Genomic DNA, 45,892 nt, shown 5'->3' with positions numbered 1-45,892 from the left:
GTATTAGGAGGATTTTGGAAGCCTAAACCTCCTTTCTTATAACTATAAGTATTGATAAATACAGTAGTTAAACATTTTCTAAACATTTTCAGAAAGGAGAAAATCTATGTCGTCGGTTATGAAGTTAAATTTTCATAAAATTTCTCTTCGTGTATAGGTATATTCTACTCTTAGAGTATTTAAGAAGAATAAGAGGGATGAAAATATCTTATGTCGTCGGTTTTTGTCTTGTTTTTTCCTCCTAATACTGTTATATATTATATCCTTTAAGTCTCAAACTAAACTTTAAATAATCTCATACTAAACTTTACATAACAAAAACACAAAATACCAAATAATTGATTAAAAGCTTAGAGATGATAGCTTAAAAAGCAAAGTTATTGTTACAACGTTACAAAAATTGACGAGAGTATTGGAGCAAAAGCCTCCTGTCTTGGACTTAATTAAAGAAAAAATGCTCCATCGAAAAAATTTGTCGATAAGAATAATGTCAGAGATGAGTACACGACAGATAAAATTTTTGACCAAGCACTCCATCATTATTTAATTAATGATGCGATTGAAGATAAGAATGTTTTGTCATTTAATGTGAACTACGATAAAGATATTAACACCGGTTCGGAATTAACAAAACGTAAAGCTGTTGTATAAGAAATTATTAATAAATATAATGATGCTACACAAAATCGTAAGTTTAATGCGATTTTTGCCGTATCATCGATTTCAAATGCTAAAGAGCAATACACAGATTTGGCAATAACGGCAATTTTCGACCTCCAAGTGTGAGTAGTAACCACACAGAGGACTGTCCTGATGAGGATTATACCGAAGAATCTCAATACAAGAGTGATACACTCGTTCAAATAATAAATGACTATAATAATTGTTATAACACAGTCTTTACGATGAATACCCTTGATGGATATTATAACGATGTTTCTGTACAGATAAAAACATCATGTATTAAGACAAAATAAAAAACTAACCAGCAACTTCACTTGTTAATAGTAGTGGATATGTTTTTGACAGGGTTTGATTCTCTGTACACGAACAGCTTATTTGTCGATAAAAATCTTAAATATCATCCCTTGATTCAAGCATTTTCACGGACTAATCATACTGTGGATAATACAAAACCTTATGGTAATCTCTATTGTTTTACAGATTTAAGTGATAATGTAAGAGAGGCAATTATGTTATTTTCGCATGATAACAAAAAACAAAGCACGATTTGGTTGGCAACTTCGTACGCAGCAGTGAAACAACAAATAATTGATAATACCTAAGCTCTTAATAATTTGTTCTATTTGGCTGATTTACCTGCATAAGCATCATCTGTAACCAAATTAGATCCTCAAAAAAAACTAGAATATTTTGCTATTTTTAGAGAGTTGCAGAAAGCTTATAATACGGTTACCCAATACGCTCCAGCTTCACTCCGGAAGAACGCCAAGAAATTCGAAACAACAGCAATTCCCAAAGATGCTATCGAGCAGTATAAAGCTCAGTATTTAGAGTTTCGAGATAAGCAGACGTCGAGAGAACAAGAGTTTGGAAATCCGTATCTTCCTGTTGATGATTTGAGAGAAGATTTGATGTTGAAGTTTAGCCATAATGAATTAATTGATTAGGATTATATTACGAAGCTCATCGGACAAAATACTATCGATATCGGTAAAAAAGTAAAATACACCAAAGACAATATTTTAGAATTGCTTTGTTCTGATGAGCGGTTCCGTACAAAAGACTAAGCTTGTGCAAGATTTTTTGAGTACGCGCAAGAAAACAACTACTTCAAAGCTGTTACGGAAGACTAAGTTCAACGAGCTTTATTAAAATTTTCCTCCTTGAAGAGGAGAATTCTTGAATTTTCACGCGGAGTCTCATCTTTTGGAAACTATATATCTGCAGACCCTAATATTATACATGACAAAACATGATTGTGATTTTATTTTGTTTACATATGATTTTATAATCCGGACACCTATGAAAATCCATTTTGAGAATAAGGATGCAAATTGATATGATTATTCTCAAAAATAAGTTCTTAAATGGCTTCATCAAACAATAGAATAGAGCAGATACTCTGTGAACTGAGGACACAAAAAGAAAATCATCACTTAATAGTGATGATTTTTGTAACTTGCCCTACTGGACATCGGAGGAGACGGGATTTGAACCCGCGGCTTTCGGCGTGACAGGCCGATACTCTAACCGAACTGAGTTACACCTCCAGATTTCTATAATCTTAGAATTATTGACGGGAGAGGGATTTGAACCCCCGACCAAGAGATTATGATTCTCCTGCTCTACCTACTGAGCTATCCCGCCATCTTTGCGGAGGGAAGAGTCGAACTTCCGACCTCCGGGTTATGAGCCCGACGAGCTACCACTGCTCTACTCCGCGTCGTATTATTATTATACAATATTTTAATAAAAAATGCAATTCTTTTTCTAAAAAAATTATACATTTTCTTTGATTAATAATACTGTTTTCTGACTATCATCTCTTTTTCTTGAGAATATAGAGTTTTTTTGCGAAATTTCAGCTACAAATTTTTTCTGTGCCGTAAGACCTGCTTTATAATCTCGGCGTATCTTTCTTGTGAGTATATCTCCTTCATATTGATCAGTATAACGTATTAATAGTTCTGCTACAGTACGGAAATAAATCACTCCATCTGGTATTGGGGACATTTTAAGATAACGTCCTTGTATTTTTGCAAAAAAAGCATCGCCTAATTTATTTGCTAAATCTTCATTTTTTGTTTCACAAATCTGGCGGCTGATGCGGTTTAATAAATTCCATAACTGTGTTCTTGCATTGATCCTGTCCTGATCACTATGCGCATGATTATATTCATTCAATGTGCTCACATAATCTTTAATTTGATCAGACACATAAATAGACAAATAAATATCTTCAATATATTCGGCACTTTCTAAGGAACGCTTTAATGCTCTATGGATAAGAATAACATAATATGCTAGCACTAAAAAAAAGAAAATTCCTCCACTGACGATCAATGTTTCGGTACTTATCTTAAAAGAAGGCAATTTAAACCATGACGAACTTATTTCTTTTACCGTCTGAGCTTCTACTGCAGGGGGACCAGAATCTAAGGTAGGGCTATCAGTAATTTCAAAATTTTGAGCAAAAAGTTGCTGATAAAAAATCATAGATTCCTCCTTATCACAAAATAGAATACTATAAAAATTATTTTTTCGCAAATTTCTATTTCAATAATTCTCGCAATATTGCTGATTTTTTATCGGTAACAAGCGCAATAGCACTCAAAGACCATGAGACAAAAAAAATCACATATTCCAATACCCATCCTAACTGCACATATAAAGAACGAAATCCTCCAGGAACAATAGGTACATCCACAACAAATACACCATCTTGATATTCAGGAATATTGGAAAGATCAATCCTTCCAGTAGGATGAACAACTGCCGTAATTCCTGTATTTACGGAACGGGCAATAGATCGACGCAGTGAAATGCTTGTGTGCAAGGTATTTGCAAGATGCTGCCAAAGCGGTGTTTTTGACCCGAACTTCCAGCGGTAAGCCCAGCCGTCATTCGTAGCATTGACAAAAAATTCTATACCCTTTTCAACAAACAAACGTCCTAAAACAGCAAAAATATCTTCAAAACAGATCAACATCGCAAATTTTCTGCCATCACGGGTTTCAAAAACGGTCAACTCAGCACCCGGTGAAGCCCAAGCTGCACCAAATTGACTTAAAAGACTATCCAGCCATTTCCAATGCTTGGATCCCGGCACCCACTCACCAAAAGGCACAATATGAATCTTACGATATATATTTGTTTCCATAACATTATTTGAGTAACTAACAAAAGTAGCTGCATTGTAAGAAAAAAGGGCTTCATCACTGGCAAAGTGTGTCAATACCATAGGAATATCAAAATCTTTAGGCAATTCTATTAATTGTTTATTATAAACATTCCGCGGATGATTTTCCCCATATATGGAAAGACTTTCCCAAAGATAATCCAGCGTCATAATTTCGGTTTGAACAACCAAATCAGCCTTTTGAGCTTTTGCTTGCGCAACCATATCTTTGAATTTCAGAAACATTGTTTTTTTATCTTCATCCCACTGTTGATGCCCAGGACGATTAGGCTGAACTAAGGCAACTTTCTCAGGAACTACTTTTCCGAGAAAGTTATCCCATTGCCGAAGTGCTGAAATTCCATAAACTAAATTCCCTAAAAATAAAAATAATGTTAAATACACCGGCCACCAAATCTTCTTCAAAGTTGCAGAAAATGAACCTTGCCATTGAAGCCCAAATTCAGCGAAAATCGAATTCACCAGAAGTACCAAAAATCCAACTCCAGCCGACCCTACAATATCCGCTGACTGTAGAAAAATTATCTGTTTCCAAAGAGCATCAGCAGGTGTATTCCATCGAAATCCCAAAAATCCTATGCCTCGAAACACTTCGAATGCCATCCAAATTAGCGGAAATATCAAAAAACGTATCAGCTTAAATTTCATCGAGACATAACGAATCAACATCATTGCTAACGTAGAATACATAGCATATAAGGGAAATACAAAAAATATACTGGCTTCATGAAACGCAATAAGCCAAAAAAGAGTAGCAAAATAGTATACTAACGACCAAAAAAATCCGTATTTGACAATCTTCTTCAATGGTAAGCAATGAATAATATAAACCATAGGAACAAACGATAGCCAAATAAGCGGCAAGCTAGCCATAGGAAACGATAACGCTGTCAGCAGCACCCAAAATCCAAAACAAAAATGAATTATTAAGTATTCATTTCGAAGAAAACAGTGTGGCAGAATTTGTATTTTTTTCATATAAAATCCTTAATTTCCAATAAAAACTGTTTTATTATAATCCTGATCTCAAATTTTTGTCAATTTTGCTAAATAAAATTACATCAATGCTGGAAATTTGAAAAAAAACACAAGATAAATTACAATTAATTATCATGCGAAAATATAAGATTATAATGAAAAAAATACTTTACTTTATTTTGCTATTCATTGGAATTTCAGCTTTTATCAACGTGTTAAACGTTGGTTTTTCTTATGCACAAGAGATTGCGATTCCTACCGTCAATTTCAACATCACTCAAGCTCGTACACCTCGAGAAGTCTCCTTAGCTTTGCAGGTGCTTTTTCTTCTGACTATTATATCGCTAGCACCGTCTCTGCTTATCTCAATGACATCGTTTATCCGTATTTACATTGTCCTATCATTTGTCGGACGTGGGATCGGAACCCAAAATCTCCCTCCCGCACAAACCATAGCTGGATTATCACTTTTTTTGACACTTTTTGTGATGTTTCCTGTGTTCCAGCGCAGCTATAAGGAAGGGTTACAGCCTTATTTCGATGGCCAGCTCTCTATTCAGCAAGGATACCAAAAAGCCATTGCACCTGTTCGGGAATTCATGTTCAAAGAGACATCCGAACGCTATATCTATCGTTTCATCCGGCTCGCACAAGTAGAACGCCCTCGTAATCAAAATGATGTACCTACTTATGTTTTGATTCCAGCCTTTGTACTCAACGAAATATCCATTGCTTTTTATATGGGTGTGCTCATCATGATTCCTTTCACGATCATCGACATTATAACCGCCGGCACCTTGATGTCGATGGGAATGATGATGGTTCCACCAGTAACGATTTCATTTCCCATAAAAATATTGCTTTTTGTATTAGCAGACGGCTGGGATCTCCTCATCGACAAGCTGATACAAAGTTTTTAATTAAAGAGGTGTAAATGTCGCAAGGACTGATTCTTTCGATTATCAACCAGACAATGCTTGAATTACTGTTTTTGAGTGTGCCAATATTAGGTATTACGATGCTTTTAGGATTAATTATCTCAATTTTTCAAGCAACCACCTCGCTGCAGGAACAAACACTTACTTTTGTGCCGAAATTCATTATTGTTAGTCTTTTACTCACTTTTGCAGCGCCATTTTATATGACACGCATGTTAAATTTTACTAATACAATATTTTCGCTTATTGCGACCGCATCCCTATAATTAAGGAGAAATTTTTGCTGGTTGATTATTTTCAATTAAATTTTCAGATTTTTCTTATTATTTTTTCCCGGATTTTTGGATTATTTCTAACAATACCGATCCTTTCAGCAAATGTACCTATGCTTTTTCGTGCAGGACTTTCATTTTTTATTGCGTTGCTTAGTTCCCCAATAATTATTGGGCTCAAACTGATACCATTACCTGCGGATCTTGCAGGATTCGGGATGATGACACTCAGCAGTTTCCTGATAGGCACAGCGATCGGATTTTGCGTGCAAATTATGGTATCGGCATTTCAACTTTCCAGTTCCGTCTTCTCAACCACTATGGGGCTCACAATCAGTGAAAGCCTTGATCCTGTTTCCCAAATAGATCTGCCCGCTGTCGGTGGGATTTTATCGCTGATTATGACTATGCTTTTTATAAGAACCGAATCGCATATTGTATTTATTGAAATTATCGTGCGATCATTTCGCGAAGTAGCCTTACTGCAAGAAAATACCGTTAAAAGCCTATTGCCGGAACTGAAAATGACATCCAGTATTATTTTTTCTCTTGCTTTAAGGATTTCGATGCCTATTATCGGTATTACACTGCTGCTTGATATTGCGATGGGATTGATTGCGCGAGTAGCTCCACAATTCAATGTCATGATTATGGGTTGGAATATCAAAATTATTATAGGATTCGGAATGTTATGGCTAATCCTGCCCACATTAATTGATTTTAGTACTTTATTCCTCAAAGAGCTTCAGGAATCGATACAACAATTTATCCGAATCTCAGGGAAAACACCATGAAAACCTCTCAATCCTTATGGTTTTTACAAAATATACACCTGCCTGAAAATTATGTTTTTGATTTGCAACGTTTTGCCTCTCCCGAAGACGAAGGCCGAACAGAAGAACCTTCCGAGATCAAAAAGCGTAAAGCTCGTGAAGAAGGTAATATTCCTCAATCACAAGAATTAATAGGTATTGTTGTATTTTTAGGTATTTTTTTTGGTATTACGGTATTTTGGCGTTATTTTTATAATCGTTTATTCGAATTGATACATTATTATATCAACGGTATTAACAGTATCCAGCTTTCGGAAAACAATATACAAGCACTAAGCATTAACTTTATTATACAAATCATGCAGGTTTTAGGACCGATTTTAGGCATTGGGGTTCTGTTTGCTTTGGCAGTGTCTTTAGCTCAAACACGATTTTTATTCACATCAAAAAAATTGAGTCCTAATTTCTCTAAAATTTTCGGCAACATGCTCAGCAATCTCAAAAAAATGTTCTGGTCAAAACAGGCATTATTTAATTTGGGAAAATCTCTGGTGAAAGTAATTACAGTATTCGGCATTGCATTTTTATTTGCCGTAAATGATCTCCCAACTATGATCGCATACGTCCGCATGGAACATAATACTGCATTTGGAATGCTTGCAGGCCTAATTGTAAGGTTTGTAGCAGTCAGCGGAGCTTTGCTTTTTGTATTTGCCATTGCTGATTATATTTTTCAATATAGAGAATATCTAGATTCGCTGAAAATGACCAAACAAGAAGTTAAAGACGAGTTCAAGGAAACCGAAGGCAATCCAGAAATTAAACAAAAAATACGCCAGCTCGAACAGCAGATGGGAATACGACGAATGTTGACGGCCGTTCCGGCAGCAGATGTCATTATTACAAACCCTACTCACTACTCTATTGCGATCAAGTATGACAGTTCCTATATGAATGCTCCTATTGTTGTTGCCAAAGGAGTTGATCGAACAGCGTTACGGATTCGTGAGATTGCTCAAGAACATGGTGTTCCCATACACGAAAACAAACCGGTAGCTAGAGGTTTGTATGCTATAGCTGAAGTCGGAGATGAAATTCCGGTAGAATTCTATCGAACAGTTGCAGATATCTTGACTTTGGTATACAGTGCACAGTCTCGAACTCAGACATCATAATTTAAGAGGTTTTTATGGTTGAAAAACAATCCCCAGCTCTCGAACAAGGTTTTAAAATGCTTGATTCATTATCCCGGCACTCTGATTTATTCGTTGCATTAGCTGCTGTCGGTGTTGTTCTTATGCTTATCATACCGGTACCCCCAATCTTATTGGATGTGTTTTTACTTCTGAACCTAGCTCTATCATTTCTGATTATTTTGTCTACTTTATACGTTAATAAGCCATCAGGATTTTCATCATTTCCAACACTGATTCTGCTGACTACGGTATTCGGACTAGCTCTAAACGTCTCATCGACAAGGCTAATCCTTACTCAAGGGCAAGCCGGAAACATTATTCGGGCCTTTGGTGATTTTGTCGTCTCGGGGAACTTAGTTGTAGGATTTATTATTTTCATTGTTCTCTTAGCGATTCAATTTTTAGTAATCACCAAAGGTGCAACACGCGTCTCAGAAGTCGCTGCACGTTTTGCCTTAGATGCAATGCCAGGTAAGCAACTAGCCGTCAATGAAGAGCTCAATTCCGGTGCGATAAACGAAGAAGAAGCTCGCAATAGACGTAATGCCCTAACTATGGAAGCAGGATTTTACGGAGCAATGGATGGAGCCTCAAAATTTGTTTCAGGAAACGTTCAAGTAGCAATAGTTATTGTTTTAGTAAATGTTATCGGTGGTATTATTATCGGTATTACCAAGGGAGAAACACTAGGAGGAGCCGTACAACATTATGTAACACTGACAATAGGTGACGGCCTTGTATCCCAAATTCCAGCATTACTTGTATCGGTTGCAACTGGTATTATTGTTACCCGCAATTCTGCTAACGAAAAATTTGCAACTGACGTTGCTCATCAAATTGTCATGCTCCCGAAAACTTTGTTTATTGCTGGATTTGCCATTATGTTTTTAGGATTTCTGCCAGGATTTCCTTTATTACTTAATCTTTTGATTGGAGGTATTATGGTTGGATCTGCTTACATTATGAGCCAAGCCATCAAAGCCGAGCAGGAAACAAAAAATCGTGAAAAAATCATCGCCGAAAAAGAAGAAGCTCAACCTACTATTCAAGATATCTTGCATGTCGATCCTATGAGCATGGAAATTGGATATAGTTTGATTCCCCTAGTTGATAAAGCGCAAGGAGGAGATCTTTTGGAACGCATCAAACTCATGCGGCGGCATATTGGTTTGGATTTAGGCATTCTTGTACCGCCGATCCGCATCACCGATAATGTTAGTGTTGAATCTCAGGAATATATTGTCAAGATTAGAGGCGTTGAGATTGGTAAAGGACGCATATTTGTCAACCGGCTGCTTGCGATGAATCCACAAAAAGATCTTAATTCTATTGAAGGTATTGAAAGTCGGGAACCAGCATTTAATCTTCCAGCCAAATGGATTAATATTGAAGACAGAGCGAAAGTAGAAATGCAGGGATTTGATGTATTCGATCCTCCATCAGTTGTTGCAACACACTTGACAGAACTTATCCGCCGCAATGCTTTTGAATTATTGACACGACAGGATGTTCAAGAAATGATGGATGCTTTGCGTAAAGAATTTCCAACCCTGGTTGACGATGCTCTGAAACATTCGAATGTTGGGGAAATTCATAAAATTCTTCAAAACCTCCTAAAAGAACGAATCAAAATCCGAAATATGGTACCGATTTTGGAAATTATTTCCGACTATCGGAATTCAGTTCCTCACTTGGACGCGCTAACCGAACAAGTCCGCGATGCATTAGGTAAACAAATAACATCCGATCCTACAGTCAATACTAACGGCTCTCTCAAAGGACTGCTTATTGATCCAAAATGGGAACAAATTTTAAGCGACTCTATTGAAGATTCTCCTCAAGGTTATATCAGCACTCTAGACAACGAGCATATGAATCAGTTTGTGAACTCTGTTGGCAAAGCAATAGAACAAAACCTTTCCGAAGGTATCCACCCGGTTATTTTGTGTTCAAAACGAGTACGACGTTTAGCACGGGAAATATTATCTCGATCTTTTCCCAATATTTCTGTAATTGCCTATTCAGAAATTCCATCTTATGTTTCTGTAGAACAATTAGGGGTAATTACCGAGTAAAAAATTGCATTAAATAGCAAAAAATTTTATAATGATAAATAAGGATAAATAAGGATATGTAATGAAATATGTGACATTTCAAGGAAAAACCAAGCAGGAAGCGATGGCTCAGTTCAACAAAAAAGATCCCAGTTTGCGCGATGCCCGTTTGATTACAACGACTGAAGAAGAAATTTCATCCTTTTTAGGCCTGAAAAAAGAAAAAATTTATAAAGTTACTGTTGGCATTCCCGAACATTTCAGCAGCAGAGAAAAAATTTTGTCCATAGACACAGAAAAAGCACAATCTCATTTTACACCCTATGTTCCATCATCGGAAAAATTAACGGCTACTGAAAAATCTGTTCTTAGAAAGCAAAAAAATACTAAAAAAGAAGATTCACTTTTCCTAGAAAGCATATCACGCGTTGCTGATAAGATTTCAAAAATGGAGCAAACAGAAACACGCTCTACATTAACACCAATCGATAAAAATATCAAATTGCTTAAAGAAAACGATCTTCTCAAACAAGAACTTTCAGGTTTACGAAATGATCTCAAAGAAATTCAAAATATGCTATTTAATTATATCAAACAAAATCAAAATAATTTATTTCATCAGCAAGCGGTCCAAAAATTCAAAGACGAACAAAGTTTACCGGACGAATATCAAATTCATAAACAACACATTCGCTGGTTGGAACAATTCTTAAGAGATCGTGATTTTGCTGAATATTTTATTACTCAACTCATTCAAGAAATTGAAAATGAGCCTAATCCTATAAACGAAAAAAATTCACTTTTGCTGAAAACAAAAGATTTTCTCAAGCAAAATATTCCTCAAGCCGATATCAATATAGACAATTACACACACCAAAAAATTATGCTTATTGGTCCCACAGGTATTGGTAAAACAAGTACTCTCGTTAAACTAGCTGCCCATATTGCATATATGCGTAAGAAAAGTTTTCGTTTTATTTCACTGGATAAGTATAAAATAGGTGGAGAATCTCAATTAAAAAAATTATCCAGTTATATGCAGGCTGAATTTATTCCGATTACAAAACAAGAAGATTTCTTAAAGGCGTTGCATCAAGAAGATACTGATTATACATTTATTGATACTGCAGGAAAAAGTCCATCAGAATCTTTACCCATTCAAGAACTAGCAAATTGGATACAACAATTCGAAACTTCGATTGATATTCATCTTATACTCAGCGCGACGACTAAGTTTTCGGATTTAGATGCAATATGCAATGCGTATAATATTTTACCCTACAAACATTTTATTATTACAAAATTAGACGAAACACAATCATATGGCTCTATTCTTTCTATAGCTTACAAATATCAAATGCCTTTATCATTCCTAGCAGACGGCCAGGAAATTCCACAGGATTTTGGCATTATAGATTTAAATAAACTTATTAATGACGCACTAATATAGGAGTTATTTCATGCCAATGGTACTTGGATCAGACCAAATAGAAAATATCAAAAATTTAGTAGAACAAAATAATTCCCATACTCGTATTATCTCTGTAACTTCAGGGAAAGGTGGAGTCGGTAAAACAAATTTTGCACTTAATCTTGCGATTACTCTTGCAAACCTAAAAGATTCCAACCAATATCCTCTTAATAAACGTGTTGTTATTATGGATGCCGATCTTGGATTGGCAAATATCAATGTCCTGCTCGGACTTATCCCCAAATCTAACTTATACCATGTGCTCAAAGGGCAAAAAACTCTCAAAGAGATCATTACTCCCACTGCCTTTGGGATCGATTTAATTGCTGGAGCATCAGGGCTAAGTCAGCTTGCTAATCTTGAAGAAAGCGATCGAATAAATTTTATTAAAGCAATTTTAGAGCTCAATTACGCTGATTTTATTATTATTGATACTGCAGCAGGGGTTTCTTCTAATGTAACACAATTTGCAGGAATTGCTCACGAAACAATTATTGTTACCACCCCCGAGCCAACTTCAATTACAGATGCTTACGGAATAATAAAATCTATAGCATTAGAACCTTCTCCTCCTTTACTCAAACTGGTCATAAACAGAGCACAAAATCAAAAAGAAGCAGAAAAAGTAGCCAGTAAAATTATTGCAATCGCTCAACAATTCCTTAATATTAAGATTGAACCTCTTGGTTTTATACCAGATAGTCCACTTATTCCCAGCGCAGTACGAAAACAAATACCATTTACTATCCTCAATCCAGGTACTCCAATCTCTCATAGTATAGAACAAATTGCTCGACGGCTCCTCAACATTGATTTAAACACCCTAGAACAAACCCCTGGATGGAAAAAAATTTTAAGTTACCTTACAGGCCATGAATAATTTCTTTTGGTTTATAATTTTTATTCCTATGACATTGTTCGGTCAAGAATTTTCATTTTTAGGATTAAACTTAGGCATGGAAAAAGATAATATTATATCGTTAGTAAATAACCATCCTGATTTACTTCTTGACGGAGATGTTTTGTTATTTCAATTGATCCCTCCTACTCCTTTTACTGTGACACTAAAAGGTAAAAAAAGAACTATAAAAAAAATATTTATTGATTTTCTGGAAACTAAAAGTTATCAAATTACTATTTTTCTTGATCCAGAATCTTTTTCTTTCTATACTCTTTCAGAAACATTATGTGATAAATATGGAGCTCCAACAACTAGATCAGCATCAAAAGTCATATGGCTCAATAGGGAAAAAAATATACAATTAACATTAGAATCATCCAGCATTATTAAGATTACAGATATCAATCAATTAATAAAAGCAGCACGTTTACAAGAGCAATTTCTTGAAGAAGGCATAAGCGAATCTCAAGATTATCAAGATAGACAACGACTACTTAATGAATTGTAATTTAATATTGTTTAATCAAATTCTTGTGGTTAAAACAAGCACATTCATGAGATTTTTCCGTACATAATAATTCAGGTTCAGATCGAAAACATATATCTGTTGCAAACATACATCGAGGTGCAAAACGACAATATAACGGTGGATCAATAGGAGATGAGATTTCCCCTTTTAATTTTATTCTATCATATTTCTGATCTAATGACGGTACAGCAATCGCAGAAAGCAGTGCTTGAGTGTAAGGATGTTGAGGATTATCAAATAACATATTAGATGGAGCTCGTTCTACAATTTTCCCCAGATACATTACCATAATATCATCTGCAAAATGCTTTACAATTGACAAATCATGAGTAATAAATAAATATGTTAATTTAAATTCTTCCTGAAGATCCTGCATTAAATTAAGAATTTGAGCTTGAATAGATACATCCAACGAAGATACAGGTTCATCACAAACAATAAATTTCGGTTGCAGTACTAAAGCTCTGCCAATACCGACACGCTGACGCCGCCCTCCATCTAATTCATGAGGATAAGCATTAATAGAATTTCTTGCTAAACCAACAATATCCATTATTTTACAAATTTGCTTTTGCAATTCAGGACCATGCTTTACAATTTTATTAACTAATAAAGGTTCAGCGATTGTTTCGCCAATACTCATACGAGGGTTTAAGGAAGCATACGGATCTTGAAAAATCAGTTGGATATCCCGCCGTACATTTCTCATTTTTTGGGAAGTTAGAGATAAGATATCCTGGCCTTCAAAAAAAATATTTCCTGCATCAGGCTCAATAAGACGCAACAATAATCGGCCTGTTGTCGATTTCCCACATCCAGATTCTCCCACCACTCCTAAAGTTTTACCTTGCATGATGGAAAACGAAATATCATCAACTGCATGTAAAATTCCTTTTGGAGTCGGAAAATATTTTCGTAAATTCTTTACTTCAATAAGTGGCTTATTCATCACGATCTCCTTTTACATGAGCGTTAACCAACCCTTCATAAATCAAACATTCAACTAAATGCAGACTATCAATATGCGTTTCAAGAGGAACTCGAATAGAACAGAGTTTATCAGCATAAGGGCATCGAGGATGGAAAGAACAGCCTGTCGGAAGGCATGTAGGATCCGGAGGCTGACCCCAAATAGGATGCAAACGCTTAACATTTTTAGTAAGATTCGGAATGGAATCAAATAATCCCTTAGTATAAGGATGCTTGGTATGACAAAAAATATCACTAGCAGTACCACTTTCAATAATTTTTCCTGCATACATAATAGCTACTTTATCACATACTTGAGCCACAACACCCAAATCGTGAGTAATAAGGATCATCGAGGTATTCAGTTTTTTCTGAAGATTTTGAATCAACTCTAAAACTTGTGCTTGGATGGTCACATCTAATGCGGTAGTAGGTTCGTCAGCGATAATCAACTGTGGATTGCATGCTAATGCCATCGCAATGACTACTCTCTGTTTCATACCTCCAGAAAATTGATGAGGAAAATCATACATACGTTGAGCTGAAATACCTACTAATTCCAACATTTCCCCAGTCCTTGCTAAGGCCGCTTCCTGAGAAAGATTCTGATGAATGCGGATCGATTCTAAAATTTGATCACCTACTGTCATCACAGGATTCAAAGATGTCATAGGATCTTGAAAAATCATAGAAATAGCACTACCACGAATTGCTCGAAGCTCTAATTCAGAGCAAGTTAAGAGATTTTGACCTAAAAATTCTATCGTCCCTGATACAATCCTTCCTTGAGGCCTACTAACTAAATTCAAAATACTCAATGCTGTTGTTGTTTTGCCAGCACCGGTTTCGCCTACTAATCCAAAAGTTTCACCAGCTCTCAAATCAAGATTCAGTCCATTGACTGCCCTGACAATGCCATTTTCGGAAGTGTATTCAACTACTAAGTTTTTTATAGACAAAATAATATCGTTCATTATCCCTCCCTACTTCAAACGAGGATCAAGAGCATCTCGTAGTCCATCTCCCAATAAATTCAAAGATAAAATTGACAACATAATCGCTATCCCAGGATAGGTAGTGACCCAAGGAGCTTTTCTAATAAAATTACGTCCACCAGCAAGCATTGATCCCCATTCCGGTGTCGGCGGTTGCACTCCCAAACCAATAAAGCTCAATCCTGCAATACTTAAGATAGCTGCAGCAATCCCTAAAGTACCTTGTACAATAATCGGAGATAGCACATTGGGAACAACATGTTTCAAAATAATATAAAGATTTCCTGCACCAATAGTATGAGCTGCTTCAATAAACTCTTGATCACGTACCGATAATACTGATGCTCTAACAATCCGGGCATATACAGGTATAGATGATATAGATAGAGCAATAACAAGATTTACAAGATTCGAGCCCAAGGCTGAAACAATAGCAATAGCTAATAAAATAGAAGGAATCGCTAAAAATATATCCATAATCCTCATAATAATATTATCAATCCAGCCGCCAAAATATCCAGCTAAAGCTCCAAGAAATCCACCTATTACAATAGAAAGACTGACAGCAATAAAACCTATCACTAATGAAATTCTTGTTCCATGAACTATACGAGCAAAAATATCTCTTCCAAATTCATCTGTCCCTAGAATTGCTTTAGAACTAGGAGAAGCAAAAGTATTACTTAAATCTTGTTTGATAACAACAGTATTATAATCGGCAATATAGTCTGCATAAACAGTTATTAACATTAAAGCCATTAAAATAAAAAATCCAGCAACTGCAAGTTTATTTTTCAGAAGACGTATAGCTATACTTTGAAGCTGTGAACCAAACATACGAATGAAAAGTACAAATATAAAAGATAAAATAAGAATCAACCTACAAGTAATTGCAGCAAAATGTACTGATCGTGCCCATCCTGAGTTGGTTTGTATAGACGGTCCATAACCCATAACCAAATCATAAATAATAACAATAAGAAGAATAAAGCCTGTTGTTAAAAGCGGAATTTTATATCGGGAAAACAAAGATTTAAGAATATTTTCGGAATATTGCTGGATTATTTTTTGTTTCATAATTATTTCCCTTATTTATAACGAGATTTAATACGGGGATCTGCATAAGCATAAAGAATATCTACTACTAAATTAACAACACTAAAAGCTGCTGCTAAAAAGATCACAACACCCATAACGCGGGGGGTATCTTTCTGCCGAATGGCTTCAACCAACAAGCGGCCGATTCCAGGCCAAGAAAAAACGCTTTCAGTGAGAATTGCACCGCCTAGCAGAGTGCCAAACTGAATACCTATAACAGTCAACACAGGTATTAAAGCATTTCTGAATGCATGTTTATAAATCACGTTTTTCTCGCTGACTCCTTTAGCACGAGCTGTTCGTATATAGTCCTGCCGAACTACATCCAGCATAGAAGAACGGGTCATCCGCGTAATGACAGCAGCAGTACTGGTGCCCAAACTCACAGTTGGCAGAATGATTGATTTGAATCCGTGCCAAGAAAAAGAGGGTTGCCCTACTGCAGGCAGAAGTTCCCAACGGAGCGAAAACAACAAAATTAACATTAAACCAAACCAAAAAACAGGCATAGAAACTGCTAGAAGGGTTAGAAGCATAATCCCACTATCCCACAAGGAATATTGACGTACTGCTGTAAAAATACCAATCGGTATTCCAATAAATATCGCTAAAAAGACACTGGAAATAGTTAAAACCAGAGTATTAGGAAAACGTGACCAAATTTCTGTCCAAACTGGGAGATTGGTTGAATATGAACGCCCAAAATCACCAACTGCTATCCGTGATACATAACGAAAATACTGCACAATAAAAGGATCATTTAATCCCAATTCCTGACGTTTTGCATGGATAGCTTCTTCAGAAGCACTTTCACCTAAAATAAGTTGAGCTGGATCGCCAGGTGTCAGGGACATTATCGAAAATACAACAAATGAAATTCCTAAAAGTACTGGAATAAGCATTAACATACGTTTAAAAATATATTTTTTCATAAGAAAACCCCACTCTTTATATTATAAAGATTCGCCTTGATTCCAAAAATAAATAAAAGGAAATATAAAAATAGCAACAGATTCTCTAAAAACTAAAGGCATCATTTCTGCCATAGGAAGAGGAATACGGTTTGCTGCTATAAAACGAGCATTCGGCATACCATAAACAAAAGTATAAAATTGTATGCGTGGCAGATGATATGCTTGGGAAATAAACACAGGATACTTTTTATCTCCTTTTAATAAGGATTTAGCATGCAGTACCGTGGCACGGGTATTTGTTCCATATATATGCGAAATAATGCGGTGAGAAGGTATACCTTTGTTTTCTAAAAAGCTATGCATAATAGATACTTCTTCTCTACGCCCGCTTATGAGTAATAATGATTCAGATTTTGCAGGCATGCGCTCCCATAAAGAAATGCCTTTCAGAAGGCGCTGCTCTAAAGCAGGCACAGGATATCCATCTTTATGATAGCCAGCTCCTAAAATAGTAATAAGCGCTGCATCTGAAGGAATATCTTGTCCAGAAGGCGCATAAAATAGTAGTGATGCCATAAGAATGCCAAAAAGTATACACAAAATGCAAGCAATAGAAAATACAACTTTCATCATAAGACGCATATAAAAATCTCCATTATATATCATAAGACAATGTGCTAAGAAATGCAAATTATTCTTGAGAAAAATCAATTTATGAGTCGACTCTTTGAAAAAAATGCCGATATAAAAATAAAGTAATAATAACAATAAAGAGGTTAAGATGTTTGAAAAAGGTTTGTCCGTATTTTACCCGTTTCATGGAGCAGGTCAAATCATTGACATAGAAGAGAAGGAAATTCTTGGCGAAAAACGTGAATACTTGATTATTGAATTTCCTTTAACGCACACGAAAGTCATGTTGCCTACTAATAATCTGGATGCTACAGGACTTCGTCCCCTAGCAACGGAAAAAATGATCAAACAAAGTTTCGAAATTCTTGCTTCGGAAGGGAACGTCAATACATTCGACTGGAAACAACGTTACAAACTTCACACGGAAATGATCAAATCAGGAAAAATTATTGATATTGCTGAAGTTATCCGAAATTTACACCGTAGACACATGGTGAAAGAATTGTCCTCAACCGAAAAAAAGCTTTTCAATGACGCTCTTGATATGCTGTCCGGTGAAGTAGCTGTCGTTCTCAGCAAGGATCCTGAAGATATCCGTCAAGAAATTGAAAATATTCTGGTTAAATATACTCCTTCATTGGAATAATGTGGAAAATATTAAAATTTATTTAAAATTTCTTGCTTAAACTTTCATTTATGTTAATATTAAATAAGGAAAATTTTATTTAAGTATGGAGTATATCATGGATTTACTTGAGCAATTAACTAAAATAGAACTGTTAGAACTAGCAAGGCAACATCAAATTAAAGCATCAAGCAAGCTTAAGAAAAAAGAGCTTATGATATTGCTAAGTTCTATGCCCATTTCCGATAATTTTTATAGGCCTGCCCGACAAAAAAAACCTAAAAAAACACGTTATTCAATAATAACGCCAAATAAAACTATTCAGATTCGAGAGAAACGTGAAATTATTATTTTACCTCAAAGTCATGTTCGCGTATTTTTGATATGGAAAGCCAGTCTAGAATATAATTTGCATACTCAAGCATGGCTTATAAAAACGGATAAAGGTTACATGGAAAAAGTTCCACCTTCATCACGTTCTATGTTTTTAGATAGAAAATATACAAAAAATAATATAAAATTATTTAGAATAAAGCAAAATGGAGATATTGAATTTTTTGCAGAAGTCAAAGGAAAAATACCAAAATATAATATACCCCCTCAGAAAGATATTTTACATCATTTCGATAAATATAATTCATCAGGTTTGCATTTCAAATAAAAAGAGGATATCATGATTAACATTGCATTTGAATCTCAAAGTCTTAACAAACCTTCTTCAGATTTTCTGACACTATTAGAAACGTATTTAGAAAATATCCTTATACAATTTGATAAACAGTACTATGAATGTTCTATTTTTTTTTGCAATGACGACTATATATTAAAGCTTAATAAACAATACCGAAACAAAAATGCTTCTACAGATGTGTTATCTTTTGCCCAACATGAAGGAGACATATTTCCAGGACAAAATTTATTGTTAGGAGATATTGTTATTTCAACTGAAACAGCAAAACGACAAGCCCAAGCATTTGGGATAGATTATGAAGAAGAATTAGCACGATTAAGTATACATGGCTTGCTTCATCTCTTAGGATTCGATCATGAACGAGGTCCAGAAGACGAATTAATTATGTTTCAACTTCAAGACCAATTGATGGATCATTTCATGTTAAAATATAAAATTTTCCAAGTTCACATATAAAAAATCCCCTCATATGAGGGGATTTTTTATTCTATAACTGCTAAAACATTATCCATATCAAGTAATAAATGGTCTTTGTCATCTAATCTAATTTGAGTTCCAGCATACTTATCGAAAATAACTTCTTGTCCTTCTTTAACTGTAACATCTTTATCTCCTAACGCAACCACAATGCCAGTATTAGTTTTTTCTTGAGCTGTTGCAGGAATATAGAGACCACCAGAAGTTTTTTCTTCCCCTTCCTTTATTTGCACCAAAATGCGACTGCCGAGTGGTTTGATTTTCATGATATCCTCCATTCTTTTAAAATTTTATTTTCTATCAGTATATTAGCAAATTTCATGCCAATTGCCAATTCGCAACGATATTTTAAATTACTATTTTGCTATGAAAAAAAACAACCCTAAGTTACCATGGATCGGAATCAGGGTTTTTTTTCCATTCAGCAAGAGACTCCCGTGTCAAATTCCAACGGCTAAAACCTAAACTATACCAATTAGAAAGATCTTTTAAAATAACACTCTCAAAATAACGATAGACAAATGTCATAATATCTATGACATTTTGCTCCTTATTATCCGACAACTCAAAACATCCCGGTACAAAAGACTCAAAAAGATACTTTCCCTGACCGCAATAAAATGAGGCACCATACATCAATTGTGCTTGAGTACGCAATATTAAATTAGCTATTCCTTTAGGAGCTGCAGCTTCATGACCAAAAAAATCAATAAAAACAGGATCAAACCAATGATTTTGATCAGCGACTAAAGCGACAGAATCTCCTGATTTCAAATATTGTATAATCGGCTTCAACTGAGAAATCTCATTATAAACAGGAATAATTCCTATTTTTCTCCTGAGATACTGAAAATGCTTATCAAGAAAAGGATTAAACTGCCTTTCAACCACAGAAGCCATACGAAAACCTAAATCATTCATTAACTGTCCATAGAATTCCCAATTCCCAGCATGCAAAGTAATAAAAATAACAGGAATTTTTTCCTGCTGCAGCCTATATCCATAGGCAAAAACTTGAGGATGCACAATACGCATATAGCTGATCCGATCTTGAAACCCCATACGCCCAAGTTTTATTGTTTCAACAAAAATCCTTAAAGGATATCCCATAAGCACAGATCCAATCCAATCTAATTCTTTATTAGACCAAGGTTTTTGGGGATTTATAACTTTAAGATTTTCTAAAATTTCTTGCTTTTTTTGGGGAGAAATCTTGAAAAGAAAGAAACCAATGCTTTTAGATATTCCAAAAAGTTTCTCAAACGGAAACAACGACAAAAGATAGACAAAAGGCAAGATAAACCCTGCCTCTAATGCCATTGATATATTTCTAAAAATAGAAAACTGTCGTTTTGCCATAAAATACCCTAAAATGATTCTTTGGATAATTTATCTAATTTTTCATCTTCTTTTGCTTGTCTTTGCCGAGCCTTTTGCTCTACTTTTTGTGCTGCTTGCAAAGCTTTTCGTTCTGCTTTTTCGCGCCTTTTACGTTCTTTTTGTAAAGCACGCCGTGCTTTATCAGCAGCAGCTTCTTCTTTAGCTATCTGTTTGTCTAAAACATATTTAGCCTTCTTATCAGCTAAAAAAACAGAGTCTTCCTGTTTCAAATATACACGATATGCTTTAGGATTTCTAATTCTAATGGCCAAAGTCTGTGCCAAAGCTTGAACCGTAGCGGGTGCTTGAGGCATCGCTAAAATAGCATCCAAATGCTCTAACGCTTTTTCCCGCTGAAACCGTCTGTTATAAATATAAGCAGCTTCATAATGCGCCCAAGCAACAGCTGCATGTTCTTTGGAAAACAGTTCTATAACATTCGTATAAAAATACAAAGCCCGTCCATAAAAACCATGTCCATAAGCACTAGCACCCATGTCAAGTACACGGTCGACCGGCATCTGAACGAGCAATTCTTTTGCAGGCATAATCAGTGAAAAAGGATTATAAGGTTTTGTAAGAGGATCTTGTTTTGTTTTTTCCTTTCCAAATGACAACGATACACTGAAAATAAGACCCAACAGTATGAATTTTTTCATACTCCCTCCGTCAATTTCTTTAATTCGTAAAGGTGTCCGGCTACAATTTCATTATCGGGAGACAATTCAAATGCTTTTTCCAACTCAGTTTTTGCTTCTTCATAAAAACCGTTATCCATCAAAGCTTTCCCCAAGCTGTCTCTATATGCCGGATTATTGGGATCAAGCTGTACTGCTTGAGTGCAAAGGCGAATGCCCTCAGAAATATCTTTTTTGGTTTCAATGAGAATATAACCTAAATTATTCAATGCTCCAGGATAATTCGGATCAATTTCGAGAGCTTTCTTAAGAGCATCAATCGCTTGATTTACCATACTACGTTCGTAGAACACCACACCCAACGCCGAATAAGCGCCAGGTTCGGGCACTCCTGTCTGCAGAGCTTCACGAAAAGCTCGCTCAGCCTTACTGTATGCTTTCACATCAGCATAAGCTTTTCCCAAAAAAACTAAACAACGTAACTTCTGACCAGGATCCAATTTCGCATTTTTAGCCTGTTCAAGATAACGAATACCACTCTGATAATTTTTCAAACGCACCAAAACTAGACCCAAATAAAAACAAATTAACGGATTATCAGGCATCTTCTCCAGATATATCAATAATTCATCCGCAGCCTTATTATAGTCACCTGTTTCAGCGCACCGGTTGAGCAGTTCTTCCATTTCTTCATTCAAATTTCGATCCATTATTATTCCTTGTACTTCGTTAAATTAAAAACTCTCAACGTAGTGCGTTTGAAAACATCATCAGGAGTTTTTATCATCTGCAGACCTTTAAGGTATTCAAAATGCAGAATATATTCCCGAACTCCCAAAAGCAGGCGGAAACTCACTCCTTTAGGCTGAACAGCTTGTATTTTGGATAACGAAATATTATTGCCAATTGTCTGATCAAAGGGTTCTTCTATAGCCGAAGCACGCGGCAAAATAAACAAAGGTTTAGAAAAATCTGCAGAAAAAAAACCATCATCTATTCGCATCAAAAAAATATCCCCTTTATCGGACACAGAAAATTTCAAATGATAATTGAACTCTTCATTACGTGAAAAAATTTGAAGCATACTGTTAAAATAAAAATTATTTTCTGTCATGTCCAGTATACGACGAAATCGTATTTTATCTCCTGATTCTGAAACAAAATATTCAATAGTGTCCGGTATAAAATCGAAAAAATACATGTCATCAGGAAAGTAACTCCAATTCTTATTTCCCAAAATCACAACAGTTAAAAAAACATAAAAGAATTTTTTATTCATCTATTATATTACCTATTGTATCCGTATTATTTCTAAAATTTACCATATCTTGAACCATCAGCCTCGAAAACATCCCTATATCTTTTAAATCAACATAAGGAGACAAAAGATTATATATTTTATCTTTATGTCCTATAGAAAACAAAATTTCCACAATAATCGCCACCACACGATTCTCAGTCTCTGAAGTTTTTAACATTTTTTGTATCATTTCTATTACTTTTTGGTAATTTTTCTGGAAAGCTTCAAATTTTATTAGCCCAAGATAGCCGTATTTATCTTTATTTTGTTCCCAGGCTCTGATATACACCTTTTCCGCTTCTTCTATCATAGCACACTGCATATACATATCTCCTAAGCGGGTCAAAACACGGGTATCATTTTTATTGTTGCTAAAGCACTGCTCCCAATACGCAATGGAATCTCGATACAAAAGTTGTCCGCGCAACGTATCTGCAATCCCAAATAATACATAATTATTAGAAGGTGCAATTTCATAAGCTTTTTTGTAGTAGTACAACGCATCAGTAAAATTTTTCCGCATACGGTAAATATTAGCTACCATCGTCATAATATTGATAAACTCAGGATGTAGTATTAGCAGTTTTTCCCAATATTTCAGAGTCAGATTATACTTTTTCTGCTTAAAATATAAATCACCTAGCCCCATTAATGCAAATTTATTATTATGTTTTAACTCAAGAGACTGTAAATATAATATTTCAGCTTGATCGTTATCATTTTTATGGCGATACGCGTCTGCTAAACGATTCATAGCTAAAAAATCATGAGGATGATAGCTCAAAAGTTGCTTCCACCAGTGTATTTCCCGGGAATGATTTTTCAAGCCTCGATAACTATTTGCGATCCCATTGAGAGCAAACCGGTTTTTAGGTTCTAGTTTGAGAGCTTTTTCAAAATATTCCACGGCTTCTGAGAACAGCAATTTGATCCTAGAAATATGACCCAGGCCAGCAAAAATCATTACTTGCTGCATACAGTTCATATTTCCAATTTGGCCGAGCAATTCCATATATTTTTTACGTGCTTCTTTATATTTTTTTTGAATAGATAAATGCTTTGCCAAATTGATATCTGCTGAAAAATCTGCTCTCATTGCCCCTTTTCCTAACGAAAGTGAAATATTAACTCGTATTCATATATTATACAATAAAAATTCGTTTGGCGCAAACTATTTTAATTAGATATTTATCGAGCTATTAGCAAACCCTAAATCCTCCATAAGACTTTTGAACTCCATAAGAAACAGTGGATTATTAATAGAAAATATTGTCGATTTATGGTATTCATAGATCAAATCTCTAAATTTATCCATATACTGCGCGCTGACAGAATCCTTGATTCCCCAGAAAATAATCCGGCCGTCTTTCAGCATTTCAGCGCTTTTCTGTTTGAGGGCACTCTGTAAAAAAACTTCCAGTGCAATCACAACAGGCTCAAGATACAAAGCTGCTTCTTGAAGCGAATCGGCACTTTTTTTAAGGAGCACAGCTTCCCGTAAAAACACATCCAAAAAATAGTCCCTGTCGTCATACGCCAGATCTAATGCAAATTGATGCACACGCATTGCATAATGAAATACTAAAACCCTTTTTTCATAAGGTAGCAAAAGATTTTCTGCTCCCCAAACTGCATCAAGAGACAAAGTCCCTTCTGCGCGTTTATGGCGGTAACCGCGGATCATTTCATAATGAATACTACGTGCAATGAATCTTATGCGTAGCAGCAGTGGTAATGTCGATAACTGTGATACATTCCAAGTTTCTGCTTGACTCCAAAAATTTTCATCGAAATCATGAGAATCATTTTCATCAAGATCAATCCAACAAAGATGTCCGCTCCAATCTGAGCCCTTTGACATCAGGCAGAATGCCGTATGAATATTTAACCCCATATAATTAAAAAATTTAAATACATAACGGTCATGATTGGGATCAGCCCATACTTGAGCAACGGAAAATTCATTAGTCACGGTTTGAACATCCTGAAACCCCTCCCTAAGTGCATACCAGCAGACATATTGTTTAAGAGTTGCAAAATCAAGACGCGACTCTTTCACAGAACTCAAGAGAACCTGTTTTCCAGTGCCTTGACCTACAACGTTACTCATACCTTTATCCAAAATATTCAGGAATGTTTCATAAACAGCAGGGTCGAGAAAATCCTGAACAAATTCATAAGCGCGCTGAGCATAAAGCAAATCTTGGATAGTCTCAATGCCTGAAATATCCGAAAAAAACCAGCCACAACTTGTATACATAAGCATTGCATAATGCAGCGCTTCCATCATTTTAATAACGAAAAATCGTTCTTGTTCGGAGAGTGTTTTTACTTGATGCTTGGCAAAAAACACTTCATAATCTTGAGGATCATTACTCATGAACGGTATAGCAAAATCATTGCGCGCCTGCCAAACGTCCTGAACCAGCCCGTCAAGCTTGAATGCAATAATTTTTTGGATTTCGTCACGTAAATAATCAAATGCTTCCCTAAGGGGAGTACGCCATTTTTGATTCCACGAGTCAAGACCTCCGGTATGACAGCCACAATCTTCATGCCAGCGCCCTACCCCATGGGCACAGCTCCACGCGGTACCAAGTCCGTCTTTTCCGGGAAGCAGAAAACATTCGACAGTAGGAGGATTGTCTGCAAGAAAACGGCCGTAATTGGTAAACACAAACTCCGGATCAGTCTCTGAGATAATATCATAAACAAGGCGTGCTAATGCCATATTACCGTAAGGCTTGTGATGGCCGTAAACTTCACCGTCAGTTGCCGTATGAACAAGTCTAACTTCAGAATCCTGAGCAGCAAAAGCGCTTCGGACCGCAGCCAAAAGATTATTAGAATCGCTCAGCAAATTCCCGAAACTAATCCCCGATGCAAGCTGAGCATCATAAAAAAATACAGCCAATGACCCATTTTTAGTATTGAGGATGTAAGGACGATTAGCACTGATTTTACCTCCTTCGACATCAATACGTTGGCCTCCGGGATTGGCTTCTGCAGCGGCTTGAAATGGAGACAAAATCACAAACTTAACCCCACAATCTACTAAAATTGCAGCGGTAATTTCATTGATAGCAGTTTCGCCCAGCCACAAGCCTTCGGAGTCGCGCCCAAAGCGGCGTTTGAAGTCAGTCAACCCCCACAATGCTTGTGTATATTGATCTCTTTCGCTGGCCAGCGGCATAATCATATGATTATATACCTGGGCAATTGCGTTACCGTGACCATAATTTCTACTGACAGAAATCTTATCAGCTTCAATGATGCGCTTAAGGGTTTGCGGGTCAGCATCTAAATTCTGCATCCATGCAAGCAGAGTTGGTCCAAAGTTGAACGACAAATACTCATAGCAATTCACTGTCATCAAGACTTCTTCGCCCTCCAAAACCGGAGTGCGAGTACAAGCTGCATAACATTCCGTATTAATTTTAGTATTCCAGTCGTTGTAAGGATAGGCAGAAATTTGCCGGTCTACATAGCCTGACCAGGGATTTTCACGTGGCGGCTGATAAAAATGCCCGTGCAAAATAAAAAAGTTTTTTTTCATAGCTTTTTCCTTTGAAAATATTGCATTCTCTGCATTATACCACAAAATTACAAAAAAAATAATTCGGAAACAAGTTTTTTAAGATAATTCTTGATTTTTTTGAAATGAATAATTATACTTGTATAAAAGGCACATCATTTGAAAAATTGGAGTTCAAGCGTGCAAAAACTGTTTCCTCAAGCGATTCCTGACGACATCTTATTTATTTCCAATATCTTAAATCACCAAGGTTTCGAACTGAAACTAGTAGGCGGTGCGGTGCGAGATGCTTTAAGAAACCAAAAAAATATTGATTTCGATCTGGCAACTTCGGCCTCTCCTGATCAGGTTAAAGCAGTTTTTAAACCGATTAAAAACTGCTTTATTGTTCCCACAGGTCTAGCACATGGCACTGTGACTCTTGTTTTAAATAACAAGCACTATGAAATAACCACATACCGTTTGGATGGTTTTTATTCGGACAGCCGGCATCCTGATCATGTTAAATTTACCCATTCTATTGAAGAAGATTTGTCACGACGTGATTTTACGATCAACGCGATCTCTGCAGATCCTATCACAAAAATGATTCATGATCCGTTTCATGGCAGAGAAGATATCAAAAATAAAATTATCCGCACAGTCGGTGATCCCATGGAACGATTCCGTGAAGACGCGTTACGCATGATTCGAGCATGCCGATTTGCTGCTACACTTGGATTTTCTATAGAGGAAAATACTTTTGCTGCCATTAAAGCACTATCACAAAATATTACAGCTGTTTCTCATGAAAGAATCCGCGATGAACTGTTAAAAATGTTGTGCTCTGACCAGCCTTCGATAGGCCTCGAAGCTATGCGTACGAGCGATCTTTTGAAATATATTCTTCCGGAGCTCTTAGAAGGTTACGGAGTAGAACAAAATGAATTTCATCGTTATGATGTTTATACCCATAACTGTAAAACATGTGATCTTATTCGTTCTGATGATCCTATTACTAAATTTGCGGCATTATTACACGATGTGGGTAAGCCACGGGCAAAAAATTTCGCACTCAAGATTGGCAATGGGAATGTTTTTTATAATCATGAAATTATTGGCGCAAAAATGACCGATAAAATCATGAAACGGTTGAAATTTTCCAACGAACAACGCGAAAAAGCAGTACTTTTAGTGGAAATGCATATGTTTTACTACACAAAAGACTGGACAGATGGTGCAATCCGGAGATTTTTAAGGCGGTTTGATGGAGATCAGGCTTTCTTGCGCGAGTTGTTTTTTCTACGTGAAGCAGATCGTTTAGGCAGTGGCACCAAAAAACAAAGTCCTCATATTTTTCAAGAGTTCAAAAAACGAATTGATCAAATTCTCGAGGAAGATGCCGCTTTAAAAATCAGCGACCTCCATATAAACGGCAATATATTGATAGAAGAATTCAATTTGCAGCCATCACCTCTAATTGGTGAAATACTTAGGCATCTACTGGAACTGGTACTTGATGATCCTACATTAAACAACAAACACGATCTTCATGAACAAATACGTACTTATTTGCGTAAGACAGAAGTCCAATAAAAAAGAGGCAGTTATGTTTTCATCACTCATCAGGACATTACAAATGAATTTCTCCAATATGTTTTCGGACACCAATTCCGTGCAAAATACCAATACTATGGAAGTAAAACAATCTGCCGTGAGTTCCACACAAGAATTAATTAATATGGCTCGTTCTTCATCAAACTCTATAGTTAAAACACTAGGTGATATTCTTGCTTCTGAACCATACGCTGGGTTTTTGCTGATTGTGATGATTGCATTAATTATCACTTTAATGCTACGCTGGACACTTTACATTACAGGCAAAAAAGCGTTATCTTCTAAAAAATTCTTTTGGCGGCGTGTATGGACATCTCTATCATCTCCGCAATTTCTATGGTCAGGGTTGATTTTAGGGGTTATTCTTGGACTGGACGTACTTAACTTGCCTGAAGCTCTCACCCGTGTATTAAGAATTATCTTATTTTCTATTCTGCTTTGGCTGCTTTACATTGTTTCACGGAGGATTTTGTCGATCTATTCTCGTGCTATTCTCATCTATCACTCATCCGATAACAGAATAAAGTTTTTCCGCAACAAAAACGTTTTTATTGTATTCTCACGAATAACCAGAGCCGCATGGACAGTAATTTTTATTACTGTATTATTAGGGCTATGGGGGGTTCAGTTAGGTCCTATACTGGCCGGTTTGGGGATTGCTGGGCTTGTTGTTGGTTTTGCCCTGCAAGACGCATTATCACATGTTTTTGGAGGCATCAGCCTGATGCTCGACGAAACCTATACCGAAGGCGATTATGTTATTCTCGAAAACGGTAATGAAGGGATTATCTTCCAAATAGGCTATAGAAGTACAAAATTACGGACATTTAATGAAGAAATTATCATCATTCCAAACGGGATTCTAGCAAAAATGGTTATTACGAACCTTTCCCAGCCAGTAAAACGAATGCGTGTTGTTATATACTATACGACTCATGCAAGCGATGCTTCTCCGGAGACCGTAAAAGAACTATTGGTACAAGCTACCAACAAAGTAACTGGCGTATTACGTTATCCAGAACCTTATGTATTTTTTCTGGAACCCAAGGGAACAACATATCGTTTTCGTTTGAACTATTTTATTCCGACAGCATTTACGCGATTATCTTCTACTGATGCAGTTCATATGGAAGTAGTTAAGATCTTTCAAGAGAATAAAATAAGATTTGCTGCAGAAGAGTCGTTAATTCAATTAGAAAGGAGGGATTTTACAAATAATTCATAAAAATGATAAAAAAACTTGACGAAAATAAAATTTTATAGCATAATAAGAATACATTTCTGTATTCTTATCTTAAATAAATACTCATTAATATCCAAAATCACTAGAGGTATCCATGGCTCGTCGTATCAAACTGAAAAATAATTCAGAAAACGAAATTCAAGAGAATGTGACTCTTGAACAACCTACAGAAAACAAAAAAACACATCGTAAATCAAAAAAAACATCTGCGCAGCTTCCTGAGGATAATCTTATTGAAGAATTTATTCCTCTTGACGATAAAGATTTCAAAAAATATAGCAAAAATTTATTTGCTATATACGAACATTCTTCGGACCCTCAAAAAGTTATGTCTCAAGTTTTTTCTGAAGATGGAACTATGTTATTTATTAACCAGCTTAAACAATTATCCATTACAGAATTATTAATGGTTGCCGAACATTTGAAATTAGAAAATTGCGAAAGTATGCATACTCAGGAATTAGTATACACTATTCTTAGGAAACATGCCGACAATAAAGGTATTATTTATGGTGGCGGGACTTTGCAACTGATAGACGGAGGTTTTGGATTTTTACGATCTCCACGGTATAGCTATCTGCCTAGTTCTGATGATATCTATGTTTCGCCATCTCAAATATCACTTTTCCGGTTACGGAGCGGCGATGTGCTCCAAGGTCAAATCCGTCCTCCGCAGCGCACAGAAGAAGAAAAATTTTTTGCCATGCTTAAAGTTGAAAGTATTAACGAAAAATCTGCTGAAGTAGCACGGAAACGGACGTTATTTTCCAATTTAACTCCGTTATTCCCGGAAGAACAAATCAAGTTGGAACGTTCTCCCGATTCTCTTGCTATGCGTATGATGGATTTATTTACACCTATTGGAAAAGGACAACGAGCATTATTAGTATCACCTCCCAAAGCTGGAAAAACCACACTTCTAAAAGACATAGCCAATAGTATAACAACAAATCATCCGGAAATCAAACTTATTGTTTTTCTCGTAGACGAAAGACCTGAAGAAGTAACTGATATGCAGCGCTCCGTAAAAGCTGAAGTTGTCTATTCGACATTTGATGAGCCCGCTCAAAAACATGTGAATGTAGCACAAATGGTTCTTGAAAAGGCTCGTCGTTTGGTTGAAAGCGGCTATGATGTTGTGATTTTATTAGATTCAATTACTCGGCTTGCACGGGCTTACAACCAAGTAGAACCATCTTCAGGAAAAGTATTGTCAGGAGGGATTGATTCAGGAGCCCTTCACAAACCTAAAAAATTCTTCGGAGCTGCTCGCAATATCGAAGAAGGAGGCAGTTTAACAATTATTGCAACAGCGCTTGTAGATACGGGATCAAAAATGGATGACATTATTTTCGAAGAATTCAAAGGCACAGGTAATATGGAAATCAACTTGGACCGTAACTTGGCTAATCAGCGCACATTTCCTGCATTTGATATTAAAATTTCAGGAACAAGGCGGGAAGATCTTTTACTTAATAGTGCAAACTTAGAAAAAATACGTATGTTAAGAAAAGTGTTTGTAAACATGTCTAATGAAGAAATTATTAATAAAATTAGTCAGGCTATGAAAAAATTTCCTACTAATGAAGAATTTCTTAACAATTTGCAATTCTTAGGGAAGGCCTGATCCCTATCTTTATTCACTTTAGCAGAGTAAATAGCTATTAAAATTTGCGTTTTGGCGCATTAATTATATAAAATCATCCTAGATAATAAAGAAAATTAAAACTGCTGTATCTTGAGTAAAGTTTATTAAAATAATTTCAGGTTAAAATGTTTCAACCACTTCTGTTTGCTTATATCATAACATCATAGAGATTTTTTAGTTTTTCTATCAACATCTTTTCTGCTTTAACTCAATAACCATAAAATTATCACAAAAATACTTTGATAACATTTAAATTATAATATTCTAAAAAATAAAAAATGAATTCATAAACTTATAGAGAAATATATTAAATATCTTTTAAGGTGTATGTGAAATGGCATTACTAAATAAGAAAAATCAAAAATTAACCGGAAAATAATTGCTTTCCATTTTAGAAAAAGTTACTGAGAATAATATTGTTATTACTGATGCATTCAAAAGGTACAATATTGGATGAAGATTGGAAATTTTAATGATAAGTTCGAATATTATGAATTCATTTTACTTAATCATCACGTCTATAAAAAACTTATATTAACCACTTTCCTCAAAATCATTAAGAATATAGTAAACTTATAAGCTCATTCTAAACATATTCTTACATATTCTCAAACTAAACTATTTTATCGTTATTTTAGTTAATTTTTCGCAAAATACAAAATAATTTGACTTCTTATGAAAGAATGCTTTATACTTATAAAAATTATTAAGGGCAAAATTATGACATCACTGGGTGTTCTTATTGGGCTTACTATTTCTATTATTTTTATTCTACGTCGCTTTCATCCTGTATATGCTTTAATTTTAGGCTCACTTATTGCCGGCATAATAGGCGGATTCTCTCTAAATACCACAATCAATATTATGATTAGCGGCATCAAGACAATGGTTCCAGCGATTATTAGGATTCTTACGGCGGGGATTTTAGTAGGCACGCTAGTCAAAACAGGTGCTGCTATTAAAATAGCAGAAACAATTATTGAAAAATTAGGAGAAAAACTTGTTTTATTAGCATTAACTTTAGCAACATTTTGTTTAACAGCTACTGGAATTTTTCTTGATGTCACAATTATTACGATTGCACCGATCGCTCTGACGATCGCGCAAAAATTAAATATTTCTAAATCTGCTATTTTACTGGCACTTAGCGGAGGCGGAAAAGCAGGAAATTTAATATCACCTAATCCCAGTACTATTGCTGTGTCAGAAATATTTCAAGTTCCCATCTCATCGGTTATGGCCGCGAATATTTTTCCGAGCATTATTGCTATTATACTGACAACAACTATTGCAAAATTTTTCATTAACAAAGGAGAAAAAGTTACAGAAAATCCCCACTTTCATCACGGCAAATTACCATCTTTCATGGCAAGCATTATTGGTCCAGTTACTGCTATCTTGCTGCTGACCTTGCAGCCGCTATTTCAAATTGCTATTGACCCATTAATTGCCTTGCCTATAGGTGGTATGCTGGGGATCATAGCTATGGACAAACTTCCAGAATTTAACTCTTGTTTGTGTATAGGCTTGGAAAAAATTTCAGGTGTTGTTCTATTACTCATAGGTGTAGGAACAATGGCCGGTATGATTCAAAACTCCAACATTAAAGAATTAAGTCTGCAGTTTTTAGAAACAGTACATATTTCTGATTTTTTTATTGCGCCTCTTTCCGGACTTTTCTTAGCTATGGTTACTGCATCCGCAACCGCAGGAGCTACTATTGCTTCAACAACCTTTGTTGACCTCATCATTAATACAGGAATAGCCCCAGTACAGGGAGCATCTTTAATTAATGCTGGTTCTATGGTCATGGATCATATGCCACATGGCTCGTTTTTTCATAACACGAAAGATTCTCTTCATTTGTCCCTAAAAGAACGATTTAGAGTTTTTCCTTACGAAATTTTGATTGGATTCAGTTTGCTATTTTTGGCTGTTATCAGATATTTTATGATTAATTAAACTCTATGTCTATTTTAACATCATTTCCCTGATCATTATGTACGTGAAGACATATATTAACTTCATCCTGAATAGCAGGGACATGCGAAATAAGTCCAACAATACGCTGTTCTTGTTGTGCCAATTCATACAAAGTTTGAAGAACAATTCTAAGATTTTCTTCATCAAGCGAGCCAAATCCTTCATCCACAAAAAAGAAACGATGTCCTACTCTACTCTGATCAGCTAATGCCAGAGCCAATGCTAACGCTGCTTGGAAACTTTGTCCACCAGATAATGTTGATATATCACGCTTATTACCACCGGCAAGACGATCAATCACATAAACCCCTTTATGTTGCAAATCACTAGGAGCTTCTATAGCAAACTGATTTCTACTGAATCTTAAAAAACGCTGATTAGCATAGTAACAAAGCTGTTCCAGATATTTTTGACCGATAAAATTTACAAATCCTTTTGCTTTAAAAAGCTGTTCTAAAATAGCAATATTTTCTTGATTGATTAACATTTCTTTTTGTTGTTCCATTAACATTTCTTTTTGTATTATATTCTGCTGCAAAGATTTAATTTTATCAGATAAAGATCCTAAATCCTGTTCGTTTATTGAAATCTTGGATTCTAATAATAAAACATCTTGTTCTAATTCATTTAATAATAAAGAAAAATCTATATTATTATTGATTTCCAAATGGGATAGTTCTTTTATTTTATTTTCTAAAACGGCATATTCTTTTCTATAATTCGAAATGTCTTCATAACTCATTTTAGAAAATAACGCACTTTTAGAATATTCAATTTCACTAAGTCCGATCTTTTTTAATTCTTGCTCTTTCTTAATAATATCTGATTCTAACATTTTTTGTATTTGATTTTTCTGGTCAATAGATGCAAACAACAAACTCTGAAATTGTGTTATTTTTTTCTCTAACTCGTATTTTCTTATTTCTGACATATTTTTTTTCTTTTCTAATTCAACTTGAAGATTTTCATATTCATTAATTTTTGTTTTTGCTTGCAATAGATTTTCTTTTTTTTGCTTATTTTCGATTAATAATTGATTAAGTTTTTCTTTCCAAGAATCTAAAGATTCATTATTTAATAAGTTTTGTTTTTGTGATTCTAATTGTTCTAATTCATCTTTATAATTTTGACAAAGTTTTTCAGACATTTCTACTTGCCTATATTCATCGCGAAGCTGCTCTAATAATTTTTCTAAGGCCAATCTTTGCTGAGTAAAATTTTCTAACATATGCTCATCAATAGATTCAAAAGGACTAGGATGTTCTATTGAACCACATAAAGGACAAGGTTCATTCGGCTTTAAGCAATAAGAAATCCCAGATAACCCCAACAAACTTTTATATTTCTGCTCTTCTTCATAAATAAAATTAAGTTGTGTTTTTATTTCTTGTGCATGTAAATTAACATCATTCAAAGAACGGCCAATTTTCAATGTTTTTTGTTTGTTGAGCAATTCCAAACTTCTTGCTTCTAATTGATTCCATTGTTTTATTTGATATTCTAAATGCACAATTAATTTATCAAATTCTTGTTCTTGCCAAAAATCTTTTTGCTGGATAAATTGTTTTTTGTGTGTTTGAATTTCTTCAAGTTCTTGCTGTAATAATTTGAATATTTCTGCTTCTTTTTCACTATCAGTTTGTAATAGAGTTAAATCTTTTTGCAATTGATCAATTTTCCATTGAGATTCATTAATATTGTTTATATATTTTTTAATATTATCATCCAGTTCAATAATACGATCTACTTTCAAACGCAATTCAGCCTGTTCTATTTTTTCTTTTTTCTGTTCTAACAGAGCTATTTTTTCTTTTGACTCTTTTAAGAGAAGTAATTGATCAATTTTTTTTTGAATTTCTTCTTTAGATTTTTTTTTACTATTTAATTCATGTTTCGAATATTCCAATTCAATCTTATATTGTTTCTTTCGTTCTTTCAACTCAGATAACAATTCATCTGAGACATCTTCAAAAAGCATCAGTTGCGCAGACAATGCCTTTAAATTGCCGCTATTTTCATTTTTTAATATAGCAACTTGATCTGATAAATCAAAGCGTTCCAAATGAAAAAGTCTCATTAAAGTTTCTGCATTTTTGCTGGGCGTAGCATGAAGAAAATTCAAAAAATCACGTTGTTGTAACACTATTGTTTTTCGAAAATCATCGTAACTCAATCCTAATATTTCCTCACCGGATATTTTTCCTTGAGGTACCCATTCATTATTTTGCTTACGAAATACTTCACGTTTTGCGTCTACTTTTTCAAATTTCTTTTTATCACGAACTGCATGAATTCGGCATAAATATTCTTCGATACCGGACTCTCCAATAACAGAAAATTCAAATTCAATTAACATGGTATCTGACTCAAGATTCATCATGCTATAAGTCACAGAAAAATTAGATGATCCGCTACCACTGCCCATTGAGCCTAAACGCTCTGTTCTAGCATATAAGGCAAAAATAATAGCCTCAATAATTGCCGATTTTCCTACTCCAACCGAACCAAAAATTCCGAAAAATTTCTTTTCTTCAAATATAGAAAAATCAATAAAAACCTCACTTTTATAAGAATAAAAACCTTGAATTTTTAGAGAATAAGGAAGAAACCCTTGTTTTCGAAAATGCAATATTGAAGTTTGATCATACTGATTTAATGTTTCAAAAAAGGCAAGTAAACTTTCCGGAGCTTCCATTTTTCTTTTAAACAAAAAATAATCCTTAAACAATTCTAGAGATGACCGTTCATGAATATATTCTATATCTGGATTTAAGGCAAGTGTTTTGCTGAATTTCGGCTGCATATCGACACGAAGCAGTCTGGAATGAATGTTGTTCAACTTGTGCATTTCATGAGCTTCTAGGTAGCGGTCACCACACCATACTAATTCGATATAATTTTCATCCTCTCCTTGTAGAAGGTTTTCTATTTTGCTTACATCATCAAAAATAATACGTTTGATATTTCTACCTTGTGTCAAAGGATAATAATATTCGGATTTTTTACGGTTAATTTCCAGTATTAATAAAGTTTTTTGTTGTCCGCTTTCCGACATACTATAAATAAGGGGACTACCAGTATAGAAAACCTGACAATTTTTCGAAAATATTTTTTGTGGTCTGTGTATATGCCCGAGAATGGCATAATCAATTCCCTGAGGAATATATTCTGCAGAAATACCACCTATTCCACCTATTTTTTTTTCACCTTCATCTTCTACGGGGGGCTCTTCTTGAATTAAAGTATCCTTCTTTTCGGGCAGAACAAAATAATGCGCCACTAAGATATTAATAACATCAGAATCTTGAGAGATATTTTCTTGCCATTGTTTCTGAAACACTTCCCATATTTTTTTACTGCTGTCCTCAACACCAAAATCTTTTTTCAAACGTTGTGCATTAGCATACGGTGCCAGTAAAAATCTAATATTTTTCTTTGCTTTTTTAAAGAAAATTTCAATCATTCCTGGTGCCGAAGCATTCACTCTCCATGCAGAGCTGTTTTCTTCCAGCCGAGGTACTTCATGCACAAAACCAACAATAGCAACCCCGACTTGAGAAGCAAATGCTTCAGAAGAAGATAAAAATAACGGAGAATCATGGTTCCCGGCAATCACCAGAACCACACATTCTCCGTTTCTTGATAGGCGCGCTAATGTTTTAACAAACAATTTTGTCACTTCAGGACTCGGATTTACGGTATCAAAGCAGTCTCCTGCTACAATCACTGCATCAACCTTTTGCTCTTCTGCATATTGGACAATTTCATCCATCACTAGAATTTGCTCTTCCAGACGCGAAAAAGCTTCTAATTTTTTGCCCAAATGCCAATCGGCAGTGCATAGAATTTTCATGCGTACCCTTTGTTACCGGTTAGAACTAACCTTTATATTTTTCAAGGAGAAAAACAAGCGACCGCCCATAAATATGACTCTTAATATTTCGTCGACAACATAAATAAGAAAAATACCGAATACTCCCCAATGAAGTTGACCAACAAAAAAATATGACTGTAAAGCAATTGCTGTCAACCCTACCATCTGTACAAACATTCCCCACAAGGTAATTCCCATACCGTGCAGAATGCCGTTAAAAATCTCCCAGAGCGTCCGCGGCAATGTAATTAACACCATCAAAGGAATATATTTTTTCAAGAGGTCAATTGTTTGCGGATCACTAGTGAACATATATGCTATATATTTTGCAAAGAATATATAAATCAATGCTACACCTAAAGATATCAGTCCAGCATCTCTAAGGCCGAAATACATCACTTTGATGACTTTTTTAATATTACGGGCACCGAAAGCACGTCCAGCTAAATTAGTAACAGCTAAGATATAGCCCGAATACATTCTAAAGCCAAATTCAGGCAGCGTGATAAAGAAAAACATAAATCGATTTAAGCTAGGATCCGTATTATTGATCACCCATACCAGAAAATTACCGCCCAATCCCCACAAAACCATATCGATACCTACAGGAAATCCCATTCGTATGGTTTGGTATACAAGTTTTTTATCAGGATGTACAATTCCTTTTAATGTTGGCATAATGTTTTTTTGTTGGAAGAGATAGTACAGCATTAGCAGATTACCCAATGCTGTACTGACAATAGTTCCCCATGCAGCACCGGAAATCCCAAGTTCAGGGAAAAAGAAATCTCCGTGAATAAATAATCTATTAAAAACAGTATTAGCTAATACTTGCACAATCCCGACTATCATAAAAGGCTTTGTATATCCTGTCGTTGCAAAAACAGATTGTACACCTTTGTAAATAAAGCCATTCATCAAATAAGAAAATGAAACAATATGCATATAATCGACAGCAATTTTCAAAGTTTCAGCATTGGGATCAAGTAAGCTGTAAATTTTTTCCGCACCAAAAAACCACAAAGCCCAAAAAACTGCTCCAACCATACCATATACAAAAAATCCATTTTCTACAATTTTTTGTGCCTTATGATAAAATTTAGCACCAATCGATTGAGTAGCCAGTATTACAGTTCCCATATGCATATAATCCATCAATTGATTAAGAGTAATATAAGGTAACATAATAGTATTAAGAATATCTAAGCCATCAGGCCTATAATGTCCGATAAAAACAGAATCGGTAATTGCTACGGCATAAAATGTTAATGTATTAATAGTTAATGGCCATGCAATTTTACGCATACGCCTTGTAATAAAAATATTATTCATAAATTTCTCCTTTCAAAATATATATAAATTAATAAGAAAAGAGATTAAGGAGAAAAGATGAATAATAAATAAAACTAATAGCACCCCAAACAAAACTATAAATAGGAAAAATTAAATATATATGATAAAGAAAATTAATATATCTTTGAATAAAAAGAAAATATAAACATCTTGTATCATAATACAACCACAATAAAATACATCATAGCAAAAAATTAATATTTTGTCAATATTATGAAACAATTATTCTAAACTTCTTGACAAAAAAGGGCTCTTATGAGATAATAATATGAATTGTTTATGTAGGGAATCTATGCGGTTGAAAAAAATATTTTTTTTCATTATCCTATTTTTTGATACTATTGTCTGTCAAGCTTATTATTCTGAATTAACTGATTCACCAGAAAATGCTCTATTTTTAGCAGTTTACAATAATAACTTTGAAGAAGTACAATCTTTACTAAAACAAGGATTTAACCCCAATAGCCGAGATAATATGGGGCGTACGCCTCTCATGTATATCCAAAATTTTTCTTCGAACATGGCATCTATTCTGATCGAACATGGAGCTTTCATTAATGCAAAAGACAATAATGGCAATTCAACGTTAAGTACTGCTGTACATAATAATAATGAAAATTATATAAAATACTTGCTTACTCAGAATATCTCTATCAATGCAACCAATAAAGAGGGACTGACACCCCTCCATTTAGCAGTCCAATACAATCGACCAGCAATTGCTGAGCTTTTACTGGAAAACGGTGCAGTTAGTGATACGTATTCATCAGAAGGTGTTTCGCCTTTGTTGAGTGCTATATATTCAGGCAACCATCAATTAGTGGGCTTGCTTTTGGAACATGGAGAAGATCCTGATCAAACTCGAAAAAATACTGCAAACACTCCACTTATGATCGCAAGCAGTCAAGGACATCTTACTATTGTACAGCTGCTTCTTAAATACGGAGCTGATATCAATCGTCAAAACGAACAAGGTGCTACTGCATTACTTCTAGCCATTGCACAGAAATATTATTATATCACAGAGCTTCTTCTAGAACATGGTGCTAACTTATACCTCAAAAGTAAAAATGACATTACAGCATTTGATTTAGGACAATATTCCGATCGTAAATTCCAGCACCTGATCAAAAAATATGCAAAAATACAGGCTCAATCAAGAACTGAATAATGCTGCGTTTTGTATATGTTTTATTATTACTCAACTGTCAATATATTTACAGCTACAATATTTTCGATATGGCACAATCAGGAGATATCAATTCCATACGTAACTTACCAGACTTCGAAAAACAAATTAATATAACTAACGATTATGGAGACAATCTTTTGACGACTGCTATCAGTTATAAGCAATCAGCTGCAATCAAATTTTTTCTGCAAAACAATGGAAATATTTATCACACCAACAAAGCAGGACAAACAACTTTGATGTTAGCTGTACAAAATAAAGATATTAATCTTATTTCCTATTTACTCAAACGCAATGTGCCTATCAATGCAGTCGATCAAGTAGGGAATTCAGCGCTTTTCTATGCTATCGAAGCTAATAATCCTATGATTATTTCTCTTCTGCTGCGCAACAAAGCCAATATCCACATCATGAATAAAAAATCATTAAGCCCTTTGATGCTCGCGAGCGAACTTGAAAGTTTTGAGTCTATTGTTGCCTTGCTGTATCACATAAAAAATATCGATCAGCAAAATAGTGAAGGTGCTACTGCACTTATGATCGCATCGAGGCATGGCAGCATAAGAGCCGTCGAAACTCTGCTTCAAGCAGGAGCTAATACTGATATCCAAGATAAACAAGGTTGGACAGCTTTAATGTTTGCTGTTATTGAAAATGATGTTGAAGCAGTTGATCTTCTTCTTAAGTATGGCGCAGATCTTAATATAAATAACAATTATAAAGAAACAGCCCTCATGCTAGCCAGTGCCTATGACTTTCCTGAAATTATCCAAACTCTGATTTCGAGAGGAGCTGATATCTATGCAAAAAACAAACAAGGCCTAACAGCATATCAATTAGCACAGCTTAATAACAGCACAACCGCTATGCTGCTCCTGAAAGCACAAGGCCCTCAGGAAGATTTGCCTGATTTATCAAGATTCCTTCCAAAAGGAATTATGACTAACAATTTAGAATAAATTTTATAAAAAACAAATCCTTTTTTCAACAAAACCACTTATTTAAATTATAAAGGAACGCAGAAATATTATGACATTTAACGAGTTTTACGCACAGAATAAAACCTTAGTGTACCGTCTCTGCCGGGCACGCACTAACAAGGATTTAGCCGAAGAGAGTACTGCAAGGGCTTTTATAGAAGTATGGAAACGATGGGATAAAGTTTCTGTGATGGATTCACCTATTGCTTATACAGTTACTATTGCAAGGAACATTGCTTACAAAGAATACTTGAAATCCAAAGCTCGGATTTTTCTTGGCTTGGACACTGTTGATGATATTCCCGATGCGCAGTTATCACCGGAAGCCTATACGGTACATACAGAAACTCTTGAAGAACTTTGGGATGGTATTAATCAGTTGAGCTACAGAGAAAAAGAAATTATTATTCTTAAGGATCTGGAAGACCGCTCATTTCAAGAGTGCTCGGAAATTCTTAAATTATCCCTGACAGCCACAAAATCACTACGGCACAGGGCAAGAAAAAAATTAATGAAAATACTAAGTAATCAATTCGAGGTAACAGAATGACCGATACTGAATTAAATATGTTATTAGATCAATTGAAAAACGAAAATATTCTCCATAAAAATATTGACCAAAAATTTGAAAAACTGGTAGCATGTGAAGAAGCAAAAATTTGTACTAATTTTCGATTAATAGGATCCCTAGGGGTCCTTGTATGTATATTAGCACTTGGTACACATATTATGTATCAGCAAAATTCCCACCAAAAATTAGTACTCCAGCAATTGGAACAAGAAAGGGAACAAATTTTTAATAATGCTGAATATATGTATTCTATTTTATTTACTGGAGAGTAATATGAAAAGATTTTATTTTATTTTATTACTCAGCATTACGGGGATGGCCTTTAGTAATGATAGACTACCTTTCCCTAACGAAAAAAAATCCGAAAACCAATGGTTTCCTCCATTTTTCCGCCCTTACCTAAAAGAATCACATAAAAAGAATCATCGACGTATGCGAAATAAGATTTTTGATTTTGTTACTGTACTTCAGATAGAAGATGACATTATCAAAGCAACAGGGCAAGCTCGTATCCTTAAAGAGAATTTTGTTCGGCGAGAGGAGCTTCTTAGGGAAGAACGAAAGCTTATCATGAAAGAATTAAAATATCTTCTTAATGAACAAAAACAAGGACGTGATATGAATCATCCCATTCTCCAAGCCTACAAAAAATTATACAATAATACATCCAACATGCAAGCATTGGTTTTGGAACACGTAAATACTTTACAAAAACAATCGGAAGAAATTTACAATAAATATATAGAAAAAACTTCAAAAAAAATTATAGAATTTGAGCAAAATCCTCAACAATTAACAGAAAAATTGCTTAAATTATATAATGAGATATCAAACTAAAATTTATGATAGCTATTTTCTAAAGATAGTGATCATAAATAAAAACATGAGGAGACAATATGAAAAAATTAGGAATACTTTTATTGGCCCTTTTTGCATTTTCGATGGTTCCACGTATAAATTTTACAAAGAGTCTTTCTGACCATTACATGGCTTACGGTTCTCGACATATGGATTTTGATTCTTTCGATGATCCTGGCTATCGTAAACACAAAATGAGCCAACACGACCGTAAAAAACATGAAACAATGTTTTACAATGCTACCCCCGAACAACAACGTGGAATGGCTAAAATTGAATCAGAATTCAGAAAAAAATGGGATCAACAACGCCTGGCTTTCAAAATGAAATACACTGATCTTAAATATGAAATGATATTACTTGAAATTGATATGGCTCAAGCACAAAAAACCAATGATCAAGCTGCCGTTAAAGAACTGATAAATAAATTAAAAGCTAAAGATCAAGAGTATCAAAAATTGAAATTAGAAGAAAAATCTATGAGACTTAATCTTGAAACCGAAAAAAATCAGCAAGTTAATACTTTATTAAAATAGAACAAAGAAAAAATTCTAAAACTCTCCTTAAACGGAGAGTTTTTTTACAAAAAAATATTATTACCGTATAATAAAACAATGGAGAATTTATGACAGAAAAAAAAACATATATGTTAACAATATCGTACGACGGCACAAATTTTAAAGGATGGCATACCCAATCTGATGTTCCAACAATACAAGGAACTTTAAATTCTATTTTATCAGAACTATATAATGAAAAAATTTTCACTTGGGGTGCTGGGCGTACTGACGCTGGAGCTCATGCTGTAAAATATACAGCACATTTCCGCACAAAAAATGATTGTCTCCCTCAACATAAAATCACCTCAATTCTGAATAACAAACTGCCTCCTGATATCAGAGTATACAGTATTCAAGAAAAACCACATAAATTTCATGCTACATTCAGTTGTATAGCAAGAACTTATATGTATTTGATTTATCAAGGTCTTATTCTTCCGCCATTTTGGGCTCATAAAATGTATCATGATATTAGTCCTCTTGATGTAGAAAAACTACAACAAATTTCAAAACTTTTTATCGGCCAAAAAGATTTTAAACATTTTTGTTATGGTTACAGTCAAGAAGAGAAAAAACATAAAACTACTATTAGAAGATTAGATTACTTTTCAATACGAAAAAAAGACAATGTTTTACTTTTTTTCATTCAAGGTGAAGGATTTCTTCGAGGAATGATCCGTAGTTTGATTGGCATTGGCTTAGCAGCTGCACGTGGAAATCTACACCCATCCGATATAGAAAATGCGTTCCAAAATGTTCCTTTAGACAACACACTCTGGAAGCCTGTACCTTCACATGGATTATATTTCAAAAGAGCCCATTACCCTTGGGATTAGTGTCTCGAATCAATAAGATCCAGCAAAATTCGATCGACATGACGTCTAAGGTCTGTACTTTTCGGCAACTCATTTTCTATTTTCTGTGCAGATCTCAATACCGTACTATGCGATTTTCCAAACAAATTACCAATTTCTGTTGATGATAGTTTTGTATGTTTTGTAGCGATAAACATAGCCACTTGACGAGGATAGGCAATAGCATTCAACTTACTGTCAGAACGTATCGAAGCTAACGTAATACCAAAATATTTAGCAACAGCTTTTTGAATCTCATGAATCGACAAATCATCCGGTATATCAATCTGAATCTTATCACTCAATAATTCTTTTGCCAACTTTAAGGAAATATTTTTCTTTTTCAAGTCACCATAAGCAAACAATTTAATTAGAAATCCTTTCAAAGCACGTATATCACCTTCAATGGATTCTGCAATTAAATTAATAATTTTATCATCGATATCATAATTTTCACGTTCGACCATTGCTAAAAGAATTGCTTTTCTGGTCTCAAAGCCAGGATTTTTTAACTCGACAGCCAATCCTCCTTGAAGGCGCGTTTTCAGACGAATATCTAGACCCTGAAGAATGTCAATACTACGATCTGCAGTGAATACCATTTGTGAACCCCGAGAAATTAACGTATTAAAAACGTTTCCTAGCTCTTCTGCCGTACTTTCTCTGGATACGAGTGCTTGTACATCATCCATTACTAATAAATCACACGATCGGTACCTATCTCGAAAAATATTCATATTTTTTGTCTGCAAACTCTTAATAAAATCATTAGTAAACTCTTCACTGGTCACAAATACCGCTTTTTTTTGAGGAAATTTTCCCATATAAGCATGGACAATCGCTTGAGCCAAATGAGTCTTACCAGATCCAATCGGACCCGTAACAACCAGAGGATTATAAGAATTATATAAACTACTCTGCACCACCGCCAGTGCAGCATGATAAGGAAAATCATTACATTGACCAGGAATAAAATTTTCAAATATATATCCAGCAGACAAATGCATATCTTTGTGATTATTAGATTCAAACGATTTTTTTCCTGATTGCTCATGTATTTCTACAGGATTGGCCTTCGTTACAGGTATTATCTCTATAGAAACCTCAAATACATAACCTTGTTCCTGCAGGAAGTCTTTCATCGGCGCTAAACAATTTTCTTCAAACCATCCTTTACTAAAGGCATCATCAGCACTCAGTACTATTAAGTTATTGTTTTGCAGCTCCTTGAAACGGATACGGCGCAAAAAAGCTTCAGAAAAACTGGATTCAAACAATTGTTCCAGATATTCTAAGATTTTATTCCAAAGTTCCATATAATTAAAATCCTTATTACGAAATTTTCATTACGATTCAGTATTATATTTTTTTTTAAAACAAAAATCAAGAGCCTATAAAACATGGATTTTACAAGGAACAATTTGTGCGATTTTTTTGATAATTTATTCAAATTTGGAAAAAATCGCACAAATTTAAGCATTTTTTTATTTTTACTTTATATTTTATAATAGATTAAATAACTTATTCAATATCGGAATTTTATGCACAAAACTGATCAAATTGTGCGATTTATTAAAAAACTTTTTTATAAAAATTTGCAAAATTCTTATAAACATTTTATTATATCCATATTCACTGGGAGAATTATATGTCTTTTAATATTAATCATATTGCTCGTTTGGCACACCTAGAGCTTAAAGAAGAAGAACGAAAAAAACTCACTGATAGTATGGATAATATATTACATTTTGTGGAAACAATCGCTAGTATTGATGTAGAAAATCAGGAACCGATTGTTCGTTCTATTTCTGCTCCTTTATCGATGAGAAAAGATATTGCTCAAGATGGGTTGACTACCAAAGAAATCAAACGTAATGCTCCGGAATTTGATGATAACTATATTATTGTTCCTCAAATTATAAAAAAATAATGCCAGACCGTGATTCATATATTCTGTCTTCAAATACTGATTTGTTTCAACTATTCACAGGCTATGACAAAACTTATCTAGATATTGGTTGCGGTCACGGAGATTACTTATTATCTCGTTGTCCTGAAAACTCAGAAGTATTATGGATTGGTATTGATGTCTCACACAAGCGTATTAGTAAAGCCTATCATAGGCTTAAAAAAACAAATATCACTAATTTTCGTTTATTCCATACAGATGCACAAACAGCACTTTCTATGATGCCAGCATATTCCATTGAAGAGATAAACATTAATTTTCCTGATCCATGGCTCAAAACAAAACAATGGAAAAATAGACTCTTCAAACCTTCCTTAATAGCAGATATACTTAGGGTATTAAAATCCGAAGGTTCATTATCTTTTGTTACTGACATCCAAGAATATGCAGAACATGTTGTCCAGCAGCTGGGGCTATTCCCCTACTGGTATAGTTTATATCAACCAGCTATTCAAGTCAATCTCTTTAAGACATTTCCTACACTATTTTACCGTAAAATGAGCCCTTTACGACCTATTTCCTATCTACGATTCAAAAAAATATAAATGTTATTCTAAAACATTTATATCATTCAAATCAAGTTTTTTCTAAAAAATATTGACTAAATTTACGATATTATATATAATATTGTATCTAATAATGAATGTCATATAACATTTAGTTTTGCAGTTATGACACATTTAGTTTTGCAGTTTTTGAACTATAAAAATTAAAATTTGTCAAGTTTTTTTATACTATTGTTTTCAGGGGAAGGAAGTAGAAAGAGAAAAGATGAATTGTTAGAATAAACCCATGAAGAGAGCCCCCAATTCTTCCCGTAGGCTTTTAAGGATTCATCATCCTTAATGCTGCATTCCTCCCTATAAAATATTTGGGGAGGGATGTTTACATTCTATAAGGATATCTAGTATTCTGGCTATTCTATAACCTATTCTTTATAAAATGGCAAACCAAGAAGAGG

Annotated in this window: 41 protein-coding genes, 3 tRNA genes and 2 pseudogenes; 26 read left to right on the top strand and 20 right to left on the bottom strand. The window is 34.7% G+C overall.

Translation table 11 applies throughout. The features are described 5' to 3' along the window. Positions 1-782: 782 nt before the first annotated feature. Together BM018_RS08280 and BM018_RS04600 are read left to right on the top strand one after the other, a co-directional pair. A pseudogene (locus BM018_RS08280) lies at positions 783-1,286 on the top strand (type I restriction enzyme subunit R domain-containing protein). Positions 1,287-1,358: 72 nt separating this feature from the next. Further along, positions 1,359-1,631: pseudogene (locus BM018_RS04600) on the top strand (hypothetical protein); the annotation flags it as partial. Between the two features lie 528 nt (positions 1,632-2,159). Here BM018_RS04600 and BM018_RS04595 read toward each other — a convergent pair. From BM018_RS04595 to lnt, 5 genes are all read right to left on the bottom strand, one after another. Then, positions 2,160-2,234: transfer RNA gene (locus BM018_RS04595), tRNA-Asp, on the bottom strand. 24 nt (positions 2,235-2,258) lie between these two features. Beyond that, positions 2,259-2,331: transfer RNA gene (locus BM018_RS04590), tRNA-Met, on the bottom strand. Positions 2,332-2,335: 4 nt separating this feature from the next. After that, a tRNA-Met gene (locus tag BM018_RS04585) sits at positions 2,336-2,407 on the bottom strand. A 56-nt stretch (positions 2,408-2,463) separates the two neighbouring features. Continuing rightward, positions 2,464-3,180, bottom strand: coding sequence for a hypothetical protein (locus tag BM018_RS04580; RefSeq protein WP_092319093.1), 717 nt, complete (start codon positions 3,178-3,180; stop codon positions 2,464-2,466). Positions 3,181-3,235: 55 nt separating this feature from the next. Further along, entirely contained in the window at positions 3,236-4,861 is a 1,626-nt protein-coding gene (gene lnt / locus BM018_RS04575) for an apolipoprotein N-acyltransferase (RefSeq protein ID WP_092319091.1), read from the bottom strand. A gap of 155 nt (positions 4,862-5,016) precedes the next feature. On the opposite strand from lnt, the gene fliP reads away from it, so the two are divergent. The 8 genes from fliP (at position 5,017) to BM018_RS04535 (ending at position 12,974) form a co-directional block, all read left to right on the top strand. Next, a complete protein-coding gene (fliP, locus tag BM018_RS04570; protein WP_159428179.1) occupies positions 5,017-5,781 on the top strand; it encodes a flagellar type III secretion system pore protein FliP in 765 nt (254 codons plus the stop codon). 14 nt (positions 5,782-5,795) lie between these two features. Continuing rightward, positions 5,796-6,065, top strand: coding sequence for a flagellar biosynthetic protein FliQ (locus BM018_RS04565; RefSeq protein WP_092319087.1), 270 nt, complete (start codon positions 5,796-5,798; stop codon positions 6,063-6,065). 14 nt (positions 6,066-6,079) lie between these two features. Next, a complete protein-coding gene (locus BM018_RS04560; protein ID WP_159428178.1) occupies positions 6,080-6,865 on the top strand; it encodes a flagellar biosynthetic protein FliR in 786 nt (261 codons plus the stop codon). Beyond that, the gene (gene flhB, locus BM018_RS04555; protein ID WP_092319084.1) at positions 6,862-8,019 is read left to right on the top strand and encodes a flagellar biosynthesis protein FlhB; all 1,158 of its coding nucleotides are present in this window, start codon (positions 6,862-6,864) and stop codon (positions 8,017-8,019) included. Before BM018_RS04560 ends, flhB begins: the two co-directional genes overlap by 4 nt. Before the next feature lie 14 nt (positions 8,020-8,033). Continuing rightward, positions 8,034-10,115 (top strand): flagellar biosynthesis protein FlhA, encoded by a 2,082-nt coding sequence (gene flhA, locus BM018_RS04550; RefSeq protein ID WP_092319082.1) that lies wholly within the window; start codon positions 8,034-8,036, stop codon positions 10,113-10,115. Positions 10,116-10,176: 61 nt separating this feature from the next. Continuing rightward, complete coding sequence (locus BM018_RS04545; protein ID WP_092319080.1) at positions 10,177-11,544, top strand: flagellar biosynthesis protein FlhF; 1,368 nt, start codon at positions 10,177-10,179, stop codon at positions 11,542-11,544. A 10-nt stretch (positions 11,545-11,554) separates the two neighbouring features. Continuing rightward, entirely contained in the window at positions 11,555-12,445 is an 891-nt protein-coding gene (locus BM018_RS04540) for a MinD/ParA family protein (RefSeq protein WP_200778565.1), read from the top strand. Next, a complete protein-coding gene (locus BM018_RS04535) occupies positions 12,438-12,974 on the top strand; it encodes a hypothetical protein (protein WP_092319078.1) in 537 nt (178 codons plus the stop codon). Before BM018_RS04540 ends, BM018_RS04535 begins: the two co-directional genes overlap by 8 nt. Position 12,975: 1 nt before the next feature. On the opposite strand, the gene BM018_RS04530 is transcribed toward BM018_RS04535, so the two are convergent. From BM018_RS04530 to BM018_RS04510, 5 genes are all read right to left on the bottom strand, one after another. Beyond that, a complete protein-coding gene (locus BM018_RS04530) occupies positions 12,976-13,944 on the bottom strand; it encodes an ABC transporter ATP-binding protein (protein WP_092319076.1) in 969 nt (322 codons plus the stop codon). Next, on the bottom strand, positions 13,937-14,941 hold the full coding sequence (locus tag BM018_RS04525) for an ABC transporter ATP-binding protein (RefSeq protein ID WP_407640964.1): 1,005 nt from the start codon (positions 14,939-14,941) through the stop codon (positions 13,937-13,939). The genes BM018_RS04530 and BM018_RS04525 overlap by 8 nt, the downstream gene beginning before the upstream one ends. A 6-nt stretch (positions 14,942-14,947) precedes the next feature. Further along, entirely contained in the window at positions 14,948-15,796 is an 849-nt protein-coding gene (locus tag BM018_RS04520; protein WP_092319101.1) for an ABC transporter permease, read from the bottom strand. Between the two features lie 251 nt (positions 15,797-16,047). Beyond that, a complete protein-coding gene (locus tag BM018_RS04515; RefSeq protein ID WP_092319072.1) occupies positions 16,048-16,989 on the bottom strand; it encodes an ABC transporter permease in 942 nt (313 codons plus the stop codon). Between the two features lie 21 nt (positions 16,990-17,010). After that, positions 17,011-17,613, bottom strand: a complete 603-nt coding sequence (locus BM018_RS04510; RefSeq protein ID WP_159428177.1) for a YdcF family protein — start codon at positions 17,611-17,613, stop codon at positions 17,011-17,013. A 139-nt stretch (positions 17,614-17,752) separates the two neighbouring features. Here BM018_RS04510 and BM018_RS04505 point away from each other — a divergent pair, with 139 nt between their 5' ends. From BM018_RS04505 to ybeY, 3 genes are all read left to right on the top strand, one after another. After that, positions 17,753-18,250, top strand: coding sequence for a CarD family transcriptional regulator (locus BM018_RS04505; protein WP_092319068.1), 498 nt, complete (start codon positions 17,753-17,755; stop codon positions 18,248-18,250). A gap of 97 nt (positions 18,251-18,347) precedes the next feature. Continuing rightward, complete coding sequence (locus tag BM018_RS04500; protein ID WP_092319066.1) at positions 18,348-18,890, top strand: hypothetical protein; 543 nt, start codon at positions 18,348-18,350, stop codon at positions 18,888-18,890. Positions 18,891-18,902: 12 nt separating this feature from the next. Then, positions 18,903-19,376, top strand: coding sequence for an rRNA maturation RNase YbeY (ybeY, locus tag BM018_RS04495; RefSeq protein ID WP_092319064.1), 474 nt, complete (start codon positions 18,903-18,905; stop codon positions 19,374-19,376). Between the two features lie 26 nt (positions 19,377-19,402). Here ybeY and BM018_RS04490 read toward each other — a convergent pair whose 3' ends face one another. The 7 genes from BM018_RS04490 to BM018_RS04460 form a co-directional block, all read right to left on the bottom strand. Beyond that, positions 19,403-19,663: a co-chaperone GroES gene (locus BM018_RS04490; protein WP_092319062.1), complete on the bottom strand. Its 261-nt coding sequence runs from the start codon at positions 19,661-19,663 to the stop codon at positions 19,403-19,405. A gap of 121 nt (positions 19,664-19,784) precedes the next feature. Then, positions 19,785-20,756 (bottom strand): lysophospholipid acyltransferase family protein, encoded by a 972-nt coding sequence (locus BM018_RS04485; protein ID WP_092319060.1) that lies wholly within the window; start codon positions 20,754-20,756, stop codon positions 19,785-19,787. Between the two features lie 8 nt (positions 20,757-20,764). Beyond that, complete coding sequence (locus BM018_RS04480) at positions 20,765-21,436, bottom strand: hypothetical protein (RefSeq protein ID WP_092319058.1); 672 nt, start codon at positions 21,434-21,436, stop codon at positions 20,765-20,767. After that, entirely contained in the window at positions 21,433-22,125 is a 693-nt protein-coding gene (locus BM018_RS04475) for a tetratricopeptide repeat protein (RefSeq protein WP_092319056.1), read from the bottom strand. The genes BM018_RS04480 and BM018_RS04475 overlap by 4 nt, the downstream gene beginning before the upstream one ends. 2 nt (positions 22,126-22,127) lie before the next feature. Beyond that, complete coding sequence (locus BM018_RS04470; RefSeq protein ID WP_092319054.1) at positions 22,128-22,694, bottom strand: hypothetical protein; 567 nt, start codon at positions 22,692-22,694, stop codon at positions 22,128-22,130. Continuing rightward, positions 22,687-23,811 (bottom strand): tetratricopeptide repeat protein, encoded by a 1,125-nt coding sequence (locus BM018_RS04465; RefSeq protein WP_092319052.1) that lies wholly within the window; start codon positions 23,809-23,811, stop codon positions 22,687-22,689. The genes BM018_RS04470 and BM018_RS04465 overlap by 8 nt, the downstream gene beginning before the upstream one ends. Before the next feature lie 84 nt (positions 23,812-23,895). Beyond that, entirely contained in the window at positions 23,896-26,271 is a 2,376-nt protein-coding gene (locus BM018_RS04460; protein ID WP_092319050.1) for a DUF3536 domain-containing protein, read from the bottom strand. A 159-nt stretch (positions 26,272-26,430) separates the two neighbouring features. Here BM018_RS04460 and BM018_RS04455 point away from each other — a divergent pair, with 159 nt between their 5' ends. The 4 genes from BM018_RS04455 (at position 26,431) to BM018_RS04440 (ending at position 32,699) form a co-directional block, all read left to right on the top strand. Beyond that, the gene (locus BM018_RS04455; protein WP_159428176.1) at positions 26,431-27,825 is read left to right on the top strand and encodes a CCA tRNA nucleotidyltransferase; all 1,395 of its coding nucleotides are present in this window, start codon (positions 26,431-26,433) and stop codon (positions 27,823-27,825) included. Positions 27,826-27,838: 13 nt separating this feature from the next. Beyond that, on the top strand, positions 27,839-29,071 hold the full coding sequence (locus BM018_RS04450) for a mechanosensitive ion channel family protein (RefSeq protein WP_159428175.1): 1,233 nt from the start codon (positions 27,839-27,841) through the stop codon (positions 29,069-29,071). Positions 29,072-29,183: 112 nt separating this feature from the next. Further along, a complete protein-coding gene (gene rho, locus BM018_RS04445) occupies positions 29,184-30,716 on the top strand; it encodes a transcription termination factor Rho (protein ID WP_407640963.1) in 1,533 nt (510 codons plus the stop codon). Between the two features lie 741 nt (positions 30,717-31,457). Then, the gene (locus BM018_RS04440; RefSeq protein WP_092319044.1) at positions 31,458-32,699 is read left to right on the top strand and encodes a GntP family permease; all 1,242 of its coding nucleotides are present in this window, start codon (positions 31,458-31,460) and stop codon (positions 32,697-32,699) included. Here BM018_RS04440 and sbcD read toward each other — a convergent pair. Beyond that, complete coding sequence (sbcD, locus tag BM018_RS04435) at positions 32,692-36,573, bottom strand: exonuclease subunit SbcD (protein ID WP_092319042.1); 3,882 nt, start codon at positions 36,571-36,573, stop codon at positions 32,692-32,694. The genes BM018_RS04440 and sbcD overlap by 8 nt on opposite strands. 12 nt (positions 36,574-36,585) lie before the next feature. Further along, positions 36,586-37,926, bottom strand: coding sequence for an MATE family efflux transporter (locus BM018_RS04430; protein WP_092319040.1), 1,341 nt, complete (start codon positions 37,924-37,926; stop codon positions 36,586-36,588). Between the two features lie 289 nt (positions 37,927-38,215). Between BM018_RS04430 and BM018_RS04425 the strand changes: the two genes are divergently transcribed. The 7 genes from BM018_RS04425 to truA all read left to right on the top strand — a co-directional run bounded on the left by BM018_RS04425 (position 38,216) and on the right by truA (position 42,944). Continuing rightward, positions 38,216-39,118, top strand: a complete 903-nt coding sequence (locus BM018_RS04425) for an ankyrin repeat domain-containing protein (protein WP_092319038.1) — start codon at positions 38,216-38,218, stop codon at positions 39,116-39,118. Next, positions 39,118-40,098, top strand: coding sequence for an ankyrin repeat domain-containing protein (locus BM018_RS04420; protein WP_092319036.1), 981 nt, complete (start codon positions 39,118-39,120; stop codon positions 40,096-40,098). The genes BM018_RS04425 and BM018_RS04420 overlap by 1 nt, the downstream gene beginning before the upstream one ends. Positions 40,099-40,168: 70 nt before the next feature. Further along, entirely contained in the window at positions 40,169-40,669 is a 501-nt protein-coding gene (locus tag BM018_RS04415; RefSeq protein ID WP_092319034.1) for an RNA polymerase sigma factor, read from the top strand. Next, positions 40,666-40,962, top strand: coding sequence for a hypothetical protein (locus BM018_RS04410; protein WP_092319032.1), 297 nt, complete (start codon positions 40,666-40,668; stop codon positions 40,960-40,962). Before BM018_RS04415 ends, BM018_RS04410 begins: the two co-directional genes overlap by 4 nt. Position 40,963: 1 nt before the next feature. Further along, positions 40,964-41,527 carry a hypothetical protein gene (locus BM018_RS04405; protein WP_092319030.1) on the top strand — a complete coding sequence of 188 codons (564 nt, stop codon included), beginning with the start codon at positions 40,964-40,966 and terminating at the stop codon, positions 41,525-41,527. A gap of 59 nt (positions 41,528-41,586) precedes the next feature. Continuing rightward, positions 41,587-42,084, top strand: coding sequence for a hypothetical protein (locus BM018_RS04400; protein ID WP_092319028.1), 498 nt, complete (start codon positions 41,587-41,589; stop codon positions 42,082-42,084). Positions 42,085-42,173: 89 nt separating this feature from the next. Next, complete coding sequence (gene truA / locus BM018_RS04395; protein ID WP_092319026.1) at positions 42,174-42,944, top strand: tRNA pseudouridine(38-40) synthase TruA; 771 nt, start codon at positions 42,174-42,176, stop codon at positions 42,942-42,944. Here the strand turns inward: truA and dnaA are convergent. Beyond that, on the bottom strand, positions 42,941-44,278 hold the full coding sequence (gene dnaA / locus BM018_RS04390; protein ID WP_092319024.1) for a chromosomal replication initiator protein DnaA: 1,338 nt from the start codon (positions 44,276-44,278) through the stop codon (positions 42,941-42,943). The genes truA and dnaA overlap by 4 nt on opposite strands. 332 nt (positions 44,279-44,610) lie before the next feature. Between dnaA and gatC the strand changes: the two genes are divergently transcribed. Together gatC and trmB are read left to right on the top strand one after the other, a co-directional pair. Continuing rightward, on the top strand, positions 44,611-44,892 hold the full coding sequence (gene gatC, locus BM018_RS04385) for an Asp-tRNA(Asn)/Glu-tRNA(Gln) amidotransferase subunit GatC (RefSeq protein ID WP_092319022.1): 282 nt from the start codon (positions 44,611-44,613) through the stop codon (positions 44,890-44,892). Further along, complete coding sequence (gene trmB / locus BM018_RS04380) at positions 44,892-45,476, top strand: tRNA (guanine(46)-N(7))-methyltransferase TrmB (protein WP_092319020.1); 585 nt, start codon at positions 44,892-44,894, stop codon at positions 45,474-45,476. The genes gatC and trmB overlap by 1 nt, the downstream gene beginning before the upstream one ends. The last annotated feature ends 416 nt before the right edge of the window (positions 45,477-45,892 follow it).

Origin of the sequence: Brevinema andersonii (assembly GCF_900112165.1) — a bacterium.
GTDB classification, from domain to species: domain Bacteria; phylum Spirochaetota; class Brevinematia; order Brevinematales; family Brevinemataceae; genus Brevinema; species Brevinema andersonii.
Note: the sequence above shows the minus strand (reverse complement) of the source record. Positions and strands in the feature narration are given on the sequence as shown.

What these genes read in the sequence shown, in the direction of transcription:
- BM018_RS04580 (WP_092319093.1), bottom strand. Translation starts at nt 3,180, where the DNA reads ATGATTTTTTATCAGCAACTTTTTGCTCAAAATTTTGAAATTACTGAT.
- lnt (WP_092319091.1), bottom strand. Translation starts at nt 4,861, where the DNA reads ATGAAAAAAATACAAATTCTGCCACACTGTTTTCTTCGAAATGAATAC.
- fliP (WP_159428179.1), top strand. Translation starts at nt 5,017, where the DNA reads ATGAAAAAAATACTTTACTTTATTTTGCTATTCATTGGAATTTCAGCT.
- BM018_RS04565 (WP_092319087.1), top strand. Translation starts at nt 5,796, where the DNA reads ATGTCGCAAGGACTGATTCTTTCGATTATCAACCAGACAATGCTTGAA.
- flhB (WP_092319084.1), top strand. Translation starts at nt 6,862, where the DNA reads ATGAAAACCTCTCAATCCTTATGGTTTTTACAAAATATACACCTGCCT.
- flhA (WP_092319082.1), top strand. Translation starts at nt 8,034, where the DNA reads ATGGTTGAAAAACAATCCCCAGCTCTCGAACAAGGTTTTAAAATGCTT.
- BM018_RS04545 (WP_092319080.1), top strand. Translation starts at nt 10,177, where the DNA reads ATGAAATATGTGACATTTCAAGGAAAAACCAAGCAGGAAGCGATGGCT.
- BM018_RS04540 (WP_200778565.1), top strand. Translation starts at nt 11,555, where the DNA reads ATGCCAATGGTACTTGGATCAGACCAAATAGAAAATATCAAAAATTTA.
- BM018_RS04535 (WP_092319078.1), top strand. Translation starts at nt 12,438, where the DNA reads ATGAATAATTTCTTTTGGTTTATAATTTTTATTCCTATGACATTGTTC.
- BM018_RS04530 (WP_092319076.1), bottom strand. Translation starts at nt 13,944, where the DNA reads ATGAATAAGCCACTTATTGAAGTAAAGAATTTACGAAAATATTTTCCG.
- BM018_RS04520 (WP_092319101.1), bottom strand. Translation starts at nt 15,796, where the DNA reads ATGTTTGGTTCACAGCTTCAAAGTATAGCTATACGTCTTCTGAAAAAT.
- BM018_RS04515 (WP_092319072.1), bottom strand. Translation starts at nt 16,989, where the DNA reads ATGAAAAAATATATTTTTAAACGTATGTTAATGCTTATTCCAGTACTT.
- BM018_RS04510 (WP_159428177.1), bottom strand. Translation starts at nt 17,613, where the DNA reads ATGCGTCTTATGATGAAAGTTGTATTTTCTATTGCTTGCATTTTGTGT.
- BM018_RS04505 (WP_092319068.1), top strand. Translation starts at nt 17,753, where the DNA reads ATGTTTGAAAAAGGTTTGTCCGTATTTTACCCGTTTCATGGAGCAGGT.
- BM018_RS04500 (WP_092319066.1), top strand. Translation starts at nt 18,348, where the DNA reads ATGGATTTACTTGAGCAATTAACTAAAATAGAACTGTTAGAACTAGCA.
- ybeY (WP_092319064.1), top strand. Translation starts at nt 18,903, where the DNA reads ATGATTAACATTGCATTTGAATCTCAAAGTCTTAACAAACCTTCTTCA.
- BM018_RS04490 (WP_092319062.1), bottom strand. Translation starts at nt 19,663, where the DNA reads ATGAAAATCAAACCACTCGGCAGTCGCATTTTGGTGCAAATAAAGGAA.
- BM018_RS04485 (WP_092319060.1), bottom strand. Translation starts at nt 20,756, where the DNA reads ATGGCAAAACGACAGTTTTCTATTTTTAGAAATATATCAATGGCATTA.
- BM018_RS04480 (WP_092319058.1), bottom strand. Translation starts at nt 21,436, where the DNA reads ATGAAAAAATTCATACTGTTGGGTCTTATTTTCAGTGTATCGTTGTCA.
- BM018_RS04475 (WP_092319056.1), bottom strand. Translation starts at nt 22,125, where the DNA reads ATGGATCGAAATTTGAATGAAGAAATGGAAGAACTGCTCAACCGGTGC.
- BM018_RS04470 (WP_092319054.1), bottom strand. Translation starts at nt 22,694, where the DNA reads ATGAATAAAAAATTCTTTTATGTTTTTTTAACTGTTGTGATTTTGGGA.
- BM018_RS04465 (WP_092319052.1), bottom strand. Translation starts at nt 23,811, where the DNA reads ATGAGAGCAGATTTTTCAGCAGATATCAATTTGGCAAAGCATTTATCT.
- BM018_RS04460 (WP_092319050.1), bottom strand. Translation starts at nt 26,271, where the DNA reads ATGAAAAAAAACTTTTTTATTTTGCACGGGCATTTTTATCAGCCGCCA.
- BM018_RS04450 (WP_159428175.1), top strand. Translation starts at nt 27,839, where the DNA reads ATGTTTTCATCACTCATCAGGACATTACAAATGAATTTCTCCAATATG.
- rho (WP_407640963.1), top strand. Translation starts at nt 29,184, where the DNA reads ATGGCTCGTCGTATCAAACTGAAAAATAATTCAGAAAACGAAATTCAA.
- BM018_RS04440 (WP_092319044.1), top strand. Translation starts at nt 31,458, where the DNA reads ATGACATCACTGGGTGTTCTTATTGGGCTTACTATTTCTATTATTTTT.
- sbcD (WP_092319042.1), bottom strand. Translation starts at nt 36,573, where the DNA reads ATGAAAATTCTATGCACTGCCGATTGGCATTTGGGCAAAAAATTAGAA.
- BM018_RS04430 (WP_092319040.1), bottom strand. Translation starts at nt 37,926, where the DNA reads ATGAATAATATTTTTATTACAAGGCGTATGCGTAAAATTGCATGGCCA.
- BM018_RS04425 (WP_092319038.1), top strand. Translation starts at nt 38,216, where the DNA reads ATGAATTGTTTATGTAGGGAATCTATGCGGTTGAAAAAAATATTTTTT.
- BM018_RS04420 (WP_092319036.1), top strand. Translation starts at nt 39,118, where the DNA reads ATGCTGCGTTTTGTATATGTTTTATTATTACTCAACTGTCAATATATT.
- BM018_RS04415 (WP_092319034.1), top strand. Translation starts at nt 40,169, where the DNA reads ATGACATTTAACGAGTTTTACGCACAGAATAAAACCTTAGTGTACCGT.
- BM018_RS04410 (WP_092319032.1), top strand. Translation starts at nt 40,666, where the DNA reads ATGACCGATACTGAATTAAATATGTTATTAGATCAATTGAAAAACGAA.
- BM018_RS04405 (WP_092319030.1), top strand. Translation starts at nt 40,964, where the DNA reads ATGAAAAGATTTTATTTTATTTTATTACTCAGCATTACGGGGATGGCC.
- BM018_RS04400 (WP_092319028.1), top strand. Translation starts at nt 41,587, where the DNA reads ATGAAAAAATTAGGAATACTTTTATTGGCCCTTTTTGCATTTTCGATG.
- truA (WP_092319026.1), top strand. Translation starts at nt 42,174, where the DNA reads ATGACAGAAAAAAAAACATATATGTTAACAATATCGTACGACGGCACA.
- dnaA (WP_092319024.1), bottom strand. Translation starts at nt 44,278, where the DNA reads ATGGAACTTTGGAATAAAATCTTAGAATATCTGGAACAATTGTTTGAA.
- gatC (WP_092319022.1), top strand. Translation starts at nt 44,611, where the DNA reads ATGTCTTTTAATATTAATCATATTGCTCGTTTGGCACACCTAGAGCTT.
- trmB (WP_092319020.1), top strand. Translation starts at nt 44,892, where the DNA reads ATGCCAGACCGTGATTCATATATTCTGTCTTCAAATACTGATTTGTTT.